Source organism: Corynebacterium sp. HMSC14B06, assembly GCF_001807075.1.
Classification (GTDB): domain Bacteria; phylum Actinomycetota; class Actinomycetes; order Mycobacteriales; family Mycobacteriaceae; genus Corynebacterium; species Corynebacterium jeikeium_D.
In genome coordinates this window covers 48,396-97,264 of sequence record NZ_KV787358.1, presented here as the reverse complement: position 1 = coordinate 97,264, position 48,869 = coordinate 48,396, and the positions used below count along the sequence as shown (strand labels likewise).

Sequence of the window (48,869 nt, the reverse complement as noted above, 5' to 3'; positions counted from 1 at the left end):
CCGGAAAAGACACACTTTTCTTTACTTAACCCTACTTTTCGCCGCCGTTCAGGGTTGATAGCCAAAGAGCGTGTCTGACTCTCAAGATAGCGACTAGTCAGACCCCAACCGCGGCAGCACCACAGCCCGGGGTTACGGGGTTACGTGGCAAAACTGTCAACCCGAAAACTCAGGGGCTGCAAATGTGAAACTGTCTGAGTTTATGACACTTTCAGGCCATTTTTTGGGTCTTTTTGTCATAAACGCAGTCAGTAACTCGCATCAATCCAACACCACCTGTCATAAACGCAGTCAGTAACTCGGTTCGACACCCCGTCCATCACTCGTACCTATGTATTTTCACTACTGGATCCGCACAGCCTTACCCCCCTCCCCCAAATGCCCCTTTCACCCCGAGTAGAGCAATTTCGTGGCTGTTAGTCTGTAGAAGTACGAACTTTTTTTAACAGCAATGCGAAAGTAGCCCCCAAGTGACGCACCTGGCAGCAGCTCTGGCATCAGCCAGCTCCTTTACAGCCAGTCCGCCGTCGGCGACCGCACCACCAGACCAGACATTGGCTTCTGAGTTTGCGTCCGGCGGCGTATCGGCAACATTGAATTCTTTAGATTCCGTTCTTTCTGCCCCGGCAACTATTACCGCCCAAGCAAGCAGCTCCGCAGAGCACGCGACAACGCTCGCAGCCCAAGCAGCTCAAGCCACCCAAGCAGCTCAAGCCGCCCAAGCCTCCGCCGACAGCCTGACCCTCCTTTCGGTCCCGCTGCTGGTCGCGGTTGCCCTGGCGCTGACCCCGCTGTTTGTGAAGCTCCTTGGTCGTCACGCAGGCTGGCCCATCGTCGCGTTTTTTCTCGCGTCGGTGGTCCAGCTTTCGCGTGTAACGGGCGATATCCTCGACGGCACCACCTTCACCTGGTCCCGCGTCTGGTCCCCGGAGCTAAACGCGGCGTTTGCGCTGAAGCTCGATCCTCTCTCCATGGTGTTCAGTTTCTTGGCGCTGTTGGTGGGCTCGATAGTCTTCATCTACTCCACCGCGTATTTGCCGCCTAAGAAATCCGCGATGAGCTTCTACGTCCTGATGACGGCGTTCATGCTGGCGGTTTTGCTCCTCGTGCTTGCCGACGACATCATGCTCCTCTTCATCGGGTGGGAGCTGGTCTCGATGGCATCGTTCCTGCTCATTGCAAGGTCGGGCTCGTCGGGCGAGTTGGGCTCGTTGCGCACACTCCTGCTGACCTTCACCGGCGGCCTGCTGCTTCTGGCCGCCCTCGGCGGTGCTGTGTGGCTGACCGGTTCCACGAACCTCACCGAGGTTTTGGCTTCGTCTGAGTGGGAGGCCAACCCGACAGCGCGTAGCCTCATTGCCGCGCTGGTGGCCCTGGGTGCTTTCACGAAGGCAGCTCAGTTCCCCTTCCACGCCTGGCTTCCAGAGGCCATGGCGGCAGCAACTCCCGTCTCGGCTTTCTTGCACGCTGCGGCCGTCGTCAAGGCGGGCGTTTACCTGCTGATGCGTTTTTCCACGGTCTTCGCGGACGTGCGCGTGTGGCAGTTGCTGCTGATTGTCATGGGCATGTGGACGGCTGTTGCCACGGCCTACTTTGCGCTGCAGCAGACTGACTTGAAGAAGCTGATTGCGTACTCGACGGTCTCGCAGTTGGGTTGGATTGTCGCCACGATTGGTGTGGGCACGAAGTTCGCCATTATGGCTGCGGTTGTGCACACCATTGCGCACGCGATGTTTAAGTCTTCGCTGTTCATGATGGCTGGTGTGGTTGATCACCAGGCGGGCACGCGCGACATTCGTCGCTTGGGTCCGCTGTGGAAGCAGATGCCGTGGAGCTTTGGCTCGATGATTTTCGGTGCGGCATCGATGGCGGCAATTCCGCCGTTCTTCGGCTTCATGTCGAAGGAGGGCATGCTCACCGCATTCGAGGGCGCGCCTTTGTCCAATACCGGTGTCGTCATCCTGCTGACAGTGGCGGCGATTGGTGCGATTGGTACTTTCGCGTACTCGGCACGCTTGGTGTTCGGTGCATTCGTTGATGGTCCGCGCAACGTTGACCACATCAATGAGGCCCCGATTTCGCTGTGGCTTCCGGCCGCCATCCCTGGCGTGCTGAGCCTGCCTGCAGCCTTCGCTGCCGGCGCTATTTTGAACCGTCCGCTGGACCGCGTGGCGGATACGGTCGGTCAGCTTGCCCCCGGCACGACTCAGGAATCGCACTTGAGCCTGTGGCACGGCGTAAACGTGCCGCTGATTATCTCTGTGATTGTGCTGGCTGTCGGCGTGGGCTTCATCTTCACTCGCGCCCGCATAGGCGCCGTCATGGCCGACCGCAAGCTCTTCCCGTTCACCGGCGTGGAGGCAATCAATGCGTCGTTGAGCGTTTCGCAGCGTGTGGGTCGCGCGCTGGCGAAGATGGCGCGTTCGCATCAGCCGTCGCGTCACCTGTTGCCGCTGCTTGGTCTGCTCGCGGTGTACGCCCTGGCCATTGCAATCGCTCCGGGTGTCGGCGGCACTCCTGTGCTACCGAAGATCGACGACATCGACCACCTGACCGATCTGATTCCGCTGGTCGTTGTCCTGCTTGGTGTGTGGGCCACGCTTCGGGCAAAGAACCGTCTGCAGGCGGCTGTGCTGCTCAGCGTCACCGGTGTTGGTGTCACATTGCAGATTCTCCTGCTGGGCGCACCAGATGTGGCATTGACGCAGTTCATGGTGGAAATCCTGACTGTCGTGCTGATGATGCTGGTGCTGCGCTTCCAGCCGCGCGCGTTCTCTGAGACCTCAAAGAACCGCCAGGCTTCCGCCGCGGTCGTGGCAGTTGCCGTGGGCTTGGCTACGTTCGGCGCGGTGTGGTTCCTCACTGGCCGTCGTCAGTTGCCTGAGGTTGCGCAGTGGTACATCGACAACACTGAGAAGGTCACGGGCGAAACCAATATTGTCAACGTGATCCTGGTTGAGTTCCGTGCTTTCGATACCATGGGTGAGCTGGCGGTTCTCGGTATGGCGGGCGTCGCGATGGCGGCGGTTGTCACGTCGATGCCTCGCTTCCCGCACCTGCTCGATCAGCCCTCCCCGCTTGCGGAGCCCGCTCTGAACTCCATCATGATGCGCTGGCTGGTCCGCTGGCTGTCGCCGGTCCTGTTCGCTCTGTCTGCTGTGGTTCTCTACCGCGGCGGTACCGCTCCGGGCGGCGGCTTCAACGCGGCGCTGATTGGCGCCGCTGCCGTCATGCTGATTTACCTGTCCAAGGACCGCGACGAGCTGGTCTTCGGCAAGAAGACCCCAGTGGCGCTCAGCGCTGCGGGTGTCATCACGGCAATCGTCACGGGCTTCATCGGTTTCGCCAAGGGGTCGTTCTTGGCACCGCTGTACGGCGAGTTCCTGGGCCAGCACCTCACCACGGCATTGCTTTTCGACGTCGGCGTGTACCTGGCCGTCATCGGCATTGTGGCAACCGCGCTGAATCTCCTGGGCGGCCCGAACCGTCCTGGTATGACTGGGTCGGACGATGTGCTGCAGGATCTCTACTCAGACCGCTCGAGCTTGCGGGTGCCACCGGAGATGGGCGTGTTCGCCTCAGAAACGGAGAGCACCTCCGCCCCCGCCCCAGCTCATGCCACCGTCGAGGAGGCCAAGAAGTGATTATCGCCATCATGGCTGCCGTACTCGCAGGCGGTGGCACGTACCTGGTGCTACAGCGCGGCATGCTGCGCACCATTATCGGTATGACTCTGATTTCGCATGCCGCCAACCTGATTATTTTGTCCACGGGTGTCGGTGCCTGGCGCGGCGAGCCACTGCTGGGCAACGAAGCCACTGCGGGCGCTGGCGCTGCCGAGCAGATGGCTGACCCGTTGCCGCAGGCATTCGTGCTGACGGCCATCGTGATCACCATGGCTGTGACCGCCTTCATGCTGGCACTGGCTGGTTTGGGCCGCGATGACGACACTCGTATTCATGAGGACCGCGAGGCTATGCGGCAGCTGTCGACGGCTGGTCGTCGTGCGGGTAAGAATGTTCCGGCGGACTCGGACTCCACGGTCACCGGTACCCCAGGGGTCTCTTCGGCTCCGGATAAGTTCCCGCGCGAGACTCCTTTCGGCGGTGACGAGAAATGGTAGAAGCCTCTGCAATGACCTCTGCAATGTCTCCTTCAACTCTGTCTTCACTACTGCCACTGTTTGCGGCACTGCCGCTGATTTTGTCGGCAGTCACAGCCATCCTGCCGAAGCTGTGGATGCGAGCGACGATGGGCATCGCCGTTCCGGCCCTATCGTCGCTGGCTGCGTTTTGGGTGATGTTCTACGTCACTGAAAACGGCCCGGTCGGCCATGGTGTGGGCGCGTTCCCCGGTGGTATCTCGATTCCTTTCTTGGCGGACACGTTCTCCATGCTGATGCTGGGCGTGGCCGCAGCTGTGGTCGCCATCGGTAACTGGTTCGCCCACGTCGCGGGTGAAAACACCTCGCGGTTCTTCCCCTCCCTGACGCTGATGATGTTGGCCGGCATGTCGGGTGCGTTCCTGACTGCCGACCTGTTCAACTTCTTCGTGTTCATGGAGGTCATGCTGCTGCCCTCCTACGGCCTGATTGCAGTAACCGGTACCTGGCACCGCCTGGCTGCTGGTCGTAACTTCGTGCTGGTCAACCTCTTGACCTCCACGGTGCTGCTGATTGGCGTCGCGCTGATCTACGGCTCGGCGGGCAATGTGAACATCGCAATGCTGGCCGACATGGCCAGCGAGGGCGGCCCTGGCGGCACGGGTGTGGTCGCGCTGGGCATTGTCATCATCGCACTATGTGTGAAGGCTGGTTTGGTTCCGGCGCACACGTGGTTGCCTAGGACGTACCCGTCGACAAGCCCTGCGGTGATGGCGCTGTTCTCTGCGGTGCATACGAAGGTTGCGGTGTACATGCTGTTCCGCATCTACGTCGTGATTGTGGGCATGAACCCCTCCTGGCACTGGCCGATCATTATCATCATGGCAATCTCGATGCTGGTCGGCGCGTTTGCTGGTCTCGCCGAGAACACCATGCGTGAGGTGCTCGCATACCAGATGGTCACGGGTATGCCATTCATTCTGATTGTGCTGGCGTTCACGGATGCTAACGACGGCGGCGGCGCCAAGGCGGCACTGGCTGCGGGTATTTTCTACGCGATCCACCACATGGTGACTGTCGGCGCCCTCATTCTGGGCTCCGGTGCGGTGGAAGAGACCTACGGTACGGGTACGCTCTCCAGGCTTTCTGGGCTTGCCCGCCGCGACCAAGCAATCGCCTGGGTGATGGCGGCGATGAGCTTCTCCATTGTTGGCTTCCCGCCATTTTCCGGTGTGTGGGGCAAGGTGGGCATTGTCTTCGCCTCTGCCGCTACTGGCGATGCCCGTTCGATTGTTGCAATCACCGCAATCATCGTGGCCTCGCTGGGCTCGCTGCTGGCCATGATTCGGCTGTGGCGCGCGGTCTTCTGGGGCCGCCCCATGCAGGGCGTGGACGATTCCGTTCGCGTTCCGGGCGCGCTGGTTGCGCCGTCCGCCATGCTGGCAATTGTTTCTGTGGCGATGTTCGTCGCGGTCGGTGCCGTCACTTGGGCAACTACCGGTGCGGCTGATGCGCTGCTGAATATTGATGGCTACCGCGAGGCCACTCTCGGCGGGGTTGAAAACGCCATCGGAGGTATTTACTGATGAAGTTCCTGCATGTTATCCGCTATTCCCTCTGGCTGGTCTGGCAGGTTGTTGTGGCTGCGACGGACGTGGTGCGTGATACGCTGCGCCCGCACCAGAAGCAGCAGCCGGTGCTCATTGGGCTGCCGCTGCGTGTGAAGTCTGACCTTGAGGTCACTCTCTTTGCCGAGTCCATCACCATGACCCCGGGCACGCTGGTCTGCGGTGTCCGTGAGACCGATGTGGGACGGTTGTTCATCATCCACGCAATCTTCGGTGCCGACCTGGACGCGCTGTACGACTCCCTCTACGACATGGAGGAGCACCTCGTTCCCAGCCTCCGCGATGTCCCCCGCCCGAAGGCGTTCGTCTTCGAGGAGTACAGCGCGGGCAAGTTCATTGACCCGGATGCCGTCGTCGGCGTTGCCGCTGAGGTCGACCATGGTCTGCCGCTGCCGGATGGCATTGCCTCCAAAGGCGAAGACAAAGGAGCACACTCATGAATGACACATTGATCGATCCCACCGCAGTACAGGTAATCAGTGGCATTGGCATTGCTCTATGTTCAGTGGCGCTGCTTGTGGGAGTGGTGCTGATCTTCCGGGTCAAGGGCAATGTCTCACGCGCAGTGCTTTCCGACGCTGCCTTCTACCCCATGGTGGGAGTGTTCCTCACAACTGCCATGCTGCGGACTACGGCCATCACTTTCGATATTGCAATGCTGGCGGGTCTGCTTGGCATTTTGTCGACCGTGGGCCTGGCCCGAGTTATTTCCCGTGGCCGCCGCTAAGACCGATTAAGGACGAATCGCAATATGAGTATCGCTTCAATTCTTGTAACTATATTGTTTGCCGTGCTGGTCATTGGCGGATCTTTGTACCTGCTCCTGGCGGGCGTGGCCATGTGGCGCTCTAAAGATGCCTTGAGCCGGTTGAACCAGCTTTCAGCCGGAATCATGGTGGGCATCCCCGCACTGGTGATTGCCAACTTAGTCCTAGAGGCCGACCAGGGCGATTTGACGTGGGGCAAAACCCTCACCGCCATTCTGGCCATTGTTGCTGTCCTGGTCGTCGCTACTGTCGCCTCCGAGGTACTTGGACGCGCGGTCCTGGGTGCCCGTGACGGCTCCGCTGAGGACTACGTCCCGGAGCGGTAGCTAGTGGCGCGGGAAACGTCCTGAACACACCGTTAGCGGCCAGTTTCACAGCGACCCCTCAGCGCGCTCCGACACCCCCTTTAGGCCACCCGGCCTACCCAAAAGGGGGTATATTTCCCCACACTTTTGGCCTCCCACAATGTGATGTACATCTCATAGGCTATGACCCGCTCGTTAACTCCGTTTATGCCCCTAAATTGAGTGGCAGTTTTTGCCATTTACTAAAGTTTGGCTACCTTTACTTAGGGAACCCTTAATCATCATTTTTGATGAATTTGCCGTTTGCCTGCACCTTTGTGACACCAAGAACAAAACAATCAATGCAATTCCGGTAAATTTTAAGAAAACAACACTCTTGTCATCCGATATTCAGGCAGATACCGGAGTCGTCACAGACACCACCAAACCGCCCTCTTTCCAATATTTTTAGGCGGATTTGAGCGAGATTCAAGGGACACAACCGACCAGAAGCGGGCCGAAGCACTTATTTTTTCATTGCAGCCCCTTGCCCCATCGGTTAACTTAATTTCTGTGAGTCAGCCAAGAGCGACTCAAAATCTTTATCCCCGAGAACCTAAGGATTTTCTCATGTCCTGCTCCGCAGAAGATATCGCAACCATCCTCGAAGCCCTTCCGGCCGTCACCGTTGAGAGCCCGCTGCCGGCTTTCGAGCAGCTGGCTGGCAACGACGTCAACTTCGCTAACGTCGGTGGCGACCTGAACCTGCCGTTCGGTAACGACTTCCTGGACATCTCCGTCACCGACGACCACTCCACCCACGACTCCCACGACGTCGAGGTTTCCGACTTCCTGAACCCGGAGACCACCGTCGACAAGTCCGACCAGCGTAAGTTCGACTTCCTGAACCCGAGCATCTCTGGCATCGGCGCCAAGTAAGCTCCTGGGCTTCATGGCAGGACAATAGCTCCGCCAATCCTTGACACAATAAACCGCCAGTCTCTAAAAAAGACTGCGGTTTATTGTTCAGTTAAAACCGATATTCTTCATTTCGTTACTGTCTAAAAGGAACACCAAAAATGGACGTCACTCCTATCGTTGAGGTTCTGGAAGCAATGCCTTCCGGCCCGACCGTCAACGTCACCTTCGAGATTAACCCGACCATCGATGGTGACCTGACCCTCCTGGAAACCGGTGACTGGAACGCTCCGTTCGGCCGCGACTTCATGGACATCAACATCACGAACGATCAGTCCACCCACAACGACAACTCCACCCACGTCTCCGGCGTTGAGGCTGATAGTGTCTCCGACGCTGCCGAACAGGGTCGAGAGGTGTCCGAGTCCGCCGAAGAAGCCGACGAGGCTGCAGCTGCTCCGAAGTCGCTTTTCAACGGCTCCCCGAGCCTGCCGGGCATCGGTGCCTAAAACAGCTCACACTTAGGGTTGTTCCTTAGCCGCCCAAACCGGGCCGGCGTGCAGGCAACCACAAAGCCGTGGCTGTCATGCACAGACAGAAGTTTTAAATAAAGCGTTAGCCCTGCAGATGGTTCAACCATTTGCAGGGCTAACGCTTTTCTATTTACTTTGATCTACCGCGTGACTGTGCAGCTCTACTCTGCGGTTTTACTGCACAGCCCTACGCGGTTGCTTTACTTCGTTGCCTTAAAGCGCTTTTCCACCTCGGCACCGAGCCAGGAATCAACGTTGGTCCAGTACTGGTAGACACGCTGCTCCACCTCTGGGGAAACACCCTGCATGGCACCGACGATGTTGTTTGCCAAGCGATCGCGCTCGGCATCGTCCATCACGTTGCGAACAAGGTCGCCTGGCTGCGAGAAGTCATCATCCTCAGGGTGCTGCACGTAGGCGCCAGCGTAGAACTCTTCGCCCACGCTCTCCCACTGACCAAAGGCACCAGCATCGACCTGGCCGGCGTGACCGGAGCGCACTGGGCAACCAGCGGCCTTAGCCGCAGCCTCAGTATCGGCCTCCGGGCCGCGAGCGGTGGCGTTGGAGCCGTGAACCGGCAGCTTCGGATCCGAGTAGTAGTACGTGGCCGCACCATCCTGCGAGAAGGAATTCACTGGGCAGCGAGACTGGTTCACCGGCAGCTGATCGCTGTTGACGCCAAGGCGGTAGCGGTGCGCATCAGCGTAGGAGAACACACGCGCCAGCAGCATCTTGTCCGGCGAGAAGCCAACACCCGGCACGGTATTCGACGGCGCGAAAGCAGCCTGCTCAATCTCGGCAAAGAAGTTGCCCGGATTGCGGTTCAGGGTGAAGTGGCCGACTGGAATCAGAGGGTAGTCCTTCTGCGACCAGGTCTTGGTCAGGTCGAACGGGTTCACCTTGTAGCTGGCAGCCTCGTCGTAAGGCATGATCTGCACCTTGACGTCCCAGGTTGGGTAGTCGCCGCGCTCAATTGCCTCGAAGAGATCCTGGCGAGCATGGTCGGTGTTTTCGCCTACCAGCTCAGCGGCCTCATCATCCGTCAGGAAGTCCCAGCCCTGGCGAGTCTTAAAGTGGTACTTAACCCAGAAACGCTCACCTTCAGCGTTAATCCACTGGTAGGTGTGGGAACCGAAGCCGTCCATATGACGGAAGTCCTTCGGAATACCACGGTCACCCATCAAGTAGGTGACCTGGTGAGCGGACTCCGGAGAGGCAGTCCAGAAATCCCACTGCATATTGGCATCGCGCAGGCCCGTATCCGGCAGGCGCTTCTGAGAGTGGATGAAGTCCGGGAACTTAATGCCATCGCGGATGAAGAACACTGGAGTGTTGTTGCCCACGATGTCGAGGTTGCCCTCTTCGGTATAGAACTTCAGCGAAAAGCCACGCACGTCACGCCAACCATCCGGGGAGCCCTGCTCACCAGCGACAGTGGAGAATCGCGCCAGCATCGGAGTGACAGTGTTCGGCTGGAAGACGGCAGCCTTGGTGTACTTGGAGACATCCTCGGTGACGGTCAGCTCACCGAAAGCACCTGCGCCCTTAGCGTGAACAACGCGCTCCGGAATGCGCTCACGGTTGAAGTGCGCGAGTTTTTCCAGCAGGTGGACGTCGTGGAGGTTAATACCTCCCTGTAGGCCATTGGTTTGCGAGTGCTGCTCTGTAGGAACCGGCGCACCGTTGAGACGAGTGGTCGGACCATTGGAGCCTTCATAGAGATTCGACATGGGGGCGTTTCCTCCTAAAGACAAGGGCTAGATAACAGTCACAACATGCCCTGACGTTTTCCACCCTACACGAAGTTTCATATTCTGCCTATTAGTCGACCATGATTGATATGTGGCCTTAATTATTAGTCCGATTAGGTTCGCTGTATCGGCGACAAACAACCGACCCCAAAAGGACAGATTTCCCCCAAGGAAAACCACACACAATGACCGTCGAAAAGCACTTACTGCGCTTTCAAGCAATACCTATCAGCAGTGAATAAAAGGTATAGCCAGCACTACCACTGCCCGCAGGCGTTGAGGGTAGGATTTTTCGCGTACCACGCTGTCAATTTGGATTTTGATCGGATACTTCTGCAGACATGAAAAAACAAGGGAGGGGCGCAAAAGCGCTCACAATCTTCAAGTACACGCTGGCGTTGCTGGCGACCATTGCGCTTCTCAAGATCGCATTCTTCCCCGCTAACGACGAGGACTTTGCGCAAGCAACCGGTGATTTCTCCCAACCCACCACGGAGCTATCCCCTCAGCGGATCAATAACACGCAGAAGCTGTCTGCCACCATCGTCCCGGACGAGCCCACCGTGATCCGCGCCAACGCTTCCGGTGAAATCACTGACGCCTATGTCAACAGCGGCGGCAACGCCGTAGAGGGGCAGAACCTGCTTCAGGTGAAGAAGACCTCGGTATCTGAGACTGCCAGCACCTCCGGCGGCGCGGATTCCGATGAAGAAGGCGCCGCAGCCGCCGCACCCGAAACTACCGTGACCTGGGGAAACATCACCGCTAAGGCTTCTGGCACTGTGCAGTGGGATATCGTCATTGGCCAGACGGTTGAGATCGGCCAGGAGATTGGCACGATTTCTCCGAACAGCTTCCACGCCGTAGCACCTATTAAGCCGAGCCAGCTGTACACGCTGGGAGACTCGATTAACAATGGCCGCCTCGCCATCAACGATGGCCCGGCACCGTTTTTGTGTGATTCGGTGAAGACTGTCACTGGAAGTAGCGCGGGCTCGCAGAACACTGGCGCCGGAGATGGTGCTGGCATGGGCGCCGCCGCTGCTGGAAATTCCTCGGGCGGCCCACAGCTGCGCTGTGACATTCCCGCAGATCAGACCGTCTACGAAGGTGTTCCTGCCACGCTGATTCTTGGCAGCGGCACCACCTCGGAGGTCCCGGCACTGCCGGTGACCGCGGTGGAGGGACGCTTCCGCGAAGGTGTCGTCTACGCTCCGGCTAAGGATGGCGGCAAGCCCACCAAAATCAAGGTTGAGCTCGGCGCCAACGATGGCACTTTCATTGAGATCAAGCGCGGCCTGAAGGAAGGCCAGCAGGTTTTGGAGTACGTGCCGTCCTACAAGGATGAGTCCGCCGGCACTGGCACCGGCGCTGGTGATGGCAGTGACACTGGCTTCGATGAGTCCGGCGATGACGCTGGCTCTGAAAAGTAGGCCCGCGCCATGCTTAGTTTGACCGCAGTCACTCGAACAGTGACGCTCCCCAACGGCGAGGAGCTGCCTATTTTGAAAGGCATCGACCTCGACGTGCCACGCGGCGAGCACCTCAGCATTGTCGGCCAGTCCGGTTCGGGTAAGTCAACGCTACTGAACATCATTGGCATGCTCGATTTGCCGGATTCCGGCACGTACACGTTCGACGGCACCGATATTTCCACCTTGTCGGACAGGAAACGCGCTGCGCTCCGGGGCGATAATTTGGGATTCGTCTTCCAGCAATTCAACCTCTTCCCCTCCCGCACCACGCTGGAAAACGTCGAGGTTCCGCTGATGTACGACCGGGGCGAGAAGTTTTGGAATCGCACCGAGCTCGCCGCCGCGATGCTGGAGCGCGTCGGCCTGGGCGATCGCCTAGAGGCCACGCCTTCCCAGCTTTCCGGTGGTGAACAGCAGCGTGTGGCTATTGCCCGCGCGCTCGTGCGCCAACCGCAACTCATTCTTGCCGATGAGCCCACCGGTGCGCTCGATGTCGACACCGGCAAGATCGTCATGAATTTGCTCGAAGAAGTCGCGGCGGAAAACAACGCCGCATTGATTCTGATCACACACGATTTAGAGGTCGCCGAGCGCGGCGATCGTGTGCTTGAGCTTCGCGACGGTCAGTTGCACGCCGACTCCGTCCTGCTATCTGCTGCCAACGCCATGCACGGCTCCGAGGAGGTTGCTGATGACGACGAATAAAGAAACAGAGTCGAAGTCACGGCCTTCCTTCCTCTATGCAGCAACGCCTTATCTCGGCGCTCTGCTGGAAGCGTGGCATGAGCTGCGCATTAACCGTGGCCGCATCATGCTGTCGCTGGTCAGTGTGGCTGCCGCAGTGTGGGCGATGACCACAGTGATTGCACTTGGCAATATTCTCACCAGCTCTCAGGATGCGGTCACCGCACAGAGTACGGGTATCGCCGGCACGGTTACGTTGACTGCCGGAGCGGGTAGTTCCGATTCTGAAGATGGTGGCAACTTCGGCGATGGCGGCTTCGGCGGCGATTTCAGCGACGGCACGATGGCCGATAGCTTTGGCGACTTCGGCGGCGAGGGCACCGGTGGAAACGGCCCGGACGATTTGAGCGTCATCAACCCAGACGGGTCTATCAACGACGCCTTTTCCGCTGCCACCCACCGCCTGGTGGAGACCACTCACGCCAACTTGTGGTCGCGAGTTCGAATGCAGCCAGCGACTCCCGAGCAAAATATGGATGACTGCGCCCCGGATGATTACGAGTGTTTTTCGCCAGGTACTCCCGAGCTGATCGCCGCTGACCCGGGCTGGTTCGATATCTACGCCCGCACCATCGTGCAGGGACGCCGTTTGGAAGATGCCGATGGCCAGCGCTTGATGAACCCCGTGGTGGTCAACGACCAGTTCTACGAGAGCCTGGGAAACCCAGCGCTAGCCGACCACCCAACCTTCACCTTGAAGGAAACCGGCAACACCACCTTCACCGTGGTGGGAGTGTATAAATCCCTCGGATCGTGGGACGCCCCGAGCATTGTCACGCACTATGATTCCTTCCTCAACGCCGGCTACGAGGGACAGGTGGGTGAGCCGCAACTTCTCGTCGCAACGCCTGAAGAATCCGCGAAGGAGAACCAGAAAGCGCTGCACAACATTTTCCAGGCGGAGCTTGGCCCCAGCTGGAAGGTGAATACCTCCCTGTCGGAGAAGGACACGCAGATTTCCCAGGAGATGAATAACACCATCACCACTGCGCTCGGCATTATCGGCGGCATTGTGATTGCGCTTGGTGCATTGGGGCTGCTCACGGTCTCGATTGTCACCATTGGCCACCGCGTCCGTGAGATTGGTATTCGTCGCGCAATGGGCGCGTCGGCAGGCAGGATCTTTATCTCTGTGTTCCTGGAGTCGATTGTCGCCACGACGGTGGCGGGTGTGGTTGGCGTGATTGTCTCGATCATCACGGTCAAGCAGCTGCCGCTGGATAAGATGCTGGCGTTGCCGCTGGAGACCGGTGCCGTGGCCTACCCCGTCACGGCCGCTGTGATTGGCGTGCTGGTCGCAACATTAGTGGGTGCCTTGGCGGGCATCATCCCCGCCACTATTGCCGTCCGCGTCAAGCCCATCGACGCCATCCGCTTCTAGCATTTCAGCCCCTAGTTCGCCTGGCTGCGTCGCCTCCTGCTTTTGCAGGTGAGGCCACGTGCAGCCAGGCGAATTATCTTTAGGTTTTAAGTTGCTAAGCTATGTCCATGACTCCCGCACGCCTCGTCTCTAATGACGAATACATCACGCAGCTGGCGCTGAAGGCCGGCCGCGGTGATCAGGCTGCGCTGACGGAGTTCGTGCGGCTGACCCAGAAGGACGTGTGGCGTCTGGTCGCACATCTGGGCGGCGTTGATGCCGCGGATGATTTAACGCAGGAGACGTATCTGCGCGTGATGGGGGCACTTCCCCGCTTTGCGGCGCGTTCTTCTGCCCGCACGTGGCTGTTGTCGCTGGCTCGGCGCGTGTGGGTGGATTCGGTCCGCCATGATTCGGCACGCCCAAAGAAGTCTGCGATGGAAGTGGAAAACGCTGCCGAGCAGTTCACGACCGGCGAATCGTGGTCAGAGCTCGCTGACGCCCGCGTGCTGCTGGAGCAGCTGCCGGAGGAACGCCGCGAGGCACTCATTCTGACGCAGGTGCTGGGTTACTCCTACGCGGAGGCCGCGGAAATCGCAGGTTGTCGTGTGGGCACTATTCGCTCACGCGTCGCCCGTGCGCGCCGCGATTTGGTTGCCGCGCTTGACGACGGCGACAGTGCCAGCGGCGACTCTGCAGCTGTGTAAACCCGCTCCCCCAATGGACGTTGATCTTTCTTCTACCCCATTTTTGGAACACTATCGCGCATGATTGCTCAGTTGAGCGTAGGTTCTGCCTTAACTGATAGTTTTATACATTTCCTTATATTCGCGATACGAAACGGGTATATGAACTGCCCCAGTACGCATACGTTCCATCTTTTCCGACGAGATTAGCTTTGTTTTGGGCCACCACCGACCAACTCACTGAGGAGCAGATTTCCCCATGAATAGACCTTCATGGATTTTCACTGTCACTGCCGTTATCACCGCTACAACCGGACTACCCGCCTACGCCGCCACCATTAACCAAGGTGATCCAGTAGTCATCATTCACGCTAATGGCCCACAAGCTAGTGTCTGTACAGCTGGCTATGTCGACAAAACCAATTCGCAAATCTACACAGCAGGTCATTGTGGACAAGAGGGAGACACAGTGACGGATGGGACATTTCAGAAAATTGGAGTTTTCCAACCGTCTCCCACATATGACCATTCACTAGATACGGGGAACGATATTGGCGTTGTCTCGCTTGACGACCCCGCTACTGCAGGCGTGAATTCGTATTCAGGCGACTCAATGCTATCCCCCACCGATGTTCAAACTGGCGAGACAGTCTGCATATACGGAAATACTACGGGGAAAGTTTCCTGCGGTTTAGCCGCTGATCGCGAGGCATACCAAATCGAGGACAACGCTCTACAGGTTCAAAACGTACAGGCTCAACGCGGCGATTCCGGAGGGCCTGTATGGGTTCCGGAGAAAGGTGCTGTCGGTGTTGTTTCAACTACCTGGAACATCATCGATGGGAACGGACAGAAGCTTGGTTCCTATATCACCGCTAATTCACCCTGGTAAGAGCGCTTTGTTTACGTAGGGCTTGTCATCCTCTGAGGTCACGTCACCCGACCGAGGAAAACAAGCCATCACCGATAGCCAAAGGCGAAAGCCCGCCTCTCCTACCGATTACTCAGTAGGAGAGGCGGGCTTGATTCGTCAGAGGGAATTGGCTCCCTCCGAATCCCTAGCTCTTAAGCGTTACGGCGTCGCATTGCGAAGACTCCGGCAGCTGCCAAAGCAGCACCAGCCATCGCCCACAGTGCCACACCGTTGCCACCAGTCTTAGGCATTTCGCCCTTGGTCACATCGGCAATCTGCAAAATGCCCACCTTCGAATCACACTCTGGAATGCCAGTCTTATCGCACTGATTTCCAGACACCGCGACACCGCCACCGGAGAGAACTTCGATAATCGCATTGCCCTTTTCATCCCACGCCGTGGAGAACTTAATGGGCTCAACGAGCAAGTTGTAACCCTGCGGTGCCTTAGTTTCAATCAGGTAGTAAACACCCGGCGCATCCAGGCCCTGGAGTCCAACACGGCCCGCAGTGTTTGTCTGAGACTGTCGCACTACTGGGTTCGTATCAAGGTTGACACTTCCGTCAGAATTCAAGTTCAGCGCGCCATTGGGGTCGGCACGGTGAACTGCAAACTCTGCACCGTCGAGCAGTCCGCCGGTTTGAATCTGATCCGGCGCATCCGGGTTGTAGCTGACCTTCTCCAAGAAGATTCCCATCTTCTTTTCTGGAGGGGTCAACGGGATGCAGTCGGTATCCTTCCAACCACCCATTTCTGCCTCATTCATAAGGCCAAAGTTGGGTTCGTAGAGACCATTCTCCTCATAGCAACGGTAGTTACCGGACGGCTCTGATGGGTGCCCTTCAGGCACAGATGTTTCATCCAACTTCGATGCGTCGAGAGTGAAACGAACAGTGACCTCATAGACATGCTTGCCGGTACTACCGTCAACACCTTCTGGTTTCGTAATCTTCGGAGTGTTGTTGCCATTTAATGCATACGGACCTGGGCCACGGAAATCCCTAGGCTCACTTAGGCGGTTAAATTCGTCGCGGAACACTACCGTTGCCCCGGTGACGGCCGCCGCACCGACAAACTTCGGCGTGTCTAGCAATTGTCCATAGACGACTTCGTTCGACTCGTATCCCGGAGTCTTGGGGTACTCCACGACCACGTTGTACCTTGCAGTAAATTCGTTTTGCGTGCCCGGTACCGGCTGAGGTTCTGTATCTACCGCAACCTTGTCTACGCAAGCTTCGGTGGAGACATTGTCCGCGTCACCCGGACCCGACTCGGAGTCTGTTGCGACGAGCTTCACACGGTTAGGGCTACATACCGTCTTAAGGTTGCCGTGTTCATCTGTACGCACTGGAGCGGATACAACGAATTCAACCTTTGCATGGGGAGGAATCGTACCGACATAGCCGGTCATGTATTTTCCTTCGCCGCCGGATGGTGCTTCCGCATTCATACCTGCCAAAATGCCACTGCCGGCACCAATCTGGTCCGGTCCAGGCTTACGCCCGTTGACCAACGAAGAACCGGGACCAAAGCCCTCGAACTTTGCGGTTGGGCCGCTCCTATTAATACCGAAATGAGTATCTGTTGGAAGGTACTCGTAGAAAGTGCCACCAGAGCTCGGGTGATCGCTTGTGTTTTCTACCGTAATCGTCCAGAAAGTCCTAGGTTCACCATTGATTATCTCCGTCTTCGAGCGGAGCTTCTTCACAGCGAGGTTTGATTGAAACTCTGGCGGTGGTGCCACCAGGCTAGAGGCAGCATCAGTATTGAACGAATCCGGAAGATTATTCAGAATGTTAACCAACTCAAAGGTCGGCTGGCTGGAGGAAGGATTATCAATCTTTAGCTCAAAACCATTTTGACCAGCCTGGTCACTACCCGCACCGAAACCTAGGTTTCCGTTCGAGTAAGTCCAAGCCTTACCCCACGATGCCGACGAAAACACAATTCGGCGACCATCGAGTGTGGTCAAATTGGACAAATCCCAGGTAGAAATTTGTCCTGTTGCAGTGTCGATGCGCTCCAGAATCACCCTATCCTTTGAACCGGCCTTACTCTGGAAGCCCCACATGTACCGTGGTGCGTCCGGGAGTACTGCCCAGTCCTCGGCAAATGAGATTTGGTTACCGAATACCCGCTCTGCTGTGGAATTGTCCGTGTTCACACGGTAGAACTTACGACTACCGGATGTTGACGCATTTGCCACAAAGTAACCATTTTCGGTCCAGACACCCGCATTCGAGAAGTCGCGGTCGCCTTCAGTTTCAAATGCGGTAGTTTGCGTTCCTGGCTTCTTAATCGGACCTAGGTTGTGTACTTCACCGGTTCCGGGATCGATTTGAAGCAGATTACCTGCCGGATAGCAGTTGTCACCATTCAGACCGCGCTTCTGACTTACTGCGTAGAGCCAGTTGTCATTGGGGTCATACATTAGGGAGTTATACACCCACGGCGAACGACCGACCTCATGGTAGGCCTTACCTTGATCAACTTGTCGGCTCAAAATCGAGGTATCGCGCTTAAGATCCTTCGGCGTACCAGTGACAACGTACACCGGGCTGCCGTAGGCAAACTCTTCTGCCGTCAGCTGACGCGGTGCAGCCTTGCGCACCACTTCCGTCTCTGGAGTCGGATTTTCACACTTCGGAATCGGCGGCGGCGTGGGAAGGTTGAACGTCGCCGAATATACGGTGTTGGTTCCGCCTCGATGCAGCCCCATAAACTGAATCTGCGCAGGACCGCCAATCGAGATCTGTGGCAGGATTACCTGGTACTTCTTATTGCTGATTCTTTTGTACGTAGCTTTGGTCTCGTACCATCCTCCATTCGTACCCGTGTAGTAAACAATCATGTCTGCCGAGTCCTTAGACATGTAACTATCAATGTTCGTTTCAAGAATGACTTCCGTGTCTTTGGGGAGAGTAATCGTCCCATTCGACAACTGGTCTGCGGGAATTACGAAGGTGGGAATGTAGCGACTGCCTTTGAGCACATACCCAGTACCGTTCGTATCTCCGTTATTCTTTGCAATCCTAAAGCTATAGGCGGCATCGGCTGCCGCAGGTGCCGCCATCCTCTGTGGCGCACGCTGCGGTTGTGCAGCACGAGGTGCCGCTACCGGATCATTAGCAGAGGGCTCTGACACCTCAAGCGGTGGCTCACCGGCCTCCACTCCCGGAACATCTGGTGCATCAGCCGCAACAGAGTCGTCTTCCCGCTCGACCCCGCTAGAAGACTCAGCTGGTTCAGCGGACTCCGAATTATCTGGCTTAGGGGTTTCAGAAGTCTGAGCAATCTCGCCTGATGCTGCTACCGACGTATCGCTGAAGATAGCGCCACTCGAAATTTCGGGGGTCTCAAAAACGAACGTTGCCCCATCGACGACCTTAGCGTTCAACCCCGTAATGCTGAACTTCACGGGATTCGAAGAAACATCGACCCCTAGATTGTCTCCCTCACGGAGAGCAATCTTTTTACCGTTGACGGTCAACGAATACTTGCCGTCGGCAAACTCCAAATCAGAGGCGCTATCTGCAGTGATCTCCATTCCGTTGAGAGTTGCATCACTGGCAAACTTTCCTTCAAACTTCGCGGTATCACCGCTGGTAACCGTTAACTGGTCGCCTGACGTCAACGCCACACCGATATCAGTGGTCTGCGCTTCCGCCACAACACCAGCCACCTCTGGCATACCTGCCGGCATGACAACACCAAAAGTGAGGGTCAGCGCCGCAGCGACCGACGCCATCACGCGCACATTTCGCCGCGCGGATTTCGGCTTGCTAAACATTGTCCAGGACATTAGCGTCCCTCACTTCCTTTATCTTTCTTCCTGCTCACCGCAATAATGATGAAGCCCGCACCAATTAATGCGGCAGCTGCCGCCACCAATCCAGCAACCTGCACACCTGTCAGCGCCAGAGAACCTGATGTCCCTGACGATGAAGACTGACCTTGACTTGAACCTGACGCCGATTCGCCGACCGGTTTCTTCGGAGGTTTGGTGGGCGTAGTAGTGGGCGTTGTCGCCGGAGTAGTCGTACCATCCTCCGGCGGCGTCGGAGGTGTGTCCGGCGGAGTCGTCGGCGGTGCCTTAGGTGGCGTCGTCGGAGGTGTCTTAGGTGGAGTTGTCGGAGGTGTTGTCGGTGGTGGAGTTTTACCTGGCGTATGCGACTTCGCTACGATGACGCCTTCGACCGGGTTGGGGTCTTCCGTCACTGTGTGGAAAGGTACCGCGACCAGGAAAGCGTTGATTTCACGGTAGTTACCGTCCGGCGCACTTGAGGTCACAAGGTAGATACCGTCGACAAGCCCGGAAAACTGAACCTCGCCGTTGGCATCTGTCACCTTGGAAAGGTTTAAGTCCTTGTTCCATTTTTGGATTTCGTCAAGGCGGGCCGATTCCACTCGCTTCATATCCGCTGGATTTTTGGGGTCAATCCCCTCCAACCGATCTAGGTGAATGGTCACTCCCTCAACGGAACCTGCGACAGTCTGACCGTCATCATCGGGGTTTCCCTTGGTCAAACGAATCTTCAGCACATTCGTGCCAACAGACTGCTCGACTCCCGCCACGCCGTCACGTCCTGCGACAGGGACAGCCTGCGCGATATCCGCACCTGCCCCAAGGCCAGCGCAGGTGAAAGCAAGCGCAATGGTTCCTGCAACTACGCTGTTCAGCCGGTTATCACGGTTATTAATCATTGTCATGCTCCCACCAGCGGTCTTCATCGTCTCCGTCTTGCTCGGAAGCTGATTGCGGTTGCGACGGATCCGATTTTTCAGCTCGCTTTCTCGTGCGCCTGTGGCGACCGCCAGCGCGATGGCTGGTAACGCTTTCGTCGGCCTGATCGCCGTCATAGTTATCAAAGGAATCTTCGGCCATATCGCCGTCGTGATTGTCTTCATCGAAGGTGTCGTCAATATCTTCCAGCTGGCGTTGACGCCATACCCACCAGGCAAAAGCGGTGCCAAGCACTAGCACGACTACAAGCAAGGTGTACATCCACCACTGCCAACCCGCACCGTGGGTCTGACTGAAAACTTCATCATCCGCTTCATTCAGCGGCACTTGATGGCCACGCACCAAAAGCCTGTGGGTGTTAATGCCATAGGGCGTACACGTAATAAGCGTGACGTAGTCCTGATTGGGCACAGGCCTCAAATCGTCAGTTTCGTGTGGCAGAACGACCTTAATTTGATCGACTACATACTTGAGCCGATGACCGGACACCTGAATATAAAAGGCGTCACCTTCACGGGCTTTGGCTAAATGGTCGAACATTGTTGAGTTCGACAGACCAGTGTGCCCAGTGATAATCGAATGCGTTCCGACGCCGCCGACCGGTAAATCGGATCCATACAAATGACCTAAACCACGTTGCAGGGTCTCATCCGAGGTTCCATGCAGTACAGGCAAATCTACATTGATGGATGGGAAAATGAACCGAGCCATCGCTTCGGTCTCATTTAGTTGATTTAAGTACTCTGCGTACTCGGGATTATCCGCATGGATGCGGTTCAACCACGGATCCAGGATTGGGCCGGTATCGCGACCCTCGTTGTACGCATGCGCCCGTTCCCACTGTGTGTTCTTCACATCTTGTGGAATGTCTTTATCCAATTGCGCATACGCTCGCGCGGCACGCGACGCATTCATGTTGTTCCATGCTGTCGACACCACCGGGTACAGCATGACCAACAAGCCGATTACAACAATAATTGCGGGCAGCGTAAGGCTTTTACGGGCCGGCTTTTCTGATTGCTGGCTAGCATCCAGCTCGACTACCGAAGCAGACGACTGTTCCACGGGACAACTCCCCAAAGATTCCTAAATACGCACAGCCTTCAACAGCCAGATACACCAAACCCGCCGCCAATTGCCACTGCGCAGACAACCAAAATCAATCACAACAGCAGCGCACTGACCACAGTGCGCTAGGCAAAGCAGGGTACACAACGCGTACCCTGCTTCACCGTCCTTAGAGCGGCTTTCGCTCTAAGGCACCGAGTACAAACTCGGATTTAGTTCTTCGATCCGCGGCGAGCGAACCATGCACCAGCTGCGACGATAGCTGCACCGATGGCAGCCAGGATGCCGACACCGGCGCCACCAGTCATCGGCAGGTTTGGAGTGTCCTGCTTGATGTTCTCAATCTCAGAAACCAAAGTGACCTCATCGTCACCCTCGCGCTCACCGGTTGCAGATACGTTGGCTCGAGTGAACTCAATCTCAGTGACATCCTTTTCCGGCAGTGCGTAGCCAGCAGGAGCCTTGGTCTCCTTCAGGCAGAACTTCTTGGTTGCCGGGGCTTCCTTGCCATCCTCGAAGTCGGTCAGGTGCAGACCATCAATGGTGATTGTGCCGTCCTCACCGGTGGTCCAGGTCTTCTCGTCCTTGACAGTTACCTGTGCACCCAGGTCAGATGCCGAGGTGCACTGGTAGAGCTCGAACTCAGCGCCTTCCAGGACCTTGCCCTTTTCCTCGCCGTCCTTCTTCACGACCTTCAGCTTGCCGTGGTAGGTCTCGACCTCATTGGTCTCGTTCTTGACCTCGTTACCGGTATTCGGGTTATTGAAGAAAACTTCACCCTTGTTCTTCAGCACAGTGGTGTCGCCAACCTCCTTGCGCTTAACCTCGAAAGTCAGCGACATCTTGGCACCGGGCTGAACCTTGGCCAGACCCTGATCGGTCAGCTTAACGACGAGCTTGTTTCCGTTCTCAGCCGGATTGTTGACATCGTAGTCACCGGCGCCCAGAACCGTGTCACCAGCCTTGACCTCGGTAACCTGCTGGAAGTCCAGGCGCTGATCCAGCTGATCCTCGAAGCGGAAAGCCTTCAGGCTCTTGCCCTCGCCCCAGGTCGGAGCGTCGGCGTTAATGGTGTAGGTGTAACCATCCTGGATGTGCTTATCCGCATCCTTGACGGTCTTCTCAGTCTTGGTCTCCGTGTTCTTCGGGTAAGCAACGACGTTGTAGTTCCACGCGTCAGATGCCTCATTGACCATCGGAACGGAAACGATGAACGGAGCACCAGTAACGATGCCGGCCGGAGCGTCTGTTTCCTCGACCAGGTAGATGCCCAGATCCAGGTCATCGAAGGCAGCCTTGCCATCGGCACCTGTGGTCTGTTCCTTGACGTCACCAGTCTTATTCTCATCCTTGACGTCTGCAGCCGACTTCGGGAAGGTTGACCAGTCACCATTCTGCAGGTCGTAGTTCAGCTTGGTGATCTTGTAGGTCACGCCAGCGAGCGGCTCGCCCGGTACGCCTTCCATCTCCTGGCCGGTAGCCGCAGTACCCGACTCATTACCCTTCTTCTTGTAGAGGGTGATCGAACCCTTCTTGCTGAAATCGATGTTTGCCTTGTTCACAGCCCCCTGCTCAACAGCAGGTCCTTCAGGCTGAGCAATAACAGCAGGAGCAGAGATACCCATAGACAGGCCGACGATTGCGGCGAACGTTACCGAACGAGCGGTACGAGAGAACTTATTCACGGAAACAGGTCCTTTACAACGGTCCAAAATGAAGCGGCACGCTTCAATACGTCTCGCGATTCACTTCAGACGGCGACATCGATATTCTCCGACCGCACAAAACTGATATTTTCCTTAAGAAAAGACCAGCCTGTCTAACCTTCTAAGCTTCAGCGTCATGAACTTTTATGTTTGTATGTTGAAACATTCCAGCTCAAGCCCATTGCCCGCTCGGTTAACAGCGCTCAGTGAACCGCTTATATATAACCTAACCGCTTAAGCATCTGACCGATACCCCAAGGAGAACGGGCCGCGACACCTGGGCATGAAAACCCTTCGCATTCACACTTCGTACTACCTCCGCGATAGCTCTTTGCACTGTTCGCGACGGGCTTTTGCCCATTCACCCAAAAAAGCGTCAAGATTTCCTCGATTTATCCCCCTTCCCCCAATCAGGGCTAACCAGTTGGTTTGTATCAATAGCTTTTACCCCCTACCGCTATCGTCGCAGCGCACGCCGGGCAAATGAGGGCTCATCAACCTTCTCGTATTTGCTGTCACGACAACGTCGTCAAGCGAAAGCAAAAGGACACCCTCAAAAACCAAGTAACGCCCCGCGACCCACCGCCTTGTGCTAGGACCTGTAAAAGCACAGAGACAGTAAGCGACACGGGGCGCGCTGTGGCGTCACAAGAGGCGTTTAGAGAACCGCCCAGTAGTGAACATCGTTGTAGCCGTTGAGCTTGAGGACGTCACCAACCTGATCGACCTTCTTCTTGCCCTCGGGGGTCATACCATCCGGCATGATCTGCACGTCAGCGCTGTGGTCACCGGTGAAGGTGATGTTGACGTAGTCCTTGCCATCGCGATGCTCAAGCTCGAAGACGTAGCGATTGACGGCCAGCTTGCCCGAGTGCAGGAACCCGCCCTTGCCCGGAGCGACAACTGCAGTGTCAGCGGAGGTTGCAGGTGCAGCTACCGCCTGTGCGGCAGTAGCAACCGGAGCGGCAAGCACGAGTGCGCCCACACCCCAGACACCGATTTTCTTCAACATGCTCATAGGTACTTCCTTATCTTCAGTGTTTCTGCAGTGTTTCTGCAGATTTGATTTGTGTTTTCTGCGACTGTCGGCGCCGCTGTTGTTCGACGGCGTTCAACAGCCGCAGCCAATGAAATTGGTCAATGAATTGAGGCTGCGCCCCAGTGCCCTAGTGCCCTAGCGCACTGGATTAGCGCACTGGAGTGGCCTCGACGATGATGTTGTCGGTGTATCCCAACGTGCCGCCGACGAACTCGCCTCCGCAGGTAATGAGGACCAAGCGGTTCTCACCAACTGCATCGTTGACAGCCTCGGGCATCTGAGCGCCCTTGACCACCTGGATTGGATCCTTGCTGACGGTGAAGTCTCGGCTTTCGCCATCTACCTTCACCGTGACAGTGTCACCAGCTTTCAGGTCAGCGAAACGTGCAGCGTAGCCATCGCCCTGGTCCACCTCATTGACGTGACCGGTAATGACGGACGATCCAGCTGCACCTTTCTCACCCGGGATTGCGGAAGCCGAGTACCAGCCAAGGCGCGAAACATCGGTCGGTGGAATCAGAGATCCTTGATCAGTCAGCTGAACGAAATCAATCGGAGCCGACTTACCATCAATGAGCATCTCCATCTCGTGCACAGCTCCCCGAGAACCCTGTGCTGGAGTGGGCAGATTCTCCTGCGCACCATCGAGCGTCGAATCATTGCGATTGATCTGGCCAATCACCAGCAGAGCGATAACGCCGATCAATGCGATAGCGGCGATATACACCCTTGGCTGCTTCCACCAAGGCACGTCCTGCAGGTCTCCGGCTTGGCCGTCGGCCTGGTCTTCGTCCTGGCCAAACGGATCAACGTGGTTGAGTGCGCCGGTTTCGGCCTCCGGATCGATGCCGGGCTCGTAACCTGGAGCATTTCCAGGTTCCTTTCCGGTCTCGTCCGAGCCAAACTGATCGGTCATGGAATCTCCTTAGTTCGTGGCTACCGTCGGCAGAGCGTGCGTAGCCAAACCGGTCGGGCCAGACGGAACCGAACTAATTGCACGTCGTTCCGAGTTCGGAGCCAACGGCTTTCCGTGGTTCTTCTGCTTATCCTGGCCAGTGCCTCCGATGATGGTGACGTTGGTGTTGTTCTGCTCCGAGTGCTGATTAATCACAGTGTTCGGGGTGGCAGTGTCGCTGGTCGGTGCGGAGGAATCGTCGTTAGGCGTGTTCTGCTCGCCCTCATCCTTCGGCTGCTCAGATGGCGTGTTCTCTGGGGTCTTGCCATTCGAGACAGTCTGCTCAGCAGAGTTGATGTCCTTGTGAACAGCAACTTCCTTGCCATTGGCATCGGTCAGAGTCTCGAAGACAACCTGAGAAGCGCAGTCGGCGTCAGTGATGATGATCGGAACATCAACCGTGCCTGCGGATGCCGTTGGCACAAAGTGCAGGCGGCTCCTAGCGCCAGTGGACTTGCCCGTCTCCTTGCACATCAGCTCACCGGTCAGGGTGTACTTCGTACCCGGCTTCAGACCGGTGAAGTGCACGGTGTCGATGACGACAGCGCCCTTTTCAACCAGACCCTTGCCGGCAATACCGGCAGTAGTCGTGATGGCTGGGTTGTCCTCAGACTGCGCTGGGGTGCTTGGGTGGTTTGGCTTGCTCGGCTTCTCCGGCTGGGCAGGCTTGATCGGCTTGCTCGGCTTTTCCGGCTGGGCAGGCTTAGTCGGCTTGCTCGGCTTCTCTGGCTGAGCAGGCTTGGTCGGCTTGCTCGGCTTGCTCGGCTTTTCCGGCTGAGCAGGCTTAGTCGGCTTGCTCGGCTTGCTCGGCTGAGCGGGCTTAGTCGGCTTGCTCGGCTGAGCGGGCTTAGTCGGCTTGCTCGGCTTTTCGGACTCGGACGTAGACGGAGTTGTCGTCTCAGACGGCTCTTCCGGCTGTGTCGTCTCCGGCTGCTCGGACGGCTCATCCTCGCTCGGAGTTACCGGAACGGTGGACGTGGTCGGCTCAGTCGAGCTGGTCTCCGGTGCGGTCGTCTCCTCGGACGGAGTTTCGCTTTCCTCAGTCGGGGTGTCTTCCGGCTTCTCCGGAACCTCTCCAGTCACGGTCTGGCTTGCGTCATTGATATCTGCGTGGTCAGCGATCTCATTGACCTGACCAGCGCTTTCCTTACCAGTCGAGTCGACCTCATCAGAGGTCAGGTGCTCGAACACGACAGCCTCAGCAACAGGAGTCTTAACAGAGTCAGACACCTCAAGAGTGACAGTCACAGTACCGCTTGCCGACGTCGGCTTGAACGTCGCCTCGCCATGACCAATCACAGAGCCATCAGCCTTATTAACCAGTTCACCGGAGAGGGTGTAGTTCTTACCAGGCACCAGGCCCTCGAAATGCACGGTGTCGACAACCTTGGCATTAGCCTCAATGCGGTTGCCCTGAAGCTCGGCTACCGTGCGCAGCTCCGGCTCCAGCGGCGTATCAGCGGGTTCGCTCGGCTTAGACGGTTCGGTAGTCTCAGTCGGCTCCGTCGGTTCCGTGGTCTGCGACTCAGTGCTGTCAGTCGGCTCGGTCGGTTCCGTCGGAGCGGCCGGCTTCGTGGACTCGGAGGTGTTAGGAGTAGTCGTCGATGAGCTCGGCTGCTCTTCGCTTTCCGACGTCGTCGGAGTCTCAGACTCACTGGTCTCAGAAGTAGTGGTCTCGCTGGACGACGGCTCCGTTGTCTCTTCGGTCGTCTCCTCGGTTGTCTCTTCGCTCGTCGGGGTCTCTTCGGAGGTCGACGGCTGCTCCGGCTTTTCGCCGTGAACGGTCTGAGCTGCGTCGTTGATGTCCTCGTGGGTAGCGATTTCTACCCGCTGACCATCGGTGTTGTCCTGGCTATCGGCGGTGACCTCTGTCGAGGTCAGCTTTTCAAATGCAACAGCAGCGGTAACCGGCTCATCTACATCATCGGAGACGGTAATCATGACAGCCTGCTCACCCGAAGAGGTCTCCGGAGTGAATTCCACGCTGCCGGTCCCCAAGATGCGATCAGCATTGGTCTTGTCCACCAGGGTGGCGTCCAGGCGGTAGTTCTTACCCGGAACCAGGTCGGTGAACTTCACGATGTCCTTAACCACAGCGCTCGCAACAATCTTGTTGCCGTTCAGGCGAGCCTGAGTGGAGATCGACGGCTTACGCGTGGTCGGCTTCTCCGGCTCGGACGGCTTGGTCGACTCGGACGGGGTCGTGGTCTCCGCAGGCGTGGTCGGAGTAGTCGGCTTTTCCGGTTCGGTTGGCTGCTCCGGTTCAGACGGCTTCGTCGGCTCTGCCGGAACTTCACCGGAAGACGGAGTGACATTGTCAATCACAATGATGTCTTGTTTCTTACCATTGTTGAAAATGTAGCCAGTGCGGTTCGTGCCATCGACAGTGCCCTGACCGACGTTAGCCGGACCAGTGAGGTAGTCGTAGACAGCCTTCGTCGATGGGTTGTGAATGCCCTGGGAGAAGTCAATGCCATCGGAGAAGTGCCACAGAGCGAATTGAGTTGCGTTATTGGCGTCCAGCACTTTCAGACGTCCTTTAACTCCAGCCGCCTTCCCCAGTTCATCCAAACCAACAGCTGGAGAACCGTGGTGCGCAATCCAGTTGAGCTTCCGGTATCGGTCAAAGTCGTTCCGCAGCTTGTTATTGGTATCTGTACTGCGCGAGAACTGACTGAAGTTCTGTACACGACCGGTGTCATAAAGATCACCGGCGACGCTGGCCTCAATGCAGTAACCCATTTTGTGGCTACCAAATGGAGTTGCCGCCTCGTCAAATGCCGCAATGAGTGGCCCAAAATCACGGACATTTCCATTGGCTTCAACACCCTTAACTGTTCCAGGAACACTCAAAATCTTCTGGATCGTCAGGGTTTCGCCAGTGTCTTCTGCCTCCTGCGCATGCGCAATTATTGGAGATTTAGCGAAGAAAAGAGCGAGCACAGCCACGAAGCTAAAAAGCGCCAACCAGCGCTTCTCGTTTGTAAAACGACCGAACATGAGCCCTCCCCCTTCCTTCGATTTCAGTGCGTTATACACCTTTCGCTACCTTTCCAGCCTTCAATTAACAATCAATGACCACGCATAAGCGTCTCCAGCCCCCATCACAGGTAGCCCAGTTGACATCGCCTTCTAATTCTCATTTATAGCGTTGGCCGTCCCCGAATATAACAAATACATTTTATGTTTGTTGAGCCATTTAATTGCCACCCCTATTGTCTTTTATTTCAATGTCAATAATTGTTGTTTGCATATTTTTTCTGGGGTGGACATTTGGACACCACACACATGCCGAAGTTCCACCTTTCGCCACGACACCTAGCCATTCAACCCATAAAATCACGATTAACCTGCGCATATGAAGTTTTTTCAATGAATCCCCGCCCATTAATTTGGGTTAGAATGTCTCCCATGTCACGATTTTCATAATTGTGAGTTACGGCACAAATGACACCCCACCCCCACCTGATGAAAATGCAAGCCAATAAATCTCTAAGAGCAAAAATGATGTCTCAAGACTATTTACAAAAGAATCCCCGGACATCATTTAATAAGCCACATAATTGTGTGCTAATTGCGGCTGCATAAATAATCGCCTCTCCGCCCCAACCTCTCCATCCGCGGTTAATAGACAAAAATGGGTCTGATTCACGGCATTCCAACAGATCACGTTATGTAAAACGCGACTGAATAGGGGACTGCAAATGTGAAACTGTGCGAGTTTATGACGCTTTCAGGACCATTTTTTGGCCATTTTTGACATAAACGCAGTCAGTAACTCGGATCGACCCAACGTCGCCAGCTATAAACACAAAAAAGCGCCTCCCCACTCCGCAAGGAGTGAGAAGGCGCTCGTGCGCTGTTACGTATTAATAGCCGCGAGAGCTAATAGCTGCGCAGTGTCATTGTAGTGCAGTGCCTAAGTCAGCTTAAACGGCCTTAGATAGCCTTTGCACCGGTGAGGTCCAGGTCGACTGGCAGGTTGTCACCCGCACCGTCCTCGGCCAGCAGGCCACCCTGGTTGTTGCCGCCGGTCTGGGCACCCTGCTCCTGGCCGCCAGTCTGGAGGCCACCCTGGTTCTTACCACCGGTCTGCAGGCCCTGCTCCTGGCCGCCAGTCTGAAGGCCGTTCTGGTTCTTACCGCCAGTCTGGAGACCCTGCTCCTGGCCACCGTTCTGCAGACCCTGGTCGCCACCGACGTTTTGCAGGCTCTGGTCCTGGCCACCGGTCTGGAAACCGGACTGACGCTCACCAATCTGGCCCTTGTCGTTAACCTGGTCGCCGCCGACCTTGTCGCCCTTGTCCAGCTTGTCGCCGCCAATCTGGTCTCCGCCGTTCAGCTGATCGCCGCCAGCGTTCTGGAGACCCTGGTTGCCGCCAACGTTCTGCAGAGCGTTGTCCTGATCGCCACCGACGTTCTGCAGACCCAGGTTGCCGCCCTCAGTCAGAGAGTGGAAGTTCGGGAACAGTGAGTCGACCTGAACCAGTGGGCCCTCCGGGAAGTTCACGTTGAACTCAGGTACCGGCAGCGGAGCCGGTGCTGGCAAGGAGGAAATCAGTTCGCAGATATTGCACAGGTTATCCATGATGATCCTTTAGAAAAATGAAGTGTAGATAAATGGTGTGGCGCGATGCCCAGAGCTGAAGGTAAAGGGCTTCTCGCCTTCTCCTTTGCGGCCACTGCCGTGCTCACACGAAAACCGTACCGGTGATGAAAAACGGTCACAATATAGAAATTCGACCCACTTCAGCCAGGAAATTGGAAACAGAATAACGGCAAAATTTAACCTGCACTTATGCCCAAACGTCGCATGTCACGGGTCACATTGCTAGCCGTTTGGTCACCCCAAACCAGGCTCGCCTTTTCCAGCAGAAAAGCCTCGGCACCTAATGAACTGCTCCCCATTAGTTGGACTGAGAAATCAGTTACCGACTAGTGGGGAGTAGTTGTCATTGAGAGCACGAAGTTCGCTAAGTGAATATCAGCGCGAGCAGTTGGTTGAACTATTTGAGCAGGGCATGGGTTATACAGCCGCTGCTAATGCTCTGGGTGTCTCCAAACACGCTGTGCGCCGGCTCTATTGTCGGTTTGTGCTGCATGGCAGGCTATGTCTTGTGGAGAAACCGACTAAGCAGCAGTATTCGTTTGAGATTAAGAAGGAAGTTGTCCAACGCCACCTTGCTGGCTAGACAGCGATGGATCTTGCGCGTGAATTTGGCCTGTCATCACAGCAGCTGGTCCGCGGGTGGTCGTGGAAATGGCGCAAAGACGGCGATGACGCGTTGAAACCGAAGCCGAAGGGCAGGCCCAAAGGATCGGTCACGCCGAAGCCGCTGTCGGAGGAAGACAAGCTGCGTGGCGAAAACGAACGGTTGCGGGCCGAAAATGCCTATCTAAAAAAAATTGCGGGACTTGAGGAATCAGGGACGCGCCTGAAAGTCCAGGCGATTGTCATCCTCAAGTCGCACCACCGCTTGGAGTACCTCCTAGAGGCAGCAGGTATCCCACGGTCGACGTTCTTCTACCACCAACAACGACTCAGTAAGCCAGATAACCACGCCGTTCTCAAGCAAGCGATTCGGGAAAGCTTCGAGCGTAACAAGCATCGCTACGGCTACCGACGAGTGCTACTTGACCTGCGTAACCAGGGCTGGGTGGTCAACCACAAACTCGTCTACAAACTCATGTGCGAGATGGGGCTTCGAGCTAAGATCCGCCAACGTAGACCTTATGTTTCCTACACCGGGACGATCAGCCACATTGCCGACAACAAGCTTGACCGCAAATTCACCCCGGATCAGCCAAATACCGTCTTTGTCAGCGACGTCACCGAGTTCAGGGTTGCAGGCCGCAAGGTCTACCTGTCACCGGTGATGGACTTGTTCGACCGTTCAATCGTTGCCCACACTGTGGCTACATCGCCGTCGACAGCGTTGACCACCGATTCTTTGTCCAAGGCGATCGCGGCGTGGGCACCTGAACCCGGGTGGATGATGCACACCGATCAAGGTTTCCAGTACCAGCATGCCTCGTGGCGTGACCTGATTGGCGACAACGGTGGTGTTCAGTCGATGTCGCGTAAAGCCAACTGTTACGACAACGCGGTCATGGAGAACTTCTTCGGGCACGTGAAAACCGAGATGTACCACGGTGAAGTCTTCGACACGGTCGCAGAGTTCAACCAGGCGATCGATGAGTACATCGGGTGGTACAACACCGAACGCGTCCAACAACGACTCAAGGGCCTGACCCCGATGCAATATCGAAATCAGACCCTTGAAGCCCTAACCGCCTAGAGTTAAACCAGTCCAACTTTCGGGGACCAGTTCACCTCGGATCCCCGCGGGGCTTTTTCTGCCCCTCACCCTTTCACTTTTGCTTTAGGTAAGGGTAAGTTAACTCCCACTATGACCTCGAACCCAGTTACCCTGAACACTCCGACGAACACTTCCGCCTACCGCGCGGCCTTTTCTGACCACCTACTCTTGGCCGCCCCTTCTGAACCGCACCATCGAATCATCCGCGCCACTGTTTATGACGTCAGCGCCCCGGCAGAAAACCTGCAGAGGATTGTCATCCGCTCCCCCGAGCTAGTCGGCTTTCAGCTTTCCGGCCCGGACGAATTCTTTGGCCTCTTTATGCCGGCTAAGCCCGGCGAGAATCTCCATTTACCCCTCCACGGAGGTGGCGCCAATATCCGCGCAAGCGTTACAGCCATGCCGGAGACCCAACGCCCAAATTTACGTTGGTACACCGTACGCTCACTCGATCCCGAGTGCGGACAGATAACTTTCGACGTGGCGACACATGGCGTCAAAAATCCAAAGGATGAGCACGTCGGACCAGGGCTCGCCTGGGCTCTTGCAACTCGTGTTGGCGACCAGGTAGGCATCTGGACATGCCAGGGCCTCTGGCACCGCGCGCAAAGTTCACAAACACTTATCGCAGACCCATCTGCCGTACCTTCCGTTCGCGCCATTTTGGATTACGCGGATGCGTTTGCCCCGGAACAGTTGCGCGACATACACCTCGTAGTGGTCGCCGAGAACCATGGTGACCTCGAGCCATCCCTCGTCGCCGACTGGGAGAGCAAGCTGGGCAGCCTAGAAGTGCTGTTTAGCGCTACAACGGACTTCAGCACGGCAGTGATGTCCCACCTACAGCAACTGGACCGTGCCGAACACCCCGCAACACAGTCGAAGTACGTCTGGGTCGCGGGTGAAGGACAGCTCTGCAAGGAAGTACGGCGCCACGCAATTCACACCTGGGGCCTCAATAGCGAATCCGTGCAGTGGTGCCCCTATTGGTTCCTAGGCAGGGCACGGCCTTAATTAGCCACAATCCCTCGCGGCACAATAATCGGAGCCATACCGCGGGGATCTTCCCACACCTCGGCATTCAGGCCATATGCCTCGCGCAACACATCCACCGTCAGAGCCTCCTTTGGAGAACCCTCGGCGATCTTTTCCCCTTCCTTCATGACGATCATCTCGTCGCTAAAAGCTCCCGCCAGGCCAAGATCATGAAGTACGGTAATCACCGTCTTGCCCTCTTGAGCGAGCTCCCGCACGATACTTAGAATCTCTATCGCATGTGCCGGATCTAGGTAGGTAGTCGGTTCGTCCAACAGCACAATTGGCGTATCCTGCGCCAACACCATCGCCATCCAGACCCGCTGCCGCTGGCCGCCAGAAAGCTCCGCCACGTCGCGGGCAACAAGATGGTCAACCTTCGTCTTCTTCAGCGCCTCGCGCACTTTTTCTTTATCTTCTGACGCCGTCGCTCCCCCACCCCAGAGCGATCGACGATAAGGGTGCCGTCCGCGCTCCACAAGTTCTCCAACGGTCAATCCCGCCGGACACAGCGGGTGTTGTGGCAAAAGCGCAATTAGTTGGGCGGCTTCGCGCGACCGCAAACTATGCACGTCCTTTTTCTCTACAAGAACCCGTCCTTCGGCGGGAGCAAGCAGCCGAGAAAGCGTCTTGAGCAACGTCGACTTGCCACAACCATTGGGGCCTAAGAGCGTGGTGACCTTCCCGGGCTCTGCAGTGAAAGACACGTCCTTAACAATGCTTGGGCCGTCGTTGTAGCCCACGGTGACGTGATCAACTTGAACGTTCATTGAACCATTCCTTTCAGAGTTCCGCGACGGGCCGCCAACCACACAAGCAACACCAACGCGGGGCCACCGATGATGGCGGTAACCAAACCCACAGGGGATGTAAATGGCAGTGCGCCCGCCACGACGGCGCACGCAGCTAATAGAGCAGCGCCTGCAAAAGTAGAGCACAACGGATGGGGCGTGGGCGTTCCGGCCACCAGCTTGGCCAGCTGAGGAGCCAATAGTGCCACGAATCCAATTGGGCCGACAAAGGAAACCACCACCGCGACAATGCCCGTTGCGGCAATGAGCAAAATAGCGCGCACCCTCGTGACATTTACCCCAAGTGTGGACGCGGTGGCGTCATCATGAGAAAGAAGAGGGACATCGCGCGTAACACAAAGGCCTAAAACTACGAAGGGCAACAGGCCCAACACCATAGGAAACAAAGCTTCCATACGCACAAAGCCGGTAGACCCAGCGAGCCAAGTTTGGGCATCCGTGGCACGAGTTAAGTCAGCCCGGAGCAGGAGATACTGCACTAAAGACTGCGTGAGGAAAGACAGTGCCAGGCCGATGACCACTACGCGCTGCGACGTCCCGAAGCCACCGAGTAGAACGAGCAAACCAACGATCACTAGTGCGCCAAGCAAAGCGAGTGCAGCACGCCACCAGAACGTCGGCACCCCCTCACTCCATGCAGGGCGGGTAACTACGGTGCCCGCCACAACCAAAACCGCCGCGCCGCCGGATACACCGAGAATGTCCGGGCTGGCCAGCGGATTGCGGGCCATGGTCTGAGTCCACGCACCTGCCAGCCCTAGAGCCGCGCCGACCAGAACGGTAGCGATTGCTACAGGCAGGCGGAGATCCCACACCACGTTGATTGCTTGCTGTGTGCCCCCACCGGTGAGAACCTCGATGACTTCCATCGGGCTGAGCTTCACCGCTCCTTGCCCCAGGATTAAGCAGTAACAAAGAGCCGCTATGAGGGCGAACCCTGCCGAAGCCGCCAGGACGCGTCTGCTTCGTGAACGCTTAATACTACGGATAGACGTCATATCGCTCATATCGTCAGCTCCGAGTCATTCGAGGTCGGTGAACTCTTCTTACGTCGCACCGCCAGAATCATCACTGGGGCACCGACAATAGCTAAGACAATGGACATTTCCAGCTCGTTAGGCTGCAGGACGAAGCGGCCCACAATATCGGCTAGCAACACAGCCGCGCCACCAACAATGCCGGTCGGCAGCAAGAGGCGAGTCAGGGACGGGCCGGTAAACGGGCGTAGTAGGTGTGGCACGGCGAAGCCCACGAATGTCACAAGCCCCACAGTGGCTGTCGCCGAGCCGGCGAGGATGATCACCGCTGCGGCAGCCAACAAGCGGGTTCTCGTGGGCGAGCTGCCAAGGGAACGGGCGGAGTCCTCTCCCATCGCAAGTAGATCCAGCGGGCGTGCTGCAAGCGCACCACATAGAGCACCTAGTGCTAGACCTAAAGCAGCTAAGGCCACGTCTTCCATACCCCGCCCAGCTGTAGAGCCAACGGTCCAGCGGCGGAGCCCTTCCAGGGTGTCGGAAGAATAGAGGCTCAGCATATTCGTGGCCGCTTGCAGGGCGAAGGTAACTCCCACGCCCACGAGTACCAGAGTTAGCGGGTTACGCGATACGCGGGAAATCAACAGCACGATTGAGGCAGCGACGGCCGCCCCGACGAGCCCTACAAGTGTCCGCTCCCCGACCGTCGTTGCCCAGCCCAAGGTCAGTGCCGCAGCGACTGCGAAACTTGCTCCAGCGTTCACGCCGATAATGCCGGGATCTGCCAGGGGGTTGCGGGTCCAGCTCTGAGCAATGGCACCCGCCATAGCCAGGGCTGCGCCTGTGATCACAGCCAAGAGGGTGCGCGGAACGCGCAAGTCCCAAATGATGCCGGATTGCGTAGATGGGTGCGGACCATGCATGAGGATGCTGGTCACTTCGCCAATGGAAAGATCTTTGGAACCCAAGTACAGGGAGGCAAGCAGCAGCAAAGCCAAGCCAACGAGTGCGGCCGAAGTAAGCAAACGCCGGGAAAACACCAAAGAATGTCGAGTTCTTGAAACGGACACTTTCAATTAAATTGCGTCAGAGAACTTGTCGACTGCCCAGGGGATGGTCAATGGGTTCGGCATACTCATTGCATTGCCCACGTTTTCGTCCATCCAGCGGACCTTGCCTTCGCGAACAACGTCCAGCTTGCTGAATGTTGGATCCTTCTTCAAGGTATCGGCGGCACCCTGGTAATCAAGGATGAAGAGGTAATCGACGTTGTTGAGGTCGCTGTAGTTCTCAGGTGCGATGTCGCGGTAGAACTCGCCCCCGTTACCTTCGAGCTCCTTCGGGATCTCGAAGCCCAGACTCTTGATAAACTGCCCGCGACCGTCACCGGAGGTGTACAGGCCGATCTTTCCCTGATAAGGCATGACGATAGCCGCACGCTTGCCTTTGAGCTCAGGGTGCTGCTGTTGGAAATCATCGAAGGCCTTCTGCGTTTCTTCGACGAGTTTGTCGCCTTCTTCTTGCTTGTCTACAGCGCCGGCGATCTGGTTGACCTGATCCCGCCAGGGGATCTGCCAGTCCGTGGCACCGTCTGGCTTAACGGTGGTTGGGGCGATGTCATTAAGCGCCTTCTTCGCCTGCGCGTCTACGGCAGAGTTCACCGCAATGATCTTGTCCGGATCAGCGGCGGAGATCTTCTCCAGGATTTCAGCAGTGAATCCGTTGGCAGTACCGTAAACCACTTCAGGCTTGTTGTCGCCGAGCTTTTCGGTAGCCCATGGGCCGACGCCAGATGCATCAACATCTCCCTCAGCACCCCAGGGCGCTACGAGGACTGGTTGGATGCCTAGAGCGAGCAAGGTATCGCTGTCTCCCAGGCCAACTGCGGCGATGCGCTCGTCCCCGGTGCCCTCATTTTTTGACGCCGCCGCGTCGTCGCCTCGGGAGCAACCAGACAGAACAAGAGTGGATGCTGCCAAGACAGCGGCGGTCTTCAGCGCCGCTCGACGGGTCAGCGAATTGTTTCGAAACATGTGAAAACCTAACGCGTAAGGAACTCTTTGAAACGCTGTAAAGTACCCGTAGCCCCAAGAGACTGATGGCCTCTTTCGGCTACGGCCAACACAGCAATCGAGCCTATATTACACAGGTAAGGCTAACCACACAACAGGCTACCCTAAATTAGTCCGCTTCCTGCTCGGCCGCTACCGACTCCATCGCCGCCCTGGCCACCGTCGCCACGCTGGCCACCCTAGCCACCCTGGCCACTGTCACCGCCCTGGCCACCCTAGCCACCCTGGCTCTCAATGCCGAGATGCTCGCGCTATTGCAACTCGTGGCACCAACTGTCGGAAAAGTTGCACTTCGAAGGTCGAAATGTCGCTAGAACGGGAATCTGTCAGCACAGGCGCGCCTCCGAATTTTGCGACAATTCCCTGACCTGCAGTTTTGCGGAGCTGCAAATCAGTGTCTTTAACGCATTCCCGTTCTAGCGACATTCACCCCTGCTAGCGCCCCAAATACGGCGCCGTAGGCCACGCATCCCCGGTCTAGCGACATCTGCACATCCTCACGCCGCCAAATAGGGCGCCGGCGCCTCCCGTGACGCAATCCCCCCCAGCACTGCGCTCGCACAATCTCACATTCCGCTGGCGCTGCAGCCAAGCGGAAAGCGTGGGCGTCAATAAGAAAAAATAGGCCCCCTACCGCAACAATGTGAACTACTCCCCATTAGTTGGACTGAGAAATCAGTTACCGACTAGTGGGGAGTAGTTGTCATTGAGAGCACGAAGTTCGCTAAGTGCCGAGGCTTAACTTTTTGCGCTTTTAAGTACTGCGCTCAACTACTGGTCAGCGACCAACAACTCCGCAATCTGGATGGTATTCAGAGCAGCGCCCTTACGCAGATTGTCGCCAGAGACAACCAGCACCAGGCCACGCCCCTCCGGAACCGACTGATCGACACGGATACGACCCACCAGGGACTCATCCACACCAGCGGCGGCAAGCGGATTCGGAACGTCGACGACCTTCACGCCCGGCGCGGACTCCAGCAGTTCGGTTGCCTTCTCTACGGACAGAGCATTCTCAAACTCAGCGTGAATCACCAGCGTGTGGCCAGTGAACACCGGAACGCGCACACAAGTACCAGCAACAGCCAGCTCGGGGATAGACAGAATCTTGCGGGACTCATTGCGGAGCTTCTGCTCCTCATCAGTCTCCAGCGAACCATCATCAACAAAGTTTCCAGCCACCGGCAGCGCGTTGAAAGCAATCGGTGCGACATACGGACCAAAGTCCTCCGCAACCAGAGCCGAACCATCAGTGGTCAGCTTCTCCAGGTTGTCGATGTTCTCGCGCACCTGGCCAGCCAGAGTATTCACACCAGCAAGGCCCGAACCCGAGACCGCCTGATAGGAGGACACACGCAGACGCTGCAACCCGGCCTCGTCGTGAAGCGGCTTGAGAACCGGCATCGCGGCCATGGTGGTGCAATTCGGATTCGCGACAATGCCCTTCGGGATGTCCTGCAAAGCATCCGGGTTGACCTCGGAGACCACCAACGGGACCTCCGGATCCTTACGCCACGCCGACGAGTTATCAACAACAACAGCGCCAGCAGCCGCAAAACGCGGCGCCTGCTCCTTCGACAGCGTGCCGCCAGCGGAGAACACCGCGACATCAATGCCCTTCAGATCCTCATCCGAAGTAGCCGCGACATCCTCGACAACAATCTTCTCGCCGCGGAACTCCAACTCCTTGCCCGCACTACGAGCAGAAGCGAAGAAACGAACCTTATCGGCCGGGAAATTACGCTCCGCCAACAGGGTGCGCATCACACGGCCAACCTGACCAGTGGCACCAACAACAGCAATCGTGGTCATAAGAACTCCTTAACGTCCCGTACCAGCGTAAACAACAGCCTCGGTGTCGCCACCGAGATTGAAAGCGTCGTGCAGAGCCTTCACAGACTTATCGACATCCTGGTCATTAACCAGCACCGAGATACGAATCTCAGAAGTGGAAATCAGGTCGATATTCACACCCTCATCAGCGAGCGCCTCACAGAACGTCGCAGTCACACCCGGGTGGGACTTCATGCCAGCACCGACCAAGGAGACCTTGCCCACGTGATCGTCGTAAAGCACGTCCTTCCAGTCATTGTCAGCCTGCAGCTTCTTCAGCAACGCCATCGCCTTCGGAGCGTCCTCGCGCGGGCAGGTGAAAGTAATGTCAGTGCGGTTATCCGCGATGGTAGAGACGTTCTGCAGCACCATATCGATATTGATCTCCGCATCCGCAACAGCACGGAACATCTTCGCCGCCTGGCCCGGATCATCCGGAATGCCCAGCACGGTCACCTTCGCCTCGGAGCGGTCATGCGCCACACCGGTCAACACTGCTTCTTCCATAGGGATATCCTCCATCGATCCATCAACAAGGGTGCCAAGTTCATTGCTATACGACGAACGCACACGCAACGGAACATTAAACGCGCGGGCGTATTCGACACTTCGCAGCTGCAAAATCTTCGCGCCAACCGCGGCCATCTCCAACATCTCCTCGAAGGAAATGTTGTCCAAACGCTGTGCGTCCGGCACAATGCGCGGATCCGCGGTGTACACGCCGTCCACGTCGGAGTAAATCTCGCAGACGTCCGCCTCTAGGGCTGCCGCGAGGGCAACCGCAGTGGTATCCGAGCCACCACGGCCCAGCGTAGTGACGTCCTTGGTCTCGCGGTTTACACCCTGGAAACCGGCCACTAGGCAGATATGGCCCTCATCGAGAGCCTCACGGACACGGCCCGGAGTGACCTCGACAATGCGGGCGTTACCGTGGCGCTCCGTGGTAATTACGCCGGCCTGCGAACCGGTAAAAGAACGGGCCGAGGCGCCGAGGCTTGCGATTGCCATAGCGACCAGCGCATTGGAAATACGCTCACCGGCGGTCAGGAGCATGTCCATCTCGCGTCCCGGCGGGACCGGGTTGACCTGCTCAGCGAGGTCCAGAAGCTCATCGGTGGTGTCGCCCATTGCCGAGCAGACAACCACGACGTCATTGCCCTGCTTTTTGGTTTCCACAATTCGTTCTGCAACACGACGAATGCGTTCGGCGCTCTCCAGGGATGAACCACCGTACTTCTGCACAACCAGTGCCATGGTCGGCAACCTCCAAAAACTAGGCAACTATATGCACGTAACTATTATTGACTCAATTTACTTGAGTCGCATTCGTAATTACATAGTGGGTTACCAAAACGTAGCTTGCGGAGGTTGTGCGGAGGGTTTGGATCGGGTTGCGTAGGGGGTTGTGGGGTATCGTGGCCGGTATTCGGGTGTGGGTTGGGTGTTTGGGGTATTTGGGGTGTGGATTGGGCGCGACTGCGCGGCGAGAGTGTGACGGCTGGGGTGTTTGGGGCGTTTGGGGTGTCGGTTGGGTGTCGGTCGGGTGCGAATCGGACGCGGCTGCGGGCTGCAAATGTGAAACTGACTAAGTTTATGACAAAAACAGGCCATAAAATGCCTCGAAACTGTCATAAACCTAGTCAGTAACTCTCGGTACTGCGCCAGGAACTCCCGGGCTCAGTCAGCTCCACTCCGGGCTCCCCGGCCCGGGCTCAGTCAGCATCTTGGCCGAACCAGCTAATCCGCCAGCTACTCCCCGAGGCGCTGCGGGCACAAAACACTGCCCCGCCCAACCCCTGCGAAGTGGACATGACAAGTGTTGCATGCCTAGCATTTCCTACGTGAACAATGACCTTCTCGCTGCGATACTGGCACTGCTGTCCGCGCTCAGCATCGCGTGGGGAACCGTCATCCGCCACAACCTCTCCCGAACACTGGAAGAGGGCACCAGCACACTTCGCGGAGTGGCGAAGACCCTGAAGCTGCCACGCTGGTGGCTGGGCTCGGGTCTGGCAATTGCCGGGTATGTATTTCAAGTCGCGGCGTTGGCATTTGGCACGTTGCTCCTGGTGCAGCCGTTGTTGGTCATGAAGCTGATGCTCACGCTCCCGCTGGCAGCGAAGGTCAACGGTCGGCGGATTTCGCGATCAGAGATGATCTGGTCCGTGGCGCTTACTTTTGCGGTGGCGACGCTGGTGTTGCTCGGCAAGCCGACCGCCGGCTCCACCGATATCCCCACCTACCTGTGGGGTTGGGCTCTCGCCGTCGGTGGCGTGGTCACCTGCGGGCTTTATGCCGCTGCAGTTCAGTGGCCCAACACCGGCACCGGCGCCGGTGGCGGCTCAGACACCAAACAGCGCGGAGTGCTACGCCAGAACCCGAAGGCCCTGCTGCTCGGCACGGCAACCGGCTGGCTGTACGGCTTCGTCGCGCTGCTGTCTAAGTCGGTGGTCGATACCTATGTCAACGACGGACTCGTCCAGCTCCTGCTCTCCTGGGAACTCTGGCTGCTGGTGGCACTGGCGGTTATTGGCGTCGGCCTGCAGCAGGCGGCTTTTAACGCGGGACCGTTGCAGGCTTCGCTACCAGCTATGACCGTCGTGGAGCCGATTGTTGCCTTCAGCTTGGGATACATCGTTCTTGGTGAACGCTTCCAGGCAGTTGGTGTGCAGTGGGTGGCGCTGTTTATCGCACTGGCGACCATGATTTCTGCCACTATTGCCCTGGCGGCTCGGCCGGCAGAAGCCACCGCCACAGCCTCCACAAGCGCCCCAAGCTCCGCAAAAGCCGATGCAAACACCGCAAACACCGACACCACCAGCACCGCAAACACCACCACAGATTCCACCGATGCCACAGCGCGGTGAGTAGAGTTCAACTCTCCCGGGCCGCATCACCTACATTGGTATTTGCACTTATTAAGTCGTTAGCGATTTGTCGGCCTGGCTATCCCCTGCCCGGGAACTATCCCTGGTGAGAAAGACCCGTGGCCGCTATGCACAAGGTCACCAAAGGTAGGACTCGATGGGGCGTCATTCCCATTCCAAGCGGGCAACTTCCAAGCGGGCACCCAAACCGACATCTAAGCGGAAGTCCGAACGCGCAAACAACACCAACGTCAGCGCCGCAACCAACACCAAAGCAAAGCCCCAAAAGGGCAAGAAGCTCAACTCGAACACCATCATCGCCCTGCTGCTGATCATTGGCGGTTTGGGCGTGCTGCTGTACCCGGTTGTCGCAACGCAGTGGAACAACTTCCTGCAGGCCCGCGCCGCAGATGAGTACTCCAAGCTGGAGAAATCCGCTCCTCCCGAGGTCTTGGACACCGCCTGGAACGAGGCCCACGAGTACAACGCCAGTCTCGGCGAGGTCAATCCCGGCGATGCCTGGACCACCTCCGATGACGAGTCTTCCCCGGAGTACCAGCGCTACCGTCACTACCTCGACGTGCTTGGCGAGACCGACGCGCTCGGCCGCATCGTCATCCCGTCCATCAACTCTGACCTGCCCGTTTTCCACGGCACGTCGGAAAAGTCGCTTTCGCGCGGTGTCGGTCACCTCTACGGCACCGACTTCCCGGTCGGCGGCGTGGGCGAGGGTGAAGGTCGTCACGCGTCGCTGTCGGCGCATACGGGTCTGCAGAATGCGACGCTGTGGGACAACCTCGACAAGGTCAAGAAGGGCGACGCGTTCTACATCGCAGTCGCGGGTCACAAGTTGAAGTATGAGGTCCACGACGTAGCCGTCGTAAAGCCGGATGAAACCGATGCTTTACGACGCGTCCCCGGAGAAGACCTGATCACCCTGATTACGTGCACGCCTTACGGCATTAACACGCACCGACTGCTGGTGACGGGGCATCAGGTGCCGATGGATCCTGACGAGGAGTCCGTGTTCGACGGCAGCGGTTCGCAGTGGCAGTGGTGGATGTGGGCCATCCTGGCAGCAGCGGCGGTGATCATTGCGCTGCTGATTTGGTGGCTGCGGAAGCTCTCGCGCGACGGCAAGGGCGAGCCGGAAGCCGAGCGCGAGAGCGACGAGACAGAGAATGACGAGGCGGAGGATTAGGCCCCCTTACGAAGTCGCCATCACCTTCGTCTCCTCGATTGCGTTCTTGATCTCGTTGATTCCCTTTTCAAAGATGCGCTGAAGGCCCAGCGCCAGAATCAGCGACGGGATGATGAACAGCGCCAACATGAACATCAGCTTCCAGTAGTCTGCCTCATAGATACCGGCGATGGAGCTGCGGAACATATCGATCGCGTAGGTACCCGGCAGCCAAGGGCTAATGTTCTGGACCCACTGTGGCACCAGCGGCAGCGGATACGCGCCACCTGCGGCCGAGACCTGCATCACCAGCAACAGCACGCAGATGGCCTTGCCGGCGTTGTCGAAGGTGAAGACGAACGAGAAGACGATCATCATAAACACCAGCGAAATCACCCAGCCGGCCAGCAGCATCAGGAATCGGTGTGCGGGATCGATGCCCACGTACACCTGGAGTCCCAACACCATCAGTGTGGACTGAACCAGGCCTACGCTGGCGAAGGTGGCGAACCGGCCGAAGTATTTCTCGACGCGGGTGTAGTCATCGGCCTGCGCAGCGTTGATTTGTGCGTCACTGGTCGGCTCGTCGATTTCATCGCTGGCTGCATCGCCCTGCGCATCATCGACTGCATCGCTGACCACATTCTCGGCCTCATCATCGCCGACCTTCTGTCCGTCGCGGCTACGGACCGTGGTGCGGATCAGCACCGACGACAGCAGCGCACCGATCCACAGCGCGAGGGTCGCATAGAACGGCGCCATACCCGCACCGAAGCTCTGGACTGGGAAGACGGGGTCTTCCTCGACCTGCACCGGCGCGGCCAACTGCGCTGCCAGGGCACTTGGGTCATCACCGACGGCCTCAGCAATTCGCGAGAGGTCACCGGTGTCCTTCGCCTCTTCCAGCGCGTTGTGAATCTCGTCGAAGCGAGCCGCCAGATCATCAAAACGGTTGCTCAGGCCCATCGTGGCGGCGCTAGTCTTACGAAGCGTATCCACCGGCGAGCCGGAAATCGTACCGCGGATGCCGCGAATGTCCTCGCCAATGACCTCGATGTCGTTGCTCAGACGCGACACCGGCTCCGACAGTGCGTCGATCTGCGGGCGCAGGTTCTGCTCGTAGGAGTTTTTGGCATTTTCCACAGCGGCAATCGCAGCCGTGAAAGCGTCCTTCGCCTGGCTTATCGACGATCCCGTATCCCGGCCACCGCGCAAATCCGCCGCCACGGCGGAGAAACTCTCCTGCAGCCCACGGGTGCGAGCAATCGAGGTGTTCAGATCGGAAATCGCGCGGTCATAGCCCGGCTTAGCGACACCCGGAACCACTGCCCCCACGGTGTCCTCCAGGCGGTCGCGCATCGCAGTCAGGCCATCGGCCTGCTGGCCGAACTTGGCCGCCATCGCGTCAAAGGTATCTGCGGTCGCGCCGCTGGTGGCCTGGGTGCCGTCGACAAGCTCGTTGACGCGATCGCGCACGCCTTCATAGCTCGACTGCGTTGCGTCGAGCGCCGTGCTAACCGAGTCGCGGACATTGCCGACCGCGGCTTCCAGATCGCCTGCGACGTTGCCGTCACCCGAACCATTGCGCAGAATGTCCATCCGCGCACCAGCGTTTTCCAAAATGGAATCCGCGGTCTCCACCAGCGGCACGGTGGTCTCCACCAGCGTGGACAGCGAACGAGCAGTCTGCGCACCGGAGCGCAGCCGCGCGGCGGTGTCATCAACGCGGTTTTGCACGCGCGTCAGTGCCTGCTTGGAGTCGGAGGTGTTTAGATACTCATCCAGCGAGGTGATCACGCCCAGCCCAACACTGGCGACGACCTGCGTGAAGTTCTTGTCAATCTCCTGAATAACGCCACTCGCGCCCTTACTCGTAATGATTGACGAAAGCGCGTTCTTCTTCTCATTCGTATAGAGCGTCAGCTTCGGCGCCTTGGTGCCCCGGACGTAGAAGGTCATCAGTTCAGTACTGAAGTTCTCCGGAAGCACGATTGCCGCGTAGTAGTCACCGGACTTAGTGCCGTCGATGGCGTCCTCAGAATCCGTAATCTGCCAGTCAATTTCGTGGTTACGGCTCAGCTTCGACAGCACCTCATTGCCCAAGTTGACGTCAATCGCACCGATATCCGTGCGATGACCACGGTCATTACTGGCGACCGCAATCTTCAGCTTTTCGGTGTTCTCAAACGGCTCCCAGCTGGCCAGCACATTAAAGCAGGTGAACAGCAGCGGAATCAGCACCAGACCGAAAACCATGATGCCGGTCATCGTGTTCTGGCGGATCACCCGAAAGTCATTCCGCACAATTTCAAGAACGTTTCTCATTAGGCTTCACCTTCTGGGGAAGTCTTCACGCTTGCCGACGACACCTTCGCCTGTGGCTCAAACGAATCACCAGCATTTTCCAGCGAGTACGCATGCGGATGGGAAGTTTGGTGCTCCATGTAGGCGCGCAGCTCCTCCTCCGACATCTCGCTGAGCTCCTGGGCGTGAATCACAGACTGCTTGACGTACTCGCGCACCGCGATGTAGGCGAGGCAGAGCAGCACAAACAGGCAAGCCAGACCGAAGAACAGGGCCTTCTGATCCGGGTAGTTACGGGCCAAAATACCCAGCACCACCAGGGCGGCCACGGCGATGCCAATGGCCATGCGCATGAACAGCGTGTAGCTGCCACGCAGATTCTCCATCCGCTCGTCGACTCGCGATTGGTACTCCTCGCGGTTACGCAGCGCAAAGACGAGGTCACTGAGCTTGTATCCGCTACCGACCAGGTGGACTTCTTCGTTGTTGACCAGTCCGCCCTCTTCAAGCTGGTGGTTAACCAAGACATTGACCGAGGACAGGCTGCGGCGCAGCCAGTAACCGACCACGTAGGCGACCACTGCCATGGCCATCAAGGTGAGCATGTTCTTCAGGTAGTAATTCGAGTAGAAACCACCAATGGTCTCGCGGAGAGCATCAATGCCGTAGGTCAACGGCAAGAACGGATTCAGCGCCTGGAAGAAGTCCGGGGTCATCTCAATTGGATAGAGACCGGCGGCGCCAGGAATCTGAATAAACGCGAGCACTACGGCAATACCACGTCCCACGTGGCCAAACGCCGCCACCAAACTGTAAATAATGGCGAGATAACACAACTCCACCACGACACAGGTGAGGACGAACGCAACCGCGCTGACATGCTGCACACCAATGACGATGTCACCGATAGAGACAATCAGCGCCTGGAAAGTAGCGATGATGCCCAGCAGCAATGTGCGGCCCATGTACGCCTGGCCCACCGTGATTTCCTTGAAACCTTCCGCGTCGACTTCCACGCGGAAAATCACAATCAGGATGAACGCGCCAATCCACAACGACAGGTTGGTAAACAGCGCCGCCATACCCGAGCCGTAGTGATCCACCGGGAACACGGCCTCAGTCTGGATCTCGGCCGGATCGCTCAGGAACTGCGAAATTCCCTCGGGGTCGAGGTCATTGACCATTTCCATAGCTTCGCGCTCTTCGGTGGTGCCCAGGGTAAGAACATCGAGACGCGCGGTTTCCAGGCCATCGCGTACGCCATCAAGGTCAGCCTTGAAACTCTCGAGGACCTGATTCGCGGCGGAAAGCTGCCCACTCGTAGCGTCGAGAAGCGCGGACGTTTCCTTGACGGTGTCCTTTTGCGCGCCAAGCGCCGCCGCGTACGAACCCACGCGCGCGTTGAGCTGATTAAGCGCCCTGCTCAACTGCGGGAGCGCGTCCTGGGACGCCTCGCGGATCTGATCCGAGGCGGCCTTGCCGTCCTTGGTGGCCTGCGCCAATGCCTCGCTGGTGGCGTTGAGGGAGTCGAGAGTTCCCTGCGCCGAGCCGGAGACGTTCTTCAGGCCCTCCACCAGCTCTTTATTGGTGGCGTTGCTCTCGTCGAGCGCATCGATGGTGCGCTGGATTGCCTGCTTATCCGGGCCATTGAGCGGGTTGGCCTCCAGCAGGGAATTCAGCCCACCAATGACCTGATCCGCCTGGTTGACGATGTCCTCCGCCGCAGCCGTCGCAGAATCCGAACGGGAAATTGCGCCCTGCAGATTGCCAGTCATCGCGCCAATCGCGGCGTTGGCGTTACCGGTGCCCTCCACCAGAGCGGTGCTGCCCTGCAAGTAGGCGTCGTTGAGATCCGCGGAGAAATTCAGGACCTCGTTGTTGAGCTCACCAGTAATCGCCTGCACCTGCGTCAACGCATCCTGGGCGTCATCGAGGGCCGTGTCCACGCTGCCGAGAGTCTTCTTGATCTGCGCAATCGTCGGCTGCAGATTGCCAATCTGCTCCTGGATAGCACCGACTTCATCGCGGCTATTGGCAACCGCATCGGCAACATCCTGGAAAGCATCAGCGGAATTGAGACGGGCCGCATCGAACCGACCCTGCAGCAGATCGCCAGCTTCCTTGACCTGCTCGGTGACCGCCTTCGCGATCTCCTTATTAAAGGACGCGGAGATCTGGCCATCAATGCCGGACGCGCCCTGCGCCGTGATGTGCGGCGAGATTGCGTTGATCTTCTGGTTAGCGCGGTAGGTCAGTTTTGCTGGATGCCCCTGCCCTTGGATCAGATCGACCATTTCCTGCGAGAAATTCGGCGGAATGGTGATTTCGGCATAGACCTTGCCGCGCTTTAGATCTCGGTCTGCCTTCTCGGCATCGGGGAACTGCCAGCCCAGTTCATGATTTTCTTTTAGTTGTTTGACCACCTGGTTACCGATATTGAGACTTCCGGTAACCGAGGAACTCGCGCCCTTGTCCTCATTCACAATTGCCACGCCGATGTTCTCGGTGTGCTCATACGGATCCCAGAAGCCCGGGATGTTGAACCAGGAATACAAGGCAGGGGTAATCATCACGCCGATGATAATCACCCACACTCTTGGGCTATTGCGGAGACGGCGCAAGTCTCGCTTCAGAATAGACCAGCTAGTTTGCACCTTAAGGACGCTATCATCTTTACCCCGCTAAATACATTGGTCCTAGCTTTAGAACTATCGATGGGCGGGGTGGGTGGCGTGGATGGCTGAGCATATTTCCCCCACTAAAACCCCCGAATGATGAAATTCATATAACCATCGGGGTAAGGTACATCACATGCAACGCGGACTACTGCTTCTATGCCGCGGCGGGGCTTGGGTTTAAGGCCGGCTCCCCGTCGCGGGGTAAGTTGTGCCGGCCTACAAGAAAAGTCCGAATTAGAAAGGCCCACAACATGTCTCCTTCCGACGCTTTTATTTCCGCTCCTTCTGTAATCTCCACTCCTGCTGGCGAGATTCCGGAAGGACAGCCTGCTTGGAATAAGCAGCGCAACTCACAGATGGCAACCAACCGCTACCTGCCTTACGACCAGGAAGTTCAGGACTTCCAGCTGAAGGACCGCACCTGGCCGGACAAGCGCATTACTAAGGCACCGGTTTGGTGTGCCGTCGACCTGCGCGATGGCAACCAGGCGCTGATTGATCCGATGAGCCCGGAGCGCAAGCGCCGCATGTTCGAGCTGCTGGTCCAGATGGGATACAAGGAAATTGAGGTCGGATTCCCGTCCGCTTCCCAGACTGACTACAACTTCGTGCGCGAGATCATTGAGAAGAACATGATCCCGGACGATGTCACCATCCAGGTTCTGGTTCAGGCTCGCGAGCACCTGATCCGCCGCACCTTCGAGGCATGTGCCGGAGCAAAGAACGTCATCGTTCACTTCTACAACTCCACCTCGATCCTGCAGCGCGATGTTGTGTTCCGTAAGGACAAGGACGCAATCAAGAAGATTGCCACCGACGCCGCGGAGCTGATTAAGACCATCGCGAAGGACTACCCGGACACCAACTGGCGCTGGGAGTACTCGCCGGAGTCCTACACCGGCACCGAGGTTGAGTACGCCAAGGAAGTTGTCGACGCCGTGGTTGATGTCATCGACCCGACTCCGGACAACCCAATCATCATCAACCTGCCGTCGACCGTGGAGATGATCACTCCGAACGTCTACGCAGACTCCATCGAGTGGATGCACCGCAACCTCAACCGCCGCGACTCCATCATTCTGTCGCTGCACCCGCACAACGACCGCGGCACCGGCATCGCCACCGCTGAGCTCGGCTACATGGCCGGCGCTGACCGCATCGAGGGCTGCCTCTTCGGCAACGGCGAGCGCACCGGTAACGTCTGCCTGGTCACTCTGGGCCTGAACATGCTGACCCAGGGAGTCGACCCGCAAATCGACTTTTCCGACATCGATATGATCCGCCGCACCGTCGAGTACTGCAACCAGCTGCGCGTTCCGGAGCGCCACCCGTACGGCGGCGACCTGGTCTTCACCGCTTTCTCCGGTTCCCACCAGGACGCCGTGAACAAGGGCCTCGACGCAATGGCAGACAAGGTCCGCCCGGGCGCTGCCGTCAAGGAGCTTTCCGACGAGGACCTGCGCGCGGTGACCTGGGAAGTTCCTTACCTGCCCATCGACCCGAAGGACGTTGGTCGTTCTTACGAGGCCGTTATTCGCGTGAACTCCCAGTCCGGCAAGGGCGGCGTGGCCTACATCATGAAGACGGACCACGGCATGAACCTGCCGCGCTCCATGCAGGTCGAGTTCTCCTCCGTCGTGCAGGCAGTCACCGACGCCGAGGGCGGCGAGGTCAACTCCAAGGCGATTTGGGACATCTTCGCAGGTGAGTACCTGGACCGCGAGGCTCCACTCGAGCAGATTGCCCTGACTGTCGATGCCCCTCAGAACGAGTCGGACGCCACCAAGATCAAGGCTCACATCGTCTACGAGGGCAAGGAGCAGACCGTTGAGGGTGTCGGCAACGGCCCGCTGGCCGCTTACGCCAACGCCCTGGAGAAGCTCGGCATCAACGTCGAGGTTCAGGAATACGTCCAGCACGCTCGCACCGCAGGTGACGACGCCGAGGCTGCGGCCTACGTCCTCGCAGATGTCAACGGCACCAAGGTCTGGGGCTCCGGCATCGCTGGTTCCATCACCTACGCGTCGCTGAAGGCAGTCACCAGCGCGGTCAACCGCGCACTGGCTTAAACTCCACATAGTTACTGACCAGGTTTATGACACTTTCGTGGCAAAATTTGTG

Annotated in this window: 34 protein-coding genes and 1 pseudogene; 18 read left to right on the top strand and 17 right to left on the bottom strand. The window is 57.5% G+C overall.

What is annotated here, in order from left to right:
* Positions 1–470 precede the first annotated feature (470 nt).
* From HMPREF3130_RS02145 to HMPREF3130_RS02110, 8 genes are all read left to right on the top strand, one after another.
* Positions 471–3,644, top strand: a complete 3,174-nt coding sequence (locus tag HMPREF3130_RS02145) for a DUF4040 family protein (protein WP_083276319.1) — start codon at positions 471–473, stop codon at positions 3,642–3,644.
* Positions 3,641–4,123: a sodium:proton antiporter gene (locus HMPREF3130_RS02140; RefSeq protein ID WP_005511661.1), complete on the top strand. Its 483-nt coding sequence runs from the start codon at positions 3,641–3,643 to the stop codon at positions 4,121–4,123. Before HMPREF3130_RS02145 ends, HMPREF3130_RS02140 begins: the two co-directional genes overlap by 4 nt.
* A 23-nt stretch (positions 4,124–4,146) precedes the next feature.
* Positions 4,147–5,688: a monovalent cation/H+ antiporter subunit D family protein gene (locus HMPREF3130_RS02135; protein ID WP_246815094.1), complete on the top strand. Its 1,542-nt coding sequence runs from the start codon at positions 4,147–4,149 to the stop codon at positions 5,686–5,688.
* Positions 5,688–6,170, top strand: a complete 483-nt coding sequence (locus tag HMPREF3130_RS02130; protein ID WP_070429236.1) for a Na+/H+ antiporter subunit E — start codon at positions 5,688–5,690, stop codon at positions 6,168–6,170. The genes HMPREF3130_RS02135 and HMPREF3130_RS02130 overlap by 1 nt, the downstream gene beginning before the upstream one ends.
* Positions 6,167–6,457 carry a monovalent cation/H+ antiporter complex subunit F gene (locus tag HMPREF3130_RS02125; protein WP_005511667.1) on the top strand — a complete coding sequence of 97 codons (291 nt, stop codon included), beginning with the start codon at positions 6,167–6,169 and terminating at the stop codon, positions 6,455–6,457. The genes HMPREF3130_RS02130 and HMPREF3130_RS02125 overlap by 4 nt, the downstream gene beginning before the upstream one ends.
* 24 nt (positions 6,458–6,481) lie before the next feature.
* On the top strand, positions 6,482–6,823 hold the full coding sequence (locus tag HMPREF3130_RS02120; RefSeq protein ID WP_016421914.1) for a monovalent cation/H(+) antiporter subunit G: 342 nt from the start codon (positions 6,482–6,484) through the stop codon (positions 6,821–6,823).
* A 588-nt stretch (positions 6,824–7,411) separates the two neighbouring features.
* The gene (locus HMPREF3130_RS02115; RefSeq protein ID WP_016421913.1) at positions 7,412–7,720 is read left to right on the top strand and encodes a hypothetical protein; all 309 of its coding nucleotides are present in this window, start codon (positions 7,412–7,414) and stop codon (positions 7,718–7,720) included.
* A gap of 140 nt (positions 7,721–7,860) precedes the next feature.
* On the top strand, positions 7,861–8,208 hold the full coding sequence (locus HMPREF3130_RS02110; RefSeq protein ID WP_016421912.1) for a hypothetical protein: 348 nt from the start codon (positions 7,861–7,863) through the stop codon (positions 8,206–8,208).
* 224 nt (positions 8,209–8,432) lie between these two features.
* Here HMPREF3130_RS02110 and HMPREF3130_RS02105 read toward each other — a convergent pair whose 3' ends face one another.
* Positions 8,433–9,962 carry a catalase gene (locus tag HMPREF3130_RS02105; RefSeq protein ID WP_070429235.1) on the bottom strand — a complete coding sequence of 510 codons (1,530 nt, stop codon included), beginning with the start codon at positions 9,960–9,962 and terminating at the stop codon, positions 8,433–8,435.
* A gap of 362 nt (positions 9,963–10,324) precedes the next feature.
* Here HMPREF3130_RS02105 and HMPREF3130_RS02100 point away from each other — a divergent pair, with 362 nt between their 5' ends.
* The 5 genes from HMPREF3130_RS02100 (at position 10,325) to HMPREF3130_RS11030 (ending at position 15,140) form a co-directional block, all read left to right on the top strand.
* Positions 10,325–11,416, top strand: coding sequence for an efflux RND transporter periplasmic adaptor subunit (locus HMPREF3130_RS02100; RefSeq protein ID WP_070429234.1), 1,092 nt, complete (start codon positions 10,325–10,327; stop codon positions 11,414–11,416).
* Between the two features lie 9 nt (positions 11,417–11,425).
* On the top strand, positions 11,426–12,163 hold the full coding sequence (locus HMPREF3130_RS02095) for an ABC transporter ATP-binding protein (protein WP_070429233.1): 738 nt from the start codon (positions 11,426–11,428) through the stop codon (positions 12,161–12,163).
* Entirely contained in the window at positions 12,150–13,583 is a 1,434-nt protein-coding gene (locus HMPREF3130_RS02090; protein WP_070429232.1) for an ABC transporter permease, read from the top strand. Before HMPREF3130_RS02095 ends, HMPREF3130_RS02090 begins: the two co-directional genes overlap by 14 nt.
* 101 nt (positions 13,584–13,684) lie before the next feature.
* Positions 13,685–14,269, top strand: a complete 585-nt coding sequence (locus HMPREF3130_RS02085) for an RNA polymerase sigma factor (RefSeq protein ID WP_176719103.1) — start codon at positions 13,685–13,687, stop codon at positions 14,267–14,269.
* 238 nt (positions 14,270–14,507) lie between these two features.
* Positions 14,508–15,140: a trypsin-like serine protease gene (locus HMPREF3130_RS11030; RefSeq protein WP_083276317.1), complete on the top strand. Its 633-nt coding sequence runs from the start codon at positions 14,508–14,510 to the stop codon at positions 15,138–15,140.
* 173 nt (positions 15,141–15,313) lie between these two features.
* On the opposite strand, the gene HMPREF3130_RS02080 is transcribed toward HMPREF3130_RS11030, so the two are convergent.
* The 8 genes from HMPREF3130_RS02080 to HMPREF3130_RS02045 all read right to left on the bottom strand — a co-directional run bounded on the left by HMPREF3130_RS02080 (position 15,314) and on the right by HMPREF3130_RS02045 (position 29,261).
* Positions 15,314–18,964, bottom strand: coding sequence for a prealbumin-like fold domain-containing protein (locus tag HMPREF3130_RS02080; RefSeq protein WP_070429231.1), 3,651 nt, complete (start codon positions 18,962–18,964; stop codon positions 15,314–15,316).
* On the bottom strand, positions 18,964–19,866 hold the full coding sequence (locus HMPREF3130_RS02075; protein ID WP_083276316.1) for an isopeptide-forming domain-containing protein: 903 nt from the start codon (positions 19,864–19,866) through the stop codon (positions 18,964–18,966). Before HMPREF3130_RS02075 ends, HMPREF3130_RS02080 begins: the two co-directional genes overlap by 1 nt.
* On the bottom strand, positions 19,859–20,971 hold the full coding sequence (locus HMPREF3130_RS02070; RefSeq protein WP_083276315.1) for a class C sortase: 1,113 nt from the start codon (positions 20,969–20,971) through the stop codon (positions 19,859–19,861). Before HMPREF3130_RS02070 ends, HMPREF3130_RS02075 begins: the two co-directional genes overlap by 8 nt.
* A gap of 215 nt (positions 20,972–21,186) precedes the next feature.
* Positions 21,187–22,659 (bottom strand): SpaH/EbpB family LPXTG-anchored major pilin, encoded by a 1,473-nt coding sequence (locus HMPREF3130_RS02065; protein WP_070429230.1) that lies wholly within the window; start codon positions 22,657–22,659, stop codon positions 21,187–21,189.
* A gap of 679 nt (positions 22,660–23,338) precedes the next feature.
* A complete protein-coding gene (locus HMPREF3130_RS02060; RefSeq protein WP_070429229.1) occupies positions 23,339–23,698 on the bottom strand; it encodes a hypothetical protein in 360 nt (119 codons plus the stop codon).
* A gap of 169 nt (positions 23,699–23,867) precedes the next feature.
* Positions 23,868–24,635, bottom strand: coding sequence for a class F sortase (locus tag HMPREF3130_RS02055; protein WP_070429228.1), 768 nt, complete (start codon positions 24,633–24,635; stop codon positions 23,868–23,870).
* A 9-nt stretch (positions 24,636–24,644) separates the two neighbouring features.
* Positions 24,645–27,674, bottom strand: coding sequence for a VaFE repeat-containing surface-anchored protein (locus tag HMPREF3130_RS11590; RefSeq protein WP_070429227.1), 3,030 nt, complete (start codon positions 27,672–27,674; stop codon positions 24,645–24,647).
* A gap of 939 nt (positions 27,675–28,613) precedes the next feature.
* Positions 28,614–29,261 (bottom strand): hypothetical protein, encoded by a 648-nt coding sequence (locus tag HMPREF3130_RS02045; RefSeq protein WP_049171148.1) that lies wholly within the window; start codon positions 29,259–29,261, stop codon positions 28,614–28,616.
* A gap of 512 nt (positions 29,262–29,773) precedes the next feature.
* Between HMPREF3130_RS02045 and HMPREF3130_RS11025 the strand changes: the two are divergent.
* Both HMPREF3130_RS11025 and HMPREF3130_RS02035 read left to right on the top strand, forming a co-directional pair.
* Positions 29,774–30,972, top strand: a pseudogene (locus tag HMPREF3130_RS11025) (IS3 family transposase); the annotation flags it as partial.
* Positions 30,973–31,083: 111 nt separating this feature from the next.
* On the top strand, positions 31,084–32,007 hold the full coding sequence (locus HMPREF3130_RS02035) for a siderophore-interacting protein (protein ID WP_016421889.1): 924 nt from the start codon (positions 31,084–31,086) through the stop codon (positions 32,005–32,007).
* Here HMPREF3130_RS02035 and HMPREF3130_RS02030 read toward each other — a convergent pair.
* From HMPREF3130_RS02030 to HMPREF3130_RS02005, 6 genes are all read right to left on the bottom strand, one after another.
* Complete coding sequence (locus HMPREF3130_RS02030) at positions 32,004–32,798, bottom strand: ABC transporter ATP-binding protein (RefSeq protein ID WP_016421888.1); 795 nt, start codon at positions 32,796–32,798, stop codon at positions 32,004–32,006. The genes HMPREF3130_RS02035 and HMPREF3130_RS02030 overlap by 4 nt on opposite strands.
* Positions 32,795–33,838: a FecCD family ABC transporter permease gene (locus tag HMPREF3130_RS02025; protein ID WP_042389055.1), complete on the bottom strand. Its 1,044-nt coding sequence runs from the start codon at positions 33,836–33,838 to the stop codon at positions 32,795–32,797. Before HMPREF3130_RS02025 ends, HMPREF3130_RS02030 begins: the two co-directional genes overlap by 4 nt.
* 5 nt (positions 33,839–33,843) lie before the next feature.
* Positions 33,844–34,839, bottom strand: a complete 996-nt coding sequence (locus HMPREF3130_RS02020) for a FecCD family ABC transporter permease (RefSeq protein ID WP_167389319.1) — start codon at positions 34,837–34,839, stop codon at positions 33,844–33,846.
* Positions 34,840–34,890: 51 nt separating this feature from the next.
* Positions 34,891–35,847, bottom strand: a complete 957-nt coding sequence (locus HMPREF3130_RS02015; RefSeq protein ID WP_016421885.1) for an iron-siderophore ABC transporter substrate-binding protein — start codon at positions 35,845–35,847, stop codon at positions 34,891–34,893.
* Positions 35,848–36,657: 810 nt separating this feature from the next.
* The gene (locus HMPREF3130_RS02010) at positions 36,658–37,698 is read right to left on the bottom strand and encodes an aspartate-semialdehyde dehydrogenase (protein WP_049171166.1); all 1,041 of its coding nucleotides are present in this window, start codon (positions 37,696–37,698) and stop codon (positions 36,658–36,660) included.
* Positions 37,699–37,707: 9 nt separating this feature from the next.
* Positions 37,708–38,973: an aspartate kinase gene (locus HMPREF3130_RS02005; protein ID WP_070429226.1), complete on the bottom strand. Its 1,266-nt coding sequence runs from the start codon at positions 38,971–38,973 to the stop codon at positions 37,708–37,710.
* A gap of 587 nt (positions 38,974–39,560) precedes the next feature.
* Between HMPREF3130_RS02005 and HMPREF3130_RS02000 the strand changes: the two genes are divergently transcribed.
* The gene (locus tag HMPREF3130_RS02000; protein ID WP_246815093.1) at positions 39,561–40,586 is read left to right on the top strand and encodes a DMT family transporter; all 1,026 of its coding nucleotides are present in this window, start codon (positions 39,561–39,563) and stop codon (positions 40,584–40,586) included.
* A gap of 157 nt (positions 40,587–40,743) precedes the next feature.
* On the top strand, positions 40,744–41,787 hold the full coding sequence (locus tag HMPREF3130_RS01995; protein WP_070429224.1) for a class C sortase: 1,044 nt from the start codon (positions 40,744–40,746) through the stop codon (positions 41,785–41,787).
* Between the two features lie 6 nt (positions 41,788–41,793).
* Here the strand turns inward: HMPREF3130_RS01995 and HMPREF3130_RS01990 are convergent, their stop codons facing one another.
* Both HMPREF3130_RS01990 and HMPREF3130_RS01985 read right to left on the bottom strand, forming a co-directional pair.
* Complete coding sequence (locus tag HMPREF3130_RS01990; protein ID WP_070429223.1) at positions 41,794–44,091, bottom strand: YhgE/Pip domain-containing protein; 2,298 nt, start codon at positions 44,089–44,091, stop codon at positions 41,794–41,796.
* A complete protein-coding gene (locus HMPREF3130_RS01985) occupies positions 44,091–46,724 on the bottom strand; it encodes a YhgE/Pip domain-containing protein (RefSeq protein ID WP_083276314.1) in 2,634 nt (877 codons plus the stop codon). The genes HMPREF3130_RS01990 and HMPREF3130_RS01985 overlap by 1 nt, the downstream gene beginning before the upstream one ends.
* 275 nt (positions 46,725–46,999) lie before the next feature.
* On the opposite strand from HMPREF3130_RS01985, the gene leuA reads away from it, so the two are divergent.
* A complete protein-coding gene (leuA, locus tag HMPREF3130_RS01980; protein WP_049193461.1) occupies positions 47,000–48,817 on the top strand; it encodes a 2-isopropylmalate synthase in 1,818 nt (605 codons plus the stop codon).
* Positions 48,818–48,869 lie beyond the last annotated feature (52 nt).

Bases quoted from the DNA above. Each gene is read 5' to 3' on its own strand.
- HMPREF3130_RS02135 (WP_246815094.1), top strand. From the start codon at position 4,147: ATGTCTCCTTCAACTCTGTCTTCACTACTGCCACTGTTTGCGGCACTG.
- HMPREF3130_RS02130 (WP_070429236.1), top strand. From the start codon at position 5,688: ATGAAGTTCCTGCATGTTATCCGCTATTCCCTCTGGCTGGTCTGGCAG.
- HMPREF3130_RS02125 (WP_005511667.1), top strand. From the start codon at position 6,167: ATGAATGACACATTGATCGATCCCACCGCAGTACAGGTAATCAGTGGC.
- HMPREF3130_RS02120 (WP_016421914.1), top strand. From the start codon at position 6,482: ATGAGTATCGCTTCAATTCTTGTAACTATATTGTTTGCCGTGCTGGTC.
- HMPREF3130_RS02115 (WP_016421913.1), top strand. From the start codon at position 7,412: ATGTCCTGCTCCGCAGAAGATATCGCAACCATCCTCGAAGCCCTTCCG.
- HMPREF3130_RS02110 (WP_016421912.1), top strand. From the start codon at position 7,861: ATGGACGTCACTCCTATCGTTGAGGTTCTGGAAGCAATGCCTTCCGGC.
- HMPREF3130_RS02105 (WP_070429235.1), bottom strand. From the start codon at position 9,962: ATGTCGAATCTCTATGAAGGCTCCAATGGTCCGACCACTCGTCTCAAC.
- HMPREF3130_RS02100 (WP_070429234.1), top strand. From the start codon at position 10,325: ATGAAAAAACAAGGGAGGGGCGCAAAAGCGCTCACAATCTTCAAGTAC.
- HMPREF3130_RS02095 (WP_070429233.1), top strand. From the start codon at position 11,426: ATGCTTAGTTTGACCGCAGTCACTCGAACAGTGACGCTCCCCAACGGC.
- HMPREF3130_RS02090 (WP_070429232.1), top strand. From the start codon at position 12,150: ATGACGACGAATAAAGAAACAGAGTCGAAGTCACGGCCTTCCTTCCTC.
- HMPREF3130_RS02085 (WP_176719103.1), top strand. From the start codon at position 13,685: ATGTCCATGACTCCCGCACGCCTCGTCTCTAATGACGAATACATCACG.
- HMPREF3130_RS11030 (WP_083276317.1), top strand. From the start codon at position 14,508: ATGAATAGACCTTCATGGATTTTCACTGTCACTGCCGTTATCACCGCT.
- HMPREF3130_RS02080 (WP_070429231.1), bottom strand. From the start codon at position 18,964: ATGTCCTGGACAATGTTTAGCAAGCCGAAATCCGCGCGGCGAAATGTG.
- HMPREF3130_RS02075 (WP_083276316.1), bottom strand. From the start codon at position 19,866: ATGATTAATAACCGTGATAACCGGCTGAACAGCGTAGTTGCAGGAACC.
- HMPREF3130_RS02060 (WP_070429229.1), bottom strand. From the start codon at position 23,698: ATGAGCATGTTGAAGAAAATCGGTGTCTGGGGTGTGGGCGCACTCGTG.
- HMPREF3130_RS02055 (WP_070429228.1), bottom strand. From the start codon at position 24,635: ATGACCGATCAGTTTGGCTCGGACGAGACCGGAAAGGAACCTGGAAAT.
- HMPREF3130_RS11590 (WP_070429227.1), bottom strand. From the start codon at position 27,674: ATGTTCGGTCGTTTTACAAACGAGAAGCGCTGGTTGGCGCTTTTTAGC.
- HMPREF3130_RS02045 (WP_049171148.1), bottom strand. From the start codon at position 29,261: ATGGATAACCTGTGCAATATCTGCGAACTGATTTCCTCCTTGCCAGCA.
- HMPREF3130_RS02035 (WP_016421889.1), top strand. From the start codon at position 31,084: ATGACCTCGAACCCAGTTACCCTGAACACTCCGACGAACACTTCCGCC.
- HMPREF3130_RS02030 (WP_016421888.1), bottom strand. From the start codon at position 32,798: ATGAACGTTCAAGTTGATCACGTCACCGTGGGCTACAACGACGGCCCA.
- HMPREF3130_RS02025 (WP_042389055.1), bottom strand. From the start codon at position 33,838: ATGACGTCTATCCGTAGTATTAAGCGTTCACGAAGCAGACGCGTCCTG.
- HMPREF3130_RS02015 (WP_016421885.1), bottom strand. From the start codon at position 35,847: ATGTTTCGAAACAATTCGCTGACCCGTCGAGCGGCGCTGAAGACCGCC.
- HMPREF3130_RS02010 (WP_049171166.1), bottom strand. From the start codon at position 37,698: ATGACCACGATTGCTGTTGTTGGTGCCACTGGTCAGGTTGGCCGTGTG.
- HMPREF3130_RS02005 (WP_070429226.1), bottom strand. From the start codon at position 38,973: ATGGCACTGGTTGTGCAGAAGTACGGTGGTTCATCCCTGGAGAGCGCC.
- HMPREF3130_RS01995 (WP_070429224.1), top strand. From the start codon at position 40,744: ATGGGGCGTCATTCCCATTCCAAGCGGGCAACTTCCAAGCGGGCACCC.
- HMPREF3130_RS01990 (WP_070429223.1), bottom strand. From the start codon at position 44,091: ATGAGAAACGTTCTTGAAATTGTGCGGAATGACTTTCGGGTGATCCGC.
- leuA (WP_049193461.1), top strand. From the start codon at position 47,000: ATGTCTCCTTCCGACGCTTTTATTTCCGCTCCTTCTGTAATCTCCACT.